Source organism: Mycobacterium sp. RTGN6 (assembly GCF_033804605.1).
Classification (GTDB): domain Bacteria; phylum Actinomycetota; class Actinomycetes; order Mycobacteriales; family Mycobacteriaceae; genus Mycobacterium.
Window position 1 is genome coordinate 222453 of the sequence record NZ_JAPZKZ010000003.1, and the last position, 54751, is coordinate 277203.

The window sequence follows — 54751 nt, forward strand, 5'->3', positions numbered from 1 at the left end:
TCGGTCTCGAGCACTTCGACGAGGCGGGCGACGTCGTCGTCGAATGATTCGCGAGTTACGAAGTGCCAGTTGATATCTGGTAGCGGAGGCGGAACCGAGGTCGTCGGCGTGTCCCGGATGACCACGGGAACGATCCGTTTCGCGAGTTGCACGGCGTGGTCGAGCTCGGTGCGGCACACGTCCGACGCTGCGGAATCGGGGGAGATGAAGAACAGCATGGAGTCGGCGGCCGCGATCGCCGATCTGATCTCGTCCAGCCACACCGCCGAGGGCTCGATCTCGTCGGTGTCGACCCAGACGTTCTCGCCGGCGCTGCGCAATGCGTCGATGATCGGCGCGACGATGTCGCGATCGGTTCGCGCATACGACACGAAGACGTCCGACATTGGCGTGTCCTCCCGGCTTGCCATGAAAGTATCGGGAGCGCTTGGGCGGCGCCGGTCAGAACGCCGATTCAACCGGAATCAGTCGAAGAGATCGGGCTGCTCGCGGGTGATGCGGTCGTAGAGCGGCTGGAAGCTGAACCAGCCGGCGAAGTGGGTGCCCACCTGGCCCGCGGTGAGCTTGGCCATTTCGGGGTCGATCAGCACCGGTTTCCCGACGGCTTCGGCCATCAGCTGGGCGTGGCAGGAGCGTTCCATGGTGATGAACCACCACGCCGCCTCCTCGACCGAGTGTCCAACGGTGAGTAGGCCGTGGTTGCGCAGGATGGCGGCCTTGCCATCGCCGAGCGTGTGCGCGATGCGCTTGCCCTCCTCGAGGTCGAGCACGACGCCGGAGTACTGGTCGAACAGCGCGTGGTCGTCGTAGAAGGCGCACGCGTCCTGGGTGATGGGGTCGAGCAGCCGACCCAGGGTGGACCACGTCTTGCCGTAGACCGAGTGGGAGTGAGCGGCGCCGATCACGTCGGGCCGGGCGGCATGCACCTGCGAATGGATCGCGAACGCGGCCTGGTTCAACGGCTTGTCGCCCTCGACGATCGTGCCGTCGTGGCGGACCAGCAGCAGGTCACTGACGCGGATGTGGCCGAAGTGCATGCCGAACGGGTTGACCCAGAAGTGGTCGGTCAGTTCGGGGTCGCGGGCGGTGATGTGCCCGGCGACGCCTTCGTCGAATCCGAAGCGGCTGAACAGCCGGAAGGCCGCGGCCAGGTTCTGCTTGCGGTGCAGGCGCTCTTCTTCGACGGTGCGCTCCTGCGGCATGAGTGATGCAGTGTTGCCACCTGCGAGGCGCTGGGCCTGCTCGGCGTCGGTGTCGGTCATTAACTCAGCGTAGGCGCGTCCAACGTGAGCCCACTGCGAAATTCCGGCCCGATTCTCGCGGTGGCGGCACGCTCGGCGAACCCGTCGCGTCAGCCGAATGTCAACGCAAGCGCCACGGCGACGGACCACACCAGCATCGTCAAACCGGTGTCGCGGAGCACGGGAATCAGGTCCTTGCCGCCCAAGCCCTTGCGCACGGGCGCGGCGGCCCGCCCGGCTAGCGGCAGCGCTACCAACCCGACCGCCGCCCACGGCGTCGCCAGCATCAGCACCAGCGTCAGCACAAAGGCGACCGCCACCAGCAGCTGGTACAGCACCCGAGTTCGGCCGTCGCCCAGCCGGACCGCGAGCGTGATCTTGCCGGATTCCTTGTCCGTCGGGATGTCGCGAAGGTTGTTGGCCACCAACACCGCCGACGACAACGCGCCGACGGCGACGGCGCACGCGGCGCCCACCCAATCCACCCGCAGCGTTTGCGTGTACTGGGTGCCGAGCACCGCGACGAGCCCGAAGAAGACGAACACTGCGACCTCGCCGAGGCCGAGGTAGCCGTACGGCTTCGATCCGCCGGTGTACAGCCACGCCCCGGCGATGCACGCCGCGCCGACCGCGATCAGCCATGGCTGGCTGACGATCGCCAGCGCCAGTCCGGCCAGCGCACCGACGGCCAGGCTCACCACGGCGGCGGTCAACACCGCCTTTGGGGAGGCCAGCTTCGAGCCGACGAGGCGCAGCGGTCCGGCGCGCACGTCGTCGGTGCCGCGGATGCCGTCGGAGTAGTCGTTCGCGTAGTTCACGCCGACGATCAGGGCCAGCGCGACGACGAGCGCCAACAACGCCTTCCACCACACCGCGTGGTCCAGCCAGGCCGCCGCGCCGGTCCCCGCGATCACCGGGGCGACGGCGTTGGGCAACGTCCGCGGGCGGGCGCCCTCGAGCCACTGCGCGAAACTTGCCACGGACGTCATCCTCCCATCAGGGGCGTGCCGGACAATGGACGGAGGTCTCGCGTTCGCGCGGTTGCGCGGTTAGCCATACTGTCGAGTGTGAAACTCGACATGTGTCAACAATTCGGCATCGACTTCCCACTCTTCGCGTTCAGTCACTGCCGCGACGTGGTGGCCGCGGTGACGAATGCCGGCGGGTTCGGGGTGCTAGGGGCCACCGCGTACACGCCCGAACAGCTCGACCAGGAGCTGTCGTGGATCGACGCCCACGTCCACGGCAAGCCGTACGGCGCCGACATCATCGTGCCCGCCAAGTTCGAGGGCAAGGGCGAGCACCTCTCGGGCAGGCAACTCGCCGACCGAATCCCGGACGGGTACAAGGACTTCGTCGCCGAGTTGCTCTCAGCCCACGGCATCGAACCGGAGTCGTCGCCGCGCATCGGCGGATCGTCCCTGTCGGGGGACACCGGCCAGGAACTGCTCGAGGTGGCGATGAGCCACCCGATCAAGCTGATCGCGAATGCGCTTGGCGTGCCGCCGGACTACATGATCGACGCCGGTCGGGAGCACGGCGTGCCGGTGGCGGCGCTCGTCGGTGCCAAGGAGCACGCCGTCAAGCAGGTCGCGGCGGGCGTCGACCTGATCGTCGCCCAGGGCACCGAGGCGGGCGGGCACTGCGGCGAGGTCACCACGCTGGTGCTCATCCCCGAAGTACTTGAAGCCATCGAGGCATCCGGATCCCAGGTGCCGGTGCTCGCCGCCGGGGGCATCGTCACCGGACGGCAGATGGCCGCCGCGGTCGCGATGGGGGCCGCGGGCGCGTGGACGGGCTCGGTGTGGCTGACCACCGAGGAGGCCGAGACGGCGCCCGCCACGGTGCAGAAGATGCTCGCTGCGACGTCGCGGGACACGGTGCGCTCGGCCGGTCGCACCGGAAAGCCTTCCCGGCAACTGGTTTCGGAGTGGACCGACGCATGGCAGCCCCATGAGGACGGGCGCAAGCCGCTGCCGCTGCCACTGCAGTCGATGTTGTGCGAGCCCGTGCTCCGGCGCGTCGACGCGCTGGCCGAACAGGGGCATCCGGGGGCGCAGGCGCTCGCCACCTACTTCGTCGGCCAGGGCGTCGGGTTGATGAACAAGGTGAAGCCTGCACGCGACGTCGTGCTCGAATTCATCGAGGACTACCTGACCGCCACCCAGCGGTTGAGCAATTCGTTGCCGGAGTGAACTCGCCCGGCGTTAGTCGAACGTGATCCGCACCGAAATCGGGTCGCTCTCCATCGCGCGCATCGTCATCGCGGTGGCGGACTGAGTGAGCTTGCCGTTGCCGCCGAAGCTGCGGGCGCGGGCGCGCACGTCGTCGTCGGGCTCGAAGGTGGCCGTGCCGGTGCGCCACTGATCCTTGATGCGGACGCGCACCCGCGGATTGGCGGCGATGTTGTACGCCCAGCCCGCGCGGCGGCCGTGTTGGCAGATCACCCACAGTCCGTGCTCATCCGCGCGGCCGGTGAGCGGCACGCGTCGGGGCTGGCCCGACTTGGCCCCGGTGGTCTCCAGTTCGACCGTCAACGGCGGGTGAATGCCGATTCGGCCGAGGGCGTTGACCACGGGATTCATCACGACGCGACCGACCCGTCGCTCGAATCTGAACTTGCGCAGTGCCTTCTCGGTACTCGTCTTGGCCATGGCTACCGACGATAGTAGAACGATCACTCAATAACAAGAGCCGGGCGGTCACTCCTCGCCGGCCAGCGGCAAGCGCACTTCGAAACGGGCGCCGGTGTCGCGGTTGTATGCGGTCAAGCTGCCGTGATGCGCCTGCACCAGCCCCGCCGCGATGGCCAGCCCCAGGCCCGACCCGCTCGGCAGCGACGAATCCTCCCGCGGAACCCGCCCGTTCGAGCCGCGGTACGCCACGTCGAAGACGCGCGGCAGGTCGGCCTCGTCGATCCCGACGCCCGTGTCATCGACCCGCGCCCAGGCGCCGCGCTCGTCGGAGCCGACCGCGAGTTCGACCGTGCCGCCGCCCGGCGTGTGGGCGATCGCATTCGCGACGAGGTTGGACAGCACCCGCACCAGCGCGCGGTCGCTGCCGATCACCTGGACGGGGTTGGCGGGCATGTCGGCACGCAATACGACCCCCGCGCGCTCGGCGGCTATCCGGTGGGCGGACATGACGTCGTCGACGACCTCGTCGAGGGCCACCTTGTCGTAAACGGGTTGCACGGCACCGGCGTTGATCTTCGACATCTCGAAGAGGTCGTCAACCATCTCGGAGAGCCGAATCGTCTCCTGCTCGATGTGCTTCGCATGGCTGCGCACCCCTTCGTCGGCGACCACCCCGTCTGCGATGGCCTCTGCGATCGCGCGAATCCCGGCCAGCGGGGTCCGCAGGTCGTGGCTGACGAAGGCGACCAGCCGGCGCCGGCTTTCCTCGGCCGCCTTCTCCGACTCGCGAATCTCGTTCTCCCACACCGTGCGACGGGCCTGGTAGCGGGCCAGCATCACCGCAGCGGGAATGGTGACGATGGAGACGATGACGAGCACGACGGCGATCCGCTCGAACCCCTGAGTGATCATGAACCCGCTGGCGCCGAGTACTCCCGTGAACGTCGCGAGCGTCGGGATGAGCACCAGCGCCACCATGCTCACCGCCAGCGACCACGACTGCGCGACGCGGATCACGATGGCCCCCGCCAGCACCACGGGCACTGAGCAGGCCAGGGCCAGCCCGACGATCTCCCAGAAGTCAGGCATCGGCATCCGGCGGCCCGCTCCACATGTAGCCGCGGCCCCACACCGTCTGGACGCGGTGCTCGTCGCCGAGCTTGGAGCGCAGCCGCTTGACGTGCACGGTGACGGTGGAGAGGTCGCCAAAGTCCCACTGCCACACCCGCTTCAGCAACTCCTCCCGACTGAACACCACGTCCGGGTGGGTGAGGAAGAACAGCAACAGGTCGAACTCGCGGTTCGTCAGGCTCACTGGGCGGCCGTCGATGGTCACCGAGCGTGCGGCCGCGGTCACGGAGAGCCGGCCGACCGTGATCGGGCCGGCGGGAGGCAGCGGCGACGCGGGCGCGCGCCGGAGCACCGAACGAACCCGCAGCGCCAGCTCGCGCGGGCTGAACGGCTTGGTGACGTAGTCGTCCGCGCCGACCTCGAGGCCCGCGATGCGGTCGGCCTCCTCGGACAGGGCCGTCAGCAGGATCACCGGAACGGTGAAGCCGCTACGTTCGCGCAGCGTGCGGCACAGCGCCAGCCCGTCGGGGCCCGGCATCATCACGTCGAGGATCGCGAGGTCGATCTGTTCCGACCCCAGCAGCGACATGGCTTCGTGGCCGTCGCGGGCGGTCGACACGTCGAGTCCGTCGCGTTCGAGATACCGGCGCAGCACGTCGCGCACGACGGTGTCGTCGTCGGCGATGAGCACCCGGGTCACGACTTTCCACAGTAGCCGGATGCGTGCGTTACCTGCGGGAATGTCACGAACTGTTAAGCGTTCACGACGCGTTCAGCACCGGCGAGTCCATTTATGGACCAGGTATTCCATAACGGCGTAGATTGGGCTGATGGCACGACCACGCACCTTCGACGAAGCCGACGTGGTGGAGGCGGCCCGCGACCAGTTCTGGAACCGCGGCTACGTCGCCACCTCCGTCGAAGACCTCACCGCCGCGACCGGGCTTGGCAAGGGCAGCTTGTATGGAGCCTTCGGCGACAAGCATTCGCTGTTCCTGCGGGCCCTCGACACCTACTGCGTCGCGGCGATCGACCGGGTGTCGGCGCAGTTGCGTGAGCCGGGCGTGCCCGCGTTCGAGCGGCTCTCCAACCACGTCCGCGCGATGGTGGCCGACGTCATCGCCGACACCGAACGGCGCGGCTGCCTGATGTCGAAGAGCTCGGCCGAACTCGGCGGTTGCGACGAGCAGGTTGATCGCATCGTCGGCGACGCGCTGCGCCGCTGGCGGGCCGACCTGGTCGACTGTCTGGTCGAGGCCAAGGCCGACGGCACGCTCGCGGCCACGGCCGACCCGGACGCACTGGCGACGATGGTGCTCGGGTTGATGCGCGGTTTCCAGGTGCTGCGCCAGGGTGGGATCGAACCCGCTGCGCTGAACGCGGCTGCAGAGCAGGTGCTGGCGCTCGTCGCTTAGCCGGCTGCCCGATCGGCGTCGAGCACGCGCCACCGTCCGTAGCTGATCGTCCGCACGGTAAGCCGCCCCTCGCCGACCATGTCGAGCATGTGTTCCGCCTCAGCCAGATCCTCCGTCACCATCAGAATCGTGTTGCTGTTCGGAGTCTGGATCCCGTACTGGACGTGTCGTTCCGCAGTTCCACTCCTGGCCATGTCGCCCGCCTTTCCCCACGGTCCTCAAGGCCCTACGTATCGGCACGTTTACCCACTTCAGCGCCTGTTCAACCGCGCGCTGGGATCGTCGGGGGGAGTCGCCAACGACCCCGACTTGCATCGCGGTGCCGCGGTTGGGTGCAATTGGTGCGGAAGCCGCAAGGTGGAGAGTGGACCGTTCGACGAGGTGGTGACCGATGACGAGAGCACATCCAGACGTAGTCATTACCGGTGTAGCCCTCACCAGTGGCCTTGCGCCAAACGCCGAGGACACCTGGACGGCGCTACTCGACGGCCAGACCGGCGTTCGCCCGTTGGGTGACGCGCTGCGCGGCGACATCGAGCTGCCCACCCGAATCGGCGCCGCGCTCCGCGAGCACGTCGACGCCGAGCTCACCAGGGTGGAGCTGCGCCGGCTCTCGTACCTGCAGCAGCTGTCGCTCGTCTTGACCCGCAGGGCGTGGCAGGACTGCGGCTCACCCGTCGTCGACCCCAGGAGGTTGGCCGTGTCCATCGGCACCGGCTTCGGCTCGGGCGAGGAAGTCATCGAGGCCTACATCCGGATGCGCGCGAAGGGCCTGAAGGCGGTGTCCCCGCTGTCCGTGCAGATGTTCATGCCGAACGGCGCGGCAGCCACGGTCGGGCTGGAACTCCAAGCGAAGGCCGGGGTGTCGGCGCCCATGCTCGGCGACGCCTCGGGCGCGGGCGCCGTGGCTCAGGCGTGGACGCAGATCGCGTTCGGGGACGCGGACGTGGTGATCTGCGGCGGAGTGGAGAGCCGCATCGAGTCCGTCCCCATCGCCGCCTTCTCCCAGCTCGACGGCGTGCTGTCGACGAAGGACGACGATCCGGGTGCGGCGTGCCGCCCATTCGACCGCGATCGGACCGGCATGGTCTTCGGCGAGGGCGGCGCGCTGTTCGTGATGGAGACCGAGGCGCACGCGAAGGCCCGAGGCGCCAACATCCTGGCCCGGGTGCTCGGCTCGGCGATGAACTCCGACGGCTACGACATCATGGCCAACGACCCCGACGGGGAGCAGGCGGCCGACGCCGTCGCGCGCGCGATCCGCGTGGCCGGCCTGCAGCCTGGAGACATCGACCACGTCAACGCCCACGCCGCGGGCACCGTCGCAGGTGACCTCGCCGAGGCGGTCGCGCTGAGGAAGGTGTTCGGTGGCGCGCAACCGGCGGTGTACGCGCCGAAGGGTGCGCTCGGGCACACCTTCGGCGCCGCTGGCGCCATCGAGGCGGTGCTGACGGCGTTCGCCCTGCGCGACGGTGTCGTGCCTCCGACGCTGAACCTCGAAAACCTCGATGCCCGAATGGAACTCGACGTCGTGGCAGGCGAGCCTCGCAAGGACGACTACCGGTACGCCGTCAGCACGTCGTTCGGTTTCGGCGGCCAGAACGTCGCGCTGGTCTTCGGCAAGTACTGAACGTCGGGGCTAGCCGTCGCCGGGATCCTCGGCGACGAGCACTCGCACGAAGCTGTTGAAGAACGCGATGGCGGGCACTGCGAGCAGCGCACCGAGGACCCCGGCGAGCACGCCTCCGGTCGCGATGCCGAGCACGACGGCAAGCGGGTGGATCGACACGGCGCGACCCATCACAAGGGGCTGCAGCACGTGTGCCTCGAGCTGCATCACGGCGATGACCAGGCCGAGCGTGATCAGCGCGTAGACCAGGCCCTTCGCGAACAGCGCGACGATGACTGCCAGCAGGCCAGTGATCACCGCCCCGAAGATTGGAACGAACGCGCCGAGGAAGACCAGCGAGGCCAGGGGGAGCGCCAGCGGAATGCCCATGATGGCGAGCCCGCTGCCGATCGCGACCGCGTCCACGAGCGCCACGACTGACGTCGCCCGCGCGTAACCGGCCAGGGAGTGAAAGCCCGCGGCGCCGGCCTTGCGCACGCGTGAGCGCTGCGTTCGTGGCACCGCCTTGGTGACGAACTGCCAGATGTTGCGTCCACCGAGCAGGAAGAAGATCGTCGTGAACAGCACCAGCAGAACGCCGGTGACGATCTCGGCGATGGTGCCAGCGGTCGACAGGGCCCCGGTGGTCAGCTGAGCTTGGTTGTTGCGCAGCGCATCGATGACCTGATCGCCGGCCTGGGTGAGCTGATCGCTGCGTAGTTTCAAGGGTCCGTCGACCAGCCAGCGTCGGACCCCCTCGATGCCTCGGGTCACTTGTTCGACGAGTTGCGGTGCACCGTCGACGAATTGGTTGACGACGAAGGCCAGGATTGCCACCAGTGCGGACATGCCGAGCACGAGCACGAACGCCACCGCCCCGCCGCGGGCGGCGCCGTATCGATCGAGGGCGTCGACCGCGGGCAGCAGCAACGCCGTCAGTATCAGGGCCAGGGCGACCGGGACGACGACCAGGCCGAGCCGGCGCATCGCCTCGAAGACGACGATCGCCGCGGCGAGGATGACGAGCAGTCGCCATGACCACGCCGCGGCGCGTCGTACCCGAGGAGTCACCGACTCCTGGTCGGTGTCGGGCACCTAGAACCAGACTTTTCGACCCCCAACGGGCCGTCCGACGGCGCCGAGCACCCACAGCACAACGCCGATGATCAGCAGAATTCCGCCGATCGTGTAGAGGATCGACAACCCCGTGAAGTAGCCGATCAGCAGCAGGATCACACCGAGCACGATCATGTGTTCTTCCGATCTATCAAGGGATGGTTCCCTGACGTCAGAATTTCCGTTTACGTCAGTTCCAAACCCCTGGCGAGCGACGACTTTCGCGCTAGTAGAGGAGCTTTCTGAGATTGTCCTCGGAGTAGTACCTTTCGAGTTCTTCGTCGCTCATGTCGGGCTTGATGGCCTTGGCTAGTTGCGCGACGCTCGGCACTGCCCCGGGATCCCAAGTCTCCGGCTTCCACGTCTCCGACCGCAGAAATGCCTTGGCGCAGTGGAAGAACACCTCTTCGACGGCGATCTCGAGGGCCAGGATGGGTCGCTTGCCGTCGACCATCATCGCGTCGAAGTAGTCGGCATCGGACACGATCGTGGCGGATCCGTTGATGCGCAACGTGTCTCCGCGGCCGGGGATGAGGAACACGGTGCCGACGTGTGGCCGCGCCAGGACGTTGAGATAGCCGTCGACGCGCTTGTTGCCCGGCCGTTCGGGGATGGCGATGGTGGTGTCGTCGACGATGTGGACGAATCCGGGTGGATCACCCTTGGGGGAGACGTCGACGCGTCCGTCGGCGCCCGTCGTGGCCACGAAACCGAGCGGCGAGTGCGACAACCAGTCCTGCTGGGCCGCCGACAGCCGGTCCTTGACCTTGTTCGCGACGGCGGCGACGGGCTGGCCGACGATGGCCCTCAGTTCTTCGACGGTGGTGACTTCACGACGCATGTCTCCATCATGCGCCAGCGCGGAACCGTGCGGCGAGCTCTTTTCGGTCCACCTTGCCGATGCCGCGCCGGGGGAGTGCGTCGACGACGTGGACCTCTCGCGGTGCTGCGGTGGGGTCAAGGGTCTGCACGACGTGTGGGCGTAGGTCGGCCACCGTCGGGGCAGGATGGCCTGCGGTCACGACGACGGCCGCGACGACGCGTTGGCCCAGCCGTTCGTCGGGCACGCCGAACACGGCGCAGTCATCGACGGCGGGATGCGTCGCAAGCGCAGCCTCGACGAGCTGCGGGAACACCGTAAGCCCGCCCGTGCTGATCGCGTCGTCGACGCGGCCCATGATCCGCAGTGTGCCCGAATCATCCACGATGCCAACGTCATCGGTACGAAACCAACCCGGCTCCGCGAACGGGTCGGGCGTCGCCGGGTTGCGATACCCCAGCGCGAGGGTCGGACCGCCCAGCACGACGCGGCCCCCCTCGATGCGGACCCGGACCCCGTCGAGCGGACGGCCGTCGTACACGCAGCCACCTGCCGTCTCGCTCATTCCGTACGTCCTGACCACCGAAATCCCCGCTGCCGAGGCTCTTTCGCCGACGGTTGCGGGCATCGGGCCGCCGCCGATCAGCACGGCGTCGAGGTCGGCGAGCGCCGCGGTGGCGGAAGGATCGCGCAGCGCCCTGTCGAGTTGCACCGCGACCACTGAGGCGTACCGTCGCCCCGTGCCCAAACGAGCTATGGCGGTGGGTAATTCGGCCGCGTCGAAGCTCGCCGTCAGCGCGACCGGCGTCGTCCCCGCCAGCGTGCTGCGCACCAGCACCTGCAGCCCGGCCACGTGGTGGGCGGGAAGGGCGAGCAGCCAGCGCCCAGGGCCGCCGAGCCGATCGTGGGTGGCCGACGCGCTGGCCGTCAACGCCGACGCCGACAGCATCGCGCCCTTCGGGACGCCCGTCGTGCCCGACGTCGACACCACCACCGCCACGTCGTCACCGATGGACTCACCGGCGCGCAACGACGTCGTCAACAGCCGTGTCTCGCGCGCGTCGTCCGCGGGCACGGGCAGCACGGCGTCCGCTGAACCCGCCAACGCGGCTTCGAGCGCGGGCATCAACGCCAGGGCGCCATCCCCGGCGCCGACCGGATGGGCGCGCAGGACTGCTATTGCGAGTCCTCCGCGTCGTCGCGTGGGTCGTCGAGCGGCCAGCCCTTCTTGGCAAGCCGCTCCCTGACCCGTTCGACGTCCTCCTCCCTGGGGAGTTCGTCGGTGAGCTCGGTGATCAGCACGCCGATGTCGATGTGGTCGAACTCGCCGCGGTCCATCAGATCCTGCGCGACGGCCTTCACTTCCTCATTGGTGAGCCTGCGGGTGAGCAGCGCCATCAACGGCACGCGGTCCGGACCCGGAACTCCCTCGGGATAGCCAGCATTCAGCCACGCCACGATCTTGGCGAGAAATCCGTTCATTGCGTCAACTCCCCCATCGGGGCGGCAGGTCGCCTCGGTGCTCGGACACGTCGATGTTAGTGGCGAGCGGGGTACCCAGGCGGCGCGGCGCGGAACCTGTGAGATGCCTGTACGCGCCGGGAAAACGAGTCGAGGCGGACAGGTGAACAGTGGATGAACTCCTAGCCCAGGCGGGCAAAGTGCCTGGTCGAAGCACTCTTTTAGCCCTGCTAGTGGCTGGTCAAATTTGACTACGTACCCCCAGAATTAGCGCCATGAGCGCAGAGCTAATCATCCTGGTGTTGTTGATTGCCACAGCACTGGCATTCGACTTCACGAACGGTTTCCACGACACCGGCAACGCGATGGCGACGTCGATCGCCACCGGTGCTCTCAAACCCAAGACCGCGGTGTTGTTGGCCGGCATCCTGAACCTCGTTGGCGCCTTCCTCTCCGTCGAAGTCGCGGTCACCGTCACGACGTCGGTGCTGAAGGTCCAGGACAGCAAGACGGGTTCGCTGTTGCCGAACATCGACGCCTCAATGGGCTTGACGATCATCTTTGCTGGCCTCATCGGCGGAATTCTGTGGAACTTGCTGACGTGGCTCTTCGGCATCCCGTCGAGCTCGTCGCACGCACTGTTCGGCGGGCTCATCGGCGCTGGGCTGGCGGCGCTGGGCACTGCGGGGGTCAACTGGGCGGGCGTCACCCAGAAGGTGCTGATTCCCGCCGTCGCAGCCCCGCTCATCGCTGGCCTCGTCGCGGCATGCGGAACGTGGCTGGTCTACCGCCTCACCCGCAACGTGGCGCAGAAGCGCCGCGAGGGCGGCTTCCGCTGGGGTCAGATCGCCACCGCGTCGCTGGTCGCGTTGGCGCACGGCACCAACGACGCGCAGAAGACCATGGGCGTCATTGCGCTCGCGCTCATCACCACCGGTCACCTGACGGGCGACGTGAAGGAGAACGGCCTGCCGTTCTGGATCATCTTCACCTGCGCGTTGGCCATCGGTCTCGGCACCTACCTCGGTGGGTGGCGCGTCATCCGCACCCTCGGGAAGGGGCTCGTCGAGATCGAGTCCCCGCAGGGCTTCGCCGCCGAGGCGTCGTCGGCCGCCATCATCCTGAGCTCGAGCGCCGCGGGCATGGCGCTGTCGACCACCCACGTCGCGACCGGCTCGATTCTGGGCAGCGGCGTGGGCAAGCCCGGCGCCCAGGTGCGCTGGGCGGTCGCCGGCCGGATGGCCGTCGCGTGGCTGGTGACGCTGCCGGCCGCGGGTCTCGTTGGCGCGCTCGCGTTCTGGATCTCGCACACGGTGGCCGGGTTCACCACGCAGCTGGTGGGTGACGGTCTGATCTTCCTCATCCTCGTCGGGCTGTCCGGCTACATGTGGTGGCGTGCGCAGCAGCAGAAGGTCGACTCGAGCAACGTCAACGCCGATTGGGACGACTCGACCAACTCCGTGGTGCCCGCCGACGTGCGCGAGGCCAAGCCCAAGGACCCGGCAGCCGTCTAGCCGCCCATCCGCGACAAGCAAAGGAAACGTTCATGGTTTACGCAGAGAGCATCCTCAAGGTGCTGGTGGTCGGCCTGCTCCTTGGGGCCGGTCTGCCCGCGGTCTTCGCGGCCGGTTTGGTGGCATATTCGAAGGGGGCTGGTGGCGCCGATGACGCCGGAACCGTAAGCGCCCCCAATCCGGCGTTGAAATACCTGGGTTTGGTGCTGTTTCTGTTCGTCGGCTGGGTGATCGTGACTGCCGTCTTCTGGATCACCAGGACGACGATCATCCACCACACCGGTATAGACCTCTTCCCCTTCATGCCAAAGAAGTGAGTTGATCGCAACATGACCGAGATCCAAAACACCCCCGGCTTCCTCGACAACGTCCTGCGCTGGCTGCACGAGGGCTTTCCGGAGGGCGTGCCGCCGAAGGACTACTTCGCTGTGCTGGCGCTGCTGAAGCGCTCGCTCACCGAGGATGAGGTCGTCAAGGCCGCTCAGACGATCCTCAAGAACAGCGATGGTGACGTGGTTACCGAGGACGAGATCCGCACCGCCGTGCAGGCAGTCATCGACAAGGAGCCCAACCCCGAGGAAATCCACCAGGTCGCCGCGCGGCTGGCTTCGGTCGGGTGGCCGCTGGGAGCAGCACCCGCACGCTGAACTAGTTGACGACTGGCAGCCCTCGGTCCGATTGGACCGCGGGCTGCTGGCGTTCTGGGGCTGTGCCGCAACGGAATTGGCTGGCGGCGGGTGCCCAGCAATTCATCTGGCATCGCCGAGTGTGCGGTTTCGTACGCGACTCTCCGATGCGGGCGTATGGATTTGCACGCTCAACGCCCAGGGGCCCTGTGGATAACACTGCGTGGGTTGGTCGTTTGTGTCGGATGTGGCTGCGAACGTCCGGCCATGGAGATCGAGTGGCCGTTCGTCGCGTCCGAGGCCTTGGATGCCGAAGCGCTGACGTTCCGCGAGTTGAGACGTCACCACCGCGCCGAGTATCCGGGGATCTGGCTGCCACGCGGCGCCGAGTTGACCCTTGCGCAACGTGCGCGGGCCGCTTGGCTGTGGTCCGACCGCGCCGGCGTGCTCAGCGGACTGGTCGCGTCGGCACTCCTCGGCGCCAAATGGGTCGATTCCGACGTCCCCGTCGAACTCATCCACTCGAATCGGCGGCCACCGCGTGGCGTCGCCGTGCACTCGGACACGCTTCTGGCGGGGGAGGTGCTGTTGGTCGACGACATGCCCGTCTCGACGCCGGCGCGCACGGCGTACGACCTTGGCAGGTGGTTCACCGAGGATGAAGGGGTGAAGCGCATCGACGCGTTGATGAACGCCACCGAGCTCACGGTCGATGAGGTCGCCGCCGTCGCCGCGCGGCACCCGCACGTGCGCGGTCTCCGGAGACTCAGCAGCACGCTCGGGCTCGTCGACGGCGGTGCGGAGTCGCCGTACGAGACGATGACGCGACTGCTGTTGATACGCGCGGGATTTCCTCCACTGCAGACACAGATCAAGGTCTTCGACCATCGCGGCAAGCTGTTCGCCCGCATCGACATGGGCTGGCCTGAGTATCTCGTCGGCGTCGATTTCGAGGGTGCCCACCATTGGACCAATCCGCGGCAGCGGTCCTGGGACGTCGAACGTTTTGCGAAGCTACCCGAATTGGGTTGGATCGACGAGAGGTTGACCAGTGGAATCCTGTTCAATCGGCCGCGGTACTTCCTCGACCGCGTCGGCGCGGCGTTGATCTCCCGCGGATGCCCGCAGACGTGGTGAGTGTGCGGATCGATACACCTTCATAGGCGAGTCGCGTATGAAACCGCACACTCGACGGGGCGCGCCGCTATAGGGCGCGGTTCAGCGTCTGGTGTCCTGACGCAGCGGGTGCGTCTCGGGGACCTGCACGAAGATGAGCATCACCCCATCGGGGTCGGCGACGTGCATTTCGTGAAGGCCCCACAGTTCCTGCTTGGCTTCCCTTGCGATCTCGACGCCGCGGCCTTCGAGCTCGGCCTGCGTCGCGTAGACGTCGCGCACCTGCAGCCAGAGCGCCCCGGGGAATGGCGGGGCCGATGCGGGCGGCGTGCCGTGCCCGGCGAGTTCGATGAGCGACTGTCCGGCGTAGAAGACTGTGCCGGCGCCGTACTCGCGTGCGATCGCCAAGCCGATGGCGTCGCGGTAGAACGCCAGCGAGCGTCGGTAGTCCGCCGGCCGGAACAGCACTCGGCTGGCGAGAATCTCCATGACGTCGTGTTTAACACATGTGGATGGTTGCTACGCGCCGGACTCGGCGGCGGCTCGGTAGCCGCGTATGGCCATCGGCCCGAACGCCGCGAGCAGTCCGGCCACCCACGCCACCGACTGCAGCACCGGCCAGAGCGTGGGCCCGCCGTCGGCCAGCGCGCGCATCGCCTCGATCGCAGGCGACATCGGTTGCGCCCTGACGAAGGGCTGCAACCAGCCGGGGAACACCGTGGCGGGCACCATGCCGGAGTTGAAGAACAGCAGCAGGAACGCGACCGTCGACAACCCCGTGATGATGTTCTTGCCGCCTGCTTTGACGCCGAACGCGATGATCACCGTCGAGAAGCCGATCACCATCAGCACCGGCACCAGCACGAAACCAATTGCGGCAAGCCAGCCTTCGTTGAAGCGCAGTCCCATCGCCACGCCGACCGCGGTGATCACCAGCGCCCCGACGAATGCTCGGCCGGCTTCGGCGAGCAGGCGTCCGGTGAGCGCGCTGGCGCGGTGCACCGGCAACACCCACAGCCGGCTGAGCAACCCCGACTCGCGTTCGTTGGGTAGGGCGGCGCCTGCGCCGATCGCACCGAACAGCGCCCCGGCGACGGCGCACATCGGGACCAGTCCGTAGAGGCTGTCGTCGCCCGTGAGGTGGTGGATCGACTGGCCGATCACCAGCTTGTAGACCACCAGTAGGAACGTCGGGAAGATCAGCGCCTGGATCAACACGACCGGTTCGCGGGTCCAGCGCCGCAGCAGCCGGCCGGCCTGCAACCGGCTCTGCAACGCCCATGTCGTGGGCGCAGTCACCTTGTCCGCCTTTGCATCCGCACCGCGATCGCGCCGAACGCGAGCAGCAACCCAACGCACCACGCCAGGCTGATGAGCAGGTTGCTCCGCTCGACGTCGCCGAGGGCAAGGGCGCGCAGCGTCTCGGCGATCTGCGAGACGGGTTGGTTGCGCACGAAGGGCCCGAGCCAAGCGGGAAACGCGGCGGCGGGCGCGATGCCCGTCGACAGCATCACCAGCAGCAGCTGGGGAATCAGCAGGGTCTGGCCCGCGGCCTCGGCGTTGGTGGACACCGATCCCATCGCGTCGGCGCCAAGCGACAGGGCCAGCGACAGCACCAGGGCGATCGCCACGAACGCAGCGACTTCGAGCGCGCCACCGTGGAATCGGAAGCCGAACGCGAAGCCGATGGCAAGCGCGCCCGCCAGTGCGCCCGTCGCGCGGATCAGGGATGAGAGCATCCGGGCCGTGACGGGAACCAGCGACGTCATTGGCATGGAGCGCAACCGAATACCCAAGCCGCTCAATTGGTCTCGTGCGGCGCGGTCGGCGGTCGTCATGGCCGTGAAGATCATTGCCTGCACCACGATCACCGGCAGGACGTACTGCTGATAGGCCATGCCACCGGTGTCGATGACGTTGCTCAGCGTGACGGTGAAGCACAGGAAGAACGCGACGGGCCCGCCGATCGCGAAGATCAGGTCGCCGTCGCGCAGGGTGCCGAGCACCGAGCGTTCGGTGAGCGCGCCGAGTGCCGTCACGCCGAGGCGTCCGCTGTGGAGCTCGCCGGCGCGCCCGTCAGCTTGAAGAAGACCTCGTCCAGCGACGGCTTGCGCAGCGAGATGTCGGTGAGCTCAACGCCGAGCGCGCCGACGCGGCGGAAGACCTCGGACAGCGTCCCGACGCCGTCGGGGGCCGGGACCGACACCGTCCCGCTGTCCTTGTCCGTTTCGAGTCCGTCGACGCCTGCGAGCGCCTCGGCGATGCGGGGCACGTCGGCGAGATCGACCGGGGTGACCTGGCAGTAGCTTCCGCCGACCTTGCGCTTGAGCTCGTCGGCGGTGCCGTCGGCGATGACCTCACCGTGGTCGATGACGACGATCGAGTCGGAAAGCGCGTCGGCCTCCTCGAGGTATTGCGTGGTGAGCAACGTCGTGATGCCCTGCCCGCTCAGCCCGGCGACTAGGTCCCACACCTCGCGGCGGCTGCGCGGGTCGAGCCCCGTCGTCGGCTCGTCGAGGAAGACGACCTTGGGTGGGACGACGAGCCCGCAGGCGATGTCGACGCGGCGGCGCATCCCGCCGGAGTAGGTGGACACCCGCTTGTCGCCGGCGTCGGTGAGGCTGAACGTCGCCAGCATCTCGTCGGCGCGCTCCTGGGCCGGGCGCCGGTCGAGGCCCCGCAGCCGGGCGAAGAGGACGAGGTTCTCGCGCCCGGTGAGCAGCTCGTCGACCGCCGCGTACTGGCCGGTGAGCCCGATGCTGGCGCGGACCTGCTTGGCCTGGTCGACCACGTCGTACCCGGCGACCGTCGCGCGTCCCGTCGACGGCCTGAGCAGGGTCGAGAGGATGTTGATGGTGGTCGTCTTGCCCGCGCCGTTCGGGCCGAGCACCCCGAGCACCGAACCTGCTGGGGTCGAGAATGTCACCCCGCGCAGTGCCATGGTGTCGTCGGTGGTCCCAAAACGCTTGGTGACGGCGTCCAGCTCGATCGCATTGTCAGCCACGCCGAGAGTATGGCATGGCTAACCTAATAAACTAGCCGCTGGGTTGCTTGCCGTAATGCCCCGAAGCGCGTCGCGATGGTGGCAGGGTTGTTTGCCTGAGTCGCCGGTGGCGGCGTGCGATGGGGGGCCCTCGTGTTCGGACTCATGCAAGATCATCCGCTACTCATCTCGTCGATCATCGAGCACGCGGCAACCTTCCACCCGGACGCCGAGGTCGTGTCGCGGCAGCCCGACGGAAGCGTCTGTCGGTCCAACTGGCGGGGGGTACGCGACGACGCCCGTCGGGTCGCCAACGCGCTTGCGGCCCTCGGAGTGGCGAGCGGTGACCGGGTCGGCACGCTGGCCTGGAACAGCCACCGCCACCTCGCCGTCTACTTTGGCGTCTCCGGTGCGGGCGCCGTGCTGCACACCGTCAATCCGCGCCTGTTCCCCGAGCAGATCGAGTACATCGTCAACCACGCCGAGGACCGGGTGCTGATGTTCGACGTGGACTTCGCACCGCTTGTCGACAAACTCGCGCCGCGGCTGAAGACGGTGACGACGTTCGTCGCACTCTGCGGACGCGACCAGCTGCCAACCCTCGACGTGCCGAACCTGCTCGCGTTCGACGAGCTCATCGCCGAACAGAGCAGCGAATTCAGCTGGCCGGAGTTCGACGAACGCACCGCGTCGTCGCTTTGCTACACCTCGGGCACCACGGGCAACCCGAAGGGCGTGCTGTACTCCCATCGCTCGACGGTGCTGCACTCGCTGATGGAACTCGCACCCGACACCTTCGGGATTCACTCCGGCGAGTCCTTGATGCTCATCGTGCCGATGTTCCACGCCAACGGCTGGGGCGCGCCTTATGCGGCGGCGATGGTCGGCTCGAAGTTGGTGCTGCCGGGCCGGTTCCTGGACGGGCAGAGCGTATTCGAGCTCATGCGCGACGAGCGGGTGACGTTCTCGATGGGCGTGCCCACCGTCTGGCTCATGTTGTTCGCTTACCTCGATGACCATCCCGAACTCGACCCGCGAACCCTGGCGCTCGAGCGGGTGGGCGTCGGTGGTGCGGCGTTGTCGCGCGCGATGCTCGAACGCTTCGAGGGTGACTTCGGCGTGCGGGTCGTCCAGGGCTGGGGCATGACCGAGACCAGCCCGATCGGCGTCATCAGCAATCTGCTGCCGAAACACGCCGAACTCTCCGGCGACGAACTCGTCGACGTCAAACTCAAACAGGGGCGCGGCGTGTGGGGCGTGGAGCTGAAGATCGTCGACGACGAAGGTCGGCCGCTGCCCTGGGACGGCATCGCCTTCGGCCATCTTCGGGTGCGCGGGCCGTGGATCACCAACGGCTACTTCAAGGGCGAGGGCGACTCGCCGGTGGACGCCGAGGGCTTCTTCGGCACCGGCGACGTGGCGACGATCGACCCGGATGGCTACCTGCACCTCGTCGATCGTGCGAAGGACGTGATCAAGTCTGGCGGAGAATGGATCTCGTCGATCGACGTGGAGAACGCGGTGATGGGCCACCCAGGCGTGGCGGAGGCCGCGATCATCGGGGTGCCGCATCCCAAGTGGCAGGAGCGGCCACTGCTGCTGGTGGTCAAGCGGGCCGGCCACGACGTCGACGGGGCCAGCGTGCTGGAGTACCTGAGCAGCCGGGTCGCGAAGTGGTGGCTGCCCGACGACGTGGTGTTCGTACCCGAGTTGCCGCACACCGCGACCGGCAAGTTGCTGAAGAAGGCGCTGCGCGACGAATACCGCGACTACACCTTGCCGACGGCGTAACCGCTTGGGCCATCAGGCGCTCGGCTGCACCCGCTGGCGCTTCATGATGGCGTCGACCGCGGCCGGGGCGAAGCTGTTGACGGCGTGGGCGGTGACGGCCATGCGGGGTGCGATTCGGACCGGACGGGTGCGCGCGGCGGTGACCATCCAATCGGCTGCCTCGTCGGCGGACAGCCCAGGCAATCCGTCGTAGGCACGGGTCGGAGCGATCATCGGCGTCTTCACCAGCGGATAGAACAACGTCGTCGAGTGCACGCCGTCGGTGCCCCACTCGGTCTCGATCACCCGGCTCACGGAGGTCAGTGCGGCCTTCGACGCGTTGTAGACCGCGAACAGCGGTGACGACTCGCTGAGCACGCCCCAGGTCGAGACGTTGATGATGTGGCCGTCGCGGCGCTCGCGCATGCCGGGGGCCAGGCCGCGGATGAGCCGCAGCGGGGAGTAGTAGTTCAGCGCCATCGTCCGCTCGACGTCGTGCCAGCGGTCCAGCGATTCGGCGAGCGGGCGGCGGATCGAGCGGCCCGCGTTGTTGATGAGCACGTCGATGCCGCCGAGCTCGCGTTCGACTGTTGCGACCAGCTCGTCGACCGCGTCGAGGTCGGACAGGTCGCAGGCGTGGGCGCGCGCCTCGCCGCCTGCGTCGATGATCCGGTCGACGACGTCGTCGAGCAGTTCCTGCCTGCGGGCGGCGACGACGATCGTGGCGCCCTCGCGGGCGAGCTTGACGGCGCCTGCCTCGCCGATGCCCGATGACGCCCCCGTGATGAGGATGCGCTTGCCGCGCAGGTCGACGGGGTTGCGGCGGGGCCGCAGGGTGTCCATCAGTGGCGGGCGCATGCTGGCCAGCAGCAGGCCTTCGGACAGTCGACGCAGCGGGCTCTTGCTCACGTGGCCGAGCCTAGTTCGCTCAGGAATCGGGCTTCGGGGCGGCGCGCAGCACCCAGCGGGCATAGCCGATCCAGCAGACCGTCGCGGCCACCAGCCCGATCGCGAGTACCGCCAGCGGCGCCGCGGCCAGGTTGACGGCCACCGAGTCGCTGCCCGGTAGCCGTCGATCCACGATGGCCTTCAACCCGAACGGGAGCACGCCCGCCGCGACGACACCGATGCCGCCGATGAGCGCCGCGCCGAAGTTGCGCATCCGCGCGGCATAGACCATGAAACCCGCTGAGAGAAGGACGAGTACGCCGAGCGGAAGCGGACGCAGGCTGGCGTTGAGAGCACCGGTCGTGTGCCATGCGCCCCATCCGGCGAGCGTGGCCGAGCCTCCGACGGTGTGCGCGCTGTACCAGGGTGCGACGGTCGCGGCGGCGATGGCGAACACGCCGAGGACGACGATCGTCCACCTGGTGAGTGTGGCTTCGATGGTGTGGTCCCCCGATCACTGGTCGGGAAAATGCTAGCGCCCGCCGATGAGTTGTCCCGGCAGGGGGAGTCGGTACTGGTATGACCTTCGACGCAACGCTCGACACCCGATTCAGCCAGGCCGAGCAGCCAACCGACTGGGCCGACGCGAAGTCCGCCCTCGAGCGCGCGGAACTGTACTGGCTCACCACGATTCGCAAGGACGGCCGTCCGCACACCGTGCCGCTGGTCGGCATCTGGACCGACGAGACGTTCGTGTTCTGCACCGGGCACACCGAGCAGAAGTACCGCAACCTCGAGCATCGGCCGGAGTTGACGGTGGTGACGGGTACCAACACCTGGCAGGCCGGTCTCGACGTGGTCGTCGAGGGGACGGCGGCGCGGGTCACCGGGGCACAGACGCTGACGGCGCTCGCCGACGTCTATCGCGCGAAATATGGCGACGACTGGAGCTTCGCGGTCGACGACGAGGTCTTCGATCCGGACGGCGAGAGCGCGCACGTGTTCCGCGTGACGCCGACGAAGATCCTGGCGTTCGCGAAGTCACCGCACGGCCAGACCCGCTTCACCCCCTAGAAGTAGCGGGGGAATTGCGACCAGTCGGGGTCGCGCTTCTCCAGGAACGCGTCGCGGCCCTCCACGGCCTCGTCGGTCATGTACGCGAGCCGCGTCGCCTCACCCGCGAACACCTGCTGGCCGACGAGCCCGTCGTCGATCAGGTTGAACGAGAACTTCAGCATCCGGATGGCTTGCGGCGACTTGCCGTTGATCTCCGACGCCCATTGCAGCGCAACGGTTTCCAGATCGGCATGGTCGACGACCTCGTTGACGGCGCCCATCGCGAACATCTGCTCCGCCGTGTACGTGCGGCCAAGGAAGAAGATCTCGCGGGCGAACTTCTGCCCGGTCTGCCGCGCCAGGTACGCGCTGCCGTAGCCGCCGTCGAAGCTGCCCACGTCGGCATCGGTCTGCTTGAAGCGGGCCTGCTCGCGGCTGGCCAGCGTCAGGTCGCACACCGCGTGCAGGCTGTGCCCGCCGCCGGCCGCCCAGCCGTTGACCAGGCAGATGACGGGCTTCGGCATGAAGCGGATCAGCCGCTGCACCTCGAGGATGTGCAGTCGGCCCGCCTGCGCGGGGTCGACGGTGTCGGCGGTCTCCCCGGAGGCGTACTGGTAGCCGGTGCGGCCGCGGATGCGTTGGTCGCCGCCCGAGCAGAACGCCCAGCCGCCGTCCTTGGGCGACGGCCCGTTGCCCGTCAGCAGGACGACGCCGACGTCGGAGCACATGCGCGCGTGGTCGAGCACTCGGTAGAGCTCGTCGACGGTGTGCGGGCGAAACGCGTTGCGCACCTCGGGCCGGTCGAAGGCGATGCGGACGGTCGGCTGACGCTTCCCTTCGACGACGTGGCGGTGGTACGTGATGTCGGTCAGGTCGAAGCCATCGACGGGCTGCCAGCACGTCGGGTCGAACGGATTGTCGGTGCTCACGGCCTTGACTCTAGAGTCGGCTGGGTTTCACAGGAACAGCCCAGGGGTACAGACGGCACGACCGGGCAAAGTTGCCCACTTACGGAGAGGCCACGATGAAGCGGTCAGCGAGTGTGTTGGTGACGGGAGTGATCGCGGGCGTGCTGCTCGCCGGATGTTCGCCGTCGTTCACCGGTGGCGACACGAAGTGCAAGGACTTCGTCGCCGCCGATCAGAGCACGCAGACCGAAGCGGTCTCCAAGATGTTGAAGGACGAAAAGGGCTCCGACGCCGCCAGTCTCGAGATCACCGGCACGCGGCTATCGGTGCAGACCTGGTGCCAGACCCTCGGCACGCCGGACAGCAAGATCAAGGACGCGCCGCACCTGTGACCGGCTGAGCGTCAGGCCGGATCGAAGCGAAATACGGCGCAACGCCCGGCGAGCGCCTCGAACTCGTCGGGCGTTCCTTCGGTGACGAGCCCGGAGCGCTTCATGAAGCTGACACCCGTCGGCACCAGGGTGGGGAATTGCCGCAGGAGTGGACGGGCCTCGTCAGTGGAGAGCTCGACCATCCGCACCGTTTCGGAGGTCCTGCCCGCGGTCAACGTCGCGGTGGCCGCGGCGCGAGCGTTGCGCTCCCAGTCGGCGCCGGGGAAACCGGCGACGACGTAGCGCGTGCCGTCGACGTACATCGGCGTGATGGGCGTCGACCGCGGTTGGCCGGACTTGCGGCCGGGCACCGTCAGCACAAGGGGGCCCTCCTTGCCGGAGATGGGCAGACCCAGTCGCAGCATCACCATGAACACCTTGTTCATCGGCTTGAGCCACCACGGTGGTTTGAGGTTGTCGTCAGCCATGTTTCGAGCTTAGACGGCTATGACGTGCAGTCCTTCCCGGCGCTGTGGCGTGCTGGTCAGCGCAGCCCACTCATTGCAGCCGCAGCGCGACGTCGAACTGAAAGCCCTGATTCCACTGGGCCCACGAACCGGGAAACAACAGCAGCGTCGCGCCGTCGGGCACCTTCTCGCGGATCGTCTTGACCGCGTGGTCCACCGCGGTCATGCCGTCCCAGAACGCGTGAGCCGGGTCGCCGTACATGCCGTGCGCCGACGTCATCGCGAACTTCACCGCGTCCGAGAGCAGGCCGACCAGCGACGGCAGGATCATCAACAGCTGCAGCGGATTCATCAGCGCACCAACGGAGTTCGCGGGCCCGGTCGTCATCATCGGCGCGAGGCCGGAGAGCGCCCCGGCCACCGGGTCGTTGGAGTCCTTGAGCCCGGTGAGTTCCTGCATGGCTTGCATCGGGAACACCAGGAACAGCCAGGAGGCGAAGTCGAGGGTGAGTTCGGCTCGTGCGATCACCTGGTACAGGAAGAACAGCAGTCCGCGGGAGCGCGGGTACCAGTCGCCGTCGATCGAGTAGCTGTAGTAGCGGTCGACAACCCAGTCGGGGTGAGGCTCGCGGGCGATCCCCTCGCCGGCGTCGTTGCCCAGCAGCGAGCCCTCTGCGCGCATCGATGGATCACCGAAGTTGATGGACAGCTTGTACTGGGCCTGCATCTGGGGTGTCAGTCGGCATTCGTAGTCCCGTAGCGTCTTCGCGCCCATGCTGTAGCCGATGCCGACGATGGGTTCGTTGGGGATCAGGTTCGTCAGCCGGATGGCTTCGGAGGCACCCGCTGCGGTGGCCCGATTGAAGCTCGGCGCGTCGGGCGGCATGAGGTACGCGCGAGTGTCGTGACCGACGCCCTGGATGCGGTACTTCGGCCCGAGGATCGGCGGTACATGGGCGCCGATCCGGACCTGGATGGCGAAGTCGGCGATGCCGTCGGTGCGGAAGCTGGTGCCCTCGGTGCGGTTGACGTGCACCATCAAGTCGATGAGAGCATCGCGAGTGGCGGCGTCCCACGTGCCCGATTCGTGGACGCCGTGGGCGATGGCCTTGGAGTTCTTCGAATAGGCGAAGAGGAGTCGGTGTTGCACCTTGGCCACCGTTTCGCCGGTGTCGGGTACGCCGGTGATCTGGTCGAAGCCGAGCCCAATCCACTTGCCGCCATTGTCGTGTGCCATTGACGGAACCTCACTCTCTCGACTCGGAACGCATTTCCCTCGCCCATCGGAACCTAATGATGCGCGACGTGGACGGGATGCGTAGCCGACTACTCACTTTTGATCGCTCAATGCGGCGGCCCATTCGCCGAGGTCATGAATGACGAAGCGCGATACGAATAGTCCCGTCCATTTCATCCGAAACCCGTTCGCACTGGCACCGCCGGACGTCGACGAGGAAGCAGATTCGAGTAGTCCGATACTCACCCCGGCGAAACTGCTCGGGGCGTACCGTTTCGAATCGAATTCAATTCCCGAGGGGGGACATGACGTCGACGAAAGAACGCCACCCGGCTATCCGACGCCAAGGAATGGAACTCCGAGCGGCAAATGATTCTGCGTTCGGCGGCCCGATAGAGACGGGGTCGAGATGACTACCCGAACCACCGCAACGTTCGGCCGGCCGCACGCACAGCGGATCGAGCGGCTGGGCCGACGAATCTTCAAGCAGTGCATCGCAAGTGACGGTTCGCTGCTCACCCCGGACGCGGCGATCTGGACGGCGAAGAACCTCGCCGAGGCGCACCGTCGCGTCGTCGACTCGCCCGCACGCACCAGGGGCACCTTTGCCGCGCGGCTCGACGCCGCCCTCGACGGCGCCTCGGACAAGGTCCGCCAACTGCTCGCCGAGATCTGCATCGTCCATCAACTTCCGTTGAGCCAGGCGACCGCAAAACCGGTGAGCAAGGTGCGCTTGATCGAGGAGGTGCTGCGCCCCATCCCTTCGCTCGCCGTGACGCCGGAGCTCGAGAAGGCGTTCGCCGACGGGATGATCGAGATGAACCGCTCGGGACGCGGCAGGCGATGGACGCAGCTGGGCGTGATCATCGGATTCGCCGAACACTTCAAGGCGCAGCCGCCACGCATCCGCCGCCGCGCCGGATCGGATCCGGCGACGCTGCGGCAGCTTGTGTTCGCCGCGCCAAGCGACCCGGAGCCGGAACAGCGGCACGTCCTCCTCTACCTGCTTCGCCCCAACTACTTCCTGCCCGTCGTCGGCGCCCGCCACCGCACCCGGCTACGCGACGCGCTGGCGCCCGAATACCTGCCCGGCGGCGAGACGGACGACCTCGACGCCGACCTGCACGCCATCGACGAGGCCGTGCGCCGGCACGTCGGCGGACCCGTCGACTACTACCTGCCGCCCTGGCGAGCGCGCTGGCTGCCAGATCCTGCCGCCGCTCCCTCGAACGGCCACGTCTCGCGCAATGGACGTGGCCGCGGCTCCGCCGCCAGGGACGCCGCACCACGCGCGCCGCGCCGCCGCTACCTGCCGATGGTTCCGGGGACGTACCGGCAGAGCAGCAGCTTCCGCCCACCGGACCGCCCCGACCACCAGGGCCTCGACTTCGCTGCCGACCTCGGCACCCCGATCTATGCGCCGTCGGACGGAGTGATGGCCAAGGTCGGAATCCGCGACGACCCAAACGGATTCGGCTCGTGGCTGGTGCTGGACGCCCAGGCGCAGTGGGGCCTGGACTTCGTATTCGGGCACATGCCGCCGTCGTCGTTCATCAATCCCGACACCGGCGCACAGTGGCAGGTCAACGACCAGGTGCGCGCCGGGCAGCAGCTCGCCGTCGTCGGCAACGAGGGTGGCTCCACCGGGCCCCACCTGCACTTCGAAACCTGGGCTGCGCCAGGGCGGTTCGGCGGTCAGGTCCAAGACCCCGCCCAGTCCTGGATACCGGGCGCCGTCGATCCGCGACAGGCCGCGGCCGACCAGGCGGCGACGCCCGCGCCGGCCTCGTCGCTGGTGGGCAACATGTTGGTGGACTACTCCGCAGGCGTGCCGTCGGCCGACGACATCGCCGGCGCCGGCTTCGTCGGAGCGGTGCGCTACGTATCCGACCCCCGCGACGGCTGGATGGTCGGCAAGCCGCTGCGCAAGGCCGAGGCCGACGACCTCCGATCACACGGACTGGTGGTGGTCTCCAACTTCCAGTTCGGCAAGCGCGACTGGGACGGCGGCGCCGAGCAGGGGGCCCGCGACGCCGAACGCGGCATCCAATTGCACCGCGAGGCAGGGGGACCCGAGGATGCGGTGATCTACGTGTCCGTCGACGCCGATCCGACCGAGGACGAATGGAACACGAAGGTCGCACCGTATCTGCGGGCATGGCAGGACCGACTCGGCAAGGAGCGGTTGGGCGTCTACTGCAATGCCCCCTGCATCGACCGGGCCAAGCGTGATGGCCTGGGAACGTACTTCTGGCAACACAATTGGGGTAGCGCAGGCCGGGTCCACGACGACGCGCACCTCCACCAGTTCGAGATCGACAAGCAGCGGGTCGCCGGTGTCGGCGTCGACCGCAACCGGATCCTCAAGGACGACTTCGGGCAGTGGGACCGCAGCGTCGTGGCGGCGGCGGTCGCACCCGACGTCGACCGGTTCCCGCTGCCACCCGGGTTCTACTGGGGCCCCCTGGATGGCCCCGAGGAGTCGTGGTCGAATCTGGCCGGCACCGAGCCGCAGTACTCCACCGACGGACTGCGGCGATGGCAGGACAAGCTCGGGCTGCCCAGCACCGGAGTCTTCGACGAGGTCACCAAGGCGGCCGCGCTGAGGATCCAGCGCGCGATGGGCTGGGCCCCCTCCGGCAACGTCAACGAAGCGGAGTGGCATGCCGTCATCCGCGACGGCTGGTCTCCACCGGTCGGTGAGCACTGGCCACCTGCCGCGGCGCTGAGCACGAAAGACGGCTACGCCCAGGCGATCATCGCCGAAGGGGTGCGACGGAACATCAGCCCGCGCGGTATCAAGATCGCACTCTCGACGGCGTTGGTCGAGACCAACATGCGGATGTACGCCAACTCGAAGGACCAAGCCAGCCTGCTGCTTCCGCACGACGCCGTTGGCAGCGACGGCATGTCCGTCGGGTTATTCCAGCAGCAGAACTTCGCCGAGTGGAAGTCGCTGGAATGCCGCATGGACGCCGCGTGTTCGGCGGGCACGTTCTACGAACACCTCGAGCGGCTCCCGTACGACGACGATGGTCGCTCGCCGGGCAGCGTCGCCCAGGCGGTGCAGCGTTCGGCGTTCCCCGACCGCTACGACCAGCGCTTCGGTGAGGCGTCCGGGCTCTTCGACCGGCTGGTCGGCACCGTCGACGCACAGGCCGCCGCGGAGCCCGTCGATCCGGACCGCTACCCCCTTCCGCCCGGCGTCTACTGGGGTCCGATGGATGGGCCCGACGACTCATGGTCAAACCTCGCAGGCACGGAACCGCAGTATTCGAAGGACGGCCTGCGGCGTTGGCAGCAGTCCGTCGGAGTGCCCGGCACCGGCGTATACGACGACGCCACCAAGGACGCCGCGACGCGGATGCAGCACCTGTTCGGGTGGACCGAGACCGGAATCGTCGACGGCGACGAATGGGATCAGGTCATCCGCAAGGGCTGGTCCCTTACCCAGGTCGCCCTGGAGCCGGCGGGTGCGCCACCCACTGAGCCGGTCATTACGACGCCCGCGGCTGTAACCGGCGATACCGCAACGACTTCCGCGGCTCCCACCGGGTCGGCCACGGTCGCCGATCCCGACGCGTTCCCGCTGCCCCTTGGTCACTACTGGGGCCCGCCGGAGGACCCGGAGGAATCGTGGTCCAACCGCGAGGGCACGGATCCGCAGTCCTCGATCGACGGGCTGCGGCGCTGGCAGCTCGCGGTCGGTATCCCGGGGACGGGCGTGTACGACGACGCGACGAAGAATGCCGCCGTTGCGATGCAGCGGGCGTTCGGCTGGCAGGTCAGTGGCAACGTCTATCAGGGGGAGTGGAGCGGGGTCATCCGCCCGGGCTGGCGGCTGCCGACGACGACGCAACCCCAGGTGGTCGCGCCGCCCGTCGTCACGCCGCCGCCGGTCGTCACGCCGGTCATCGTGACGCCGCCGCCCGTCGTCACGCCTCCGGTCGTCACCCCCGTGCAACCGATACCAACGGTGAATTCGCCTGACGGATACCCGATCACGTGGGTCTCGGGCCCCGGCTACAACCAGGGCCACCGTGAATACGTGCGAATCTATCTGCACACCACCGAGAATCAGGACTGGATCACCACCGCGGAGGGTGTCGCCGCCTACCAGGCCCGTGAACAGGACGGCAGCTATCACTTCCTGATCGACGACACGCACATCGTCAACACCGTCGCGACCAAGAACACCGCGTGGGGCGTGTTGTCGGACAACGGCTACAGCGTGCAGATCGCCATGGTCGGCACGTCTGGGGAGATCGAGAAGTGGTCGAACAAGAACCCCAACCGGGAGGAACGCCCCAAGAGCCGAGCGCAATGGCTGGCCCACGACAAGATGCTCGACATGGTCGCCTACACGATCGCGGTCGTGGCACGCGACCATCGCATCCCCATCGAACGCGTCGACATCGACGGTGTCGGCGCCAACCGGCGCGGCGTGTCGAGCCACAACAACTACACCTACGGCTCGGTGAAGCTGAGGGGATTCAAGGACGGTACGCACTGGGACGTCCCCGACACGTTCCCCTATGACGTCGTCCTCGACGCGGCCAAGGCGTACCTCGCGATCATCACCGACCCCGACGCCTTTCCGCTGCCCGCAGGCCACTACTGGGGACCACTGGAAGGGCCGTCGGAATCGTGGTCCAACATGTACGGCGGCGAACCGCAGTCCTCCAAGGACGGCCTTCGGCGCTGGCAGGTTGCGGTCGGCATTGCCCCGTCCGGGATCTACGACGACGCCACCAAGGACGCCGCGACCAAGATGCAGCAGGCCTTCGGCTGGCCGGTGACCGGCCAGGTGTACGAGGGTGAGTGGAATGAGGTCATTAGGCGCGGCTGGCGGCTGCCGCTGCCAGTGCCTGCGCCGCCCGCTCGCCCCCGGTTGATCGATCCCGGCCCGCCGGTCGGAACGTCGAAGAAGGTCAAGGATGCCACCGGGCCTGGATGTACCGACGGATTCGGCATGGGTGCAACGGATCTCGGCGTCATGACGCGAACGCCGGCGGGCCGCATCCTGGCCGTCTTCGGCGACACGTTCCGCGGAGCGCGCGCGGGCGCGGGCGACTGGCGGGCGCCGGTCGCGCTGTTCTCCGACACGACGAGGCTCGACGACGGCATCATCTGGAGCGAGGCCGCTGGCGGAGTGCCGTCGTATGCGGCGCAGCTGTGGCCGTACCCGCACGACAATCCGGTGTTCAGCACGGTGCTGCCCTCGGACGTGATCACCGTCGGCGACACCGTCTACTTGCACGTCATGGTCAACAGGGGCCTTGGCAACGTGGTGTGGACGGAGATCTGGAAGTCCACCGACGACGGGCACACGTGGCAGCACAGCGGCGCGAAGTTCGACGCGGGACTGCACGCCGGACTCGCCCAACAGTGGACGTGGGATCTGTGCGAGGACGGCTGGGTGTACGTGCTGTCCACCGGATTTCAGCGTGACAAGCCGCTGATCTTGCGACGCGTGCAGCCGGACCAGCTCACCGACCCGACGGCATACCAGGGCTGGGGCAAGAAGAGCCGCAAGTGGGGCTGGGGCAACGAACCGGCTCCGGTGCTGCAAGGTTCCGGACAGGACGACAAGTTCGGCGAGCTGTGCCTGCGGCGCATCGACGGACAGTGGGTGCTGATCAACTTCGACTCGTCCAACGTCGGCGGCTATGACATCGACGTGCGCGTATTCGCCGACATCACCGGTGATCTCAACGCCGCGCACACCAGCACGCCGATCCGGGGGGTGGGCTGGGGACAGGAAGGGGACGACGCCGTCGCGCAGCTGTACGGTCCCTCGATCGTGCCGGGCTCGACCATCGACGGCGGATTTCACATTCTGTTGAGCCAGTGGAAGACCGAAGATCCCGGGAAGGGCTGGCCGTACCGGGCGATGCAGTTCAAGATTCCCGTGACTGCCGTGGCCGCAATCCAAGACGACGGCGCCGAGCAGCCCCATCGGAGTCGGGGCCGACGACCCGAACCACCAAGGAAGCGGCCGGCTCGCGAGGGTGACCGCTAGACCCTGATTCCCTCGCCGTCCAGTGCCGCGATCAGGCCGTGGGGTCGACGGTCGGTGGGCAGCGGGTCGACGAGCGCGAACCGGCAGCCCACGTTCACGGCACCACCGTCGGCTTCCTCGCTGTCGCCGATCATCACTGAGTCGGCGGCGGCCACCCCGAGCCGGCTCAGCGCGGTCTCGAAGATGCCCGGATTCGGTTTGACCGCACCCACTTCGAACGACAACACGAACTCGTCGACGTCGTCTGCTGCGCCGATCGCCGCGAACGCCGGCCGTACATCGAACGCGATGTTGGACACCACCGCGGTCTTGATGCCTTGCCGGCGCAGGGCGTTCAGCACGGTGGCGGTGTCGGGGTACGGCGTCCAGTTCGCCGGATCGATCAACAGGGCGTACAGCGTCTCCGCGTGATGGTCGGCCATCCCCGACTCGCGCAGCACGTGCAGATACGCCTCCCGGTGCAGGTGCGGCTCAAGGTCGCGGTTGATCCAGTTGCCGTACTGCTCGTCGTTCATGTTCACGGAGCGCCCGGTGGGTGCCGTCAGCCGGCGCATGAGCTCGGCCTGAACGTGGCCGTCGACGGCCCGTTCGTCGACTTCGATGCCCGCGAACCAGCTGTCGTCCTCCTCGAGTCGGAAGAGTGTTCCGGAGTAGTCGAACAGGACCGCGCGTGTCGTCGTCATGCGCGGGCCCGGGTTGCCTTGTCCAGCAGCACGTCTCGTTCCCTTTCGTTGGTCGCCATCGTCGCGGCCTTGTCGAACTCGTCGGCGGCCTCGCACTGTCTGCCCAGCCGCGACAACAGTTCGCCGCGCACGCTCGGCAGCAAGTAGGACTCGCCGAGTCCGTCGATCCCGTCGACGACGGTCAGTGCGGTGGCCGGTCCGGAGTTCATCGCCACCGCGACCGCCCGGTTCAACTCGACGACCGGCGACGGCGCGATCTGTAGCAATCCGTCGTAGAGCGACACGATGCGCGCCCAATCGGTGTCCGCGGCGGCCGGGGCGACGGCGTGGCACTCGGCGAGCGCCGCCTGCAATGCGTACGGTCCCCACCCAATGCCATTGCGCCGCAGCGTCTCCGCGGCCCGCTCCAACGCCGCGGTCCCTCGCACGATCTGCGCCCTGTCCCACTTCGTCCGGTCCTGATGCTCGAGCAGCACCGGCTGACCGTCGGCATCGGTGCGGGCGGCGAACCGTGACGATTGAAACTCCATCAGCGCCACCAGCCCGTGCACCTCGGCTTGGTCGGGTACCAGTGCGGCCAGGATTCTGCCGAGACGCAGTGCCTCCGAGCACAATTCGTCGCGGATCCAGCGCTGACCAGATGATGCGGAGTAGCCCTCGTTGTAGATCAGGTAGATGACGCTCAGTACCGCGGACAACCGCTGCGGGTACTCGGACACCTCCGGCACCTCGAACGGCACCCCCGCGTCACCGAGGGTCTTCTTGGCCCTGGTGATCCGCGCCGCGATGGTGGGGGTCGGGGCGAGGAACGCCCGCGCGATCTCCTCGGTGGTGAGGCCGCCGACGACGCGCAGCGTCAACGCGAGCTGGCCCTCGCGCGGCAGGACCGGGTGCGCGGAGATGAAGACGAGCCGCAGCACGTCGTCGTCGATGCGGTCGGGGTCCCAGGCCTCGTCGACGTGGGTCTGGAGCTCGCGGGCCAGCGTGGCGTACTTCGCGTCGAGGCGGTCCTGGCGGCGCCACTGGTCGATAGCCTTGCGCTTGGCGACGGTCGTCAGCCAGGCACCCGCGTTGCGCGGAACTCCCGTCGCGGGCCACTGCTCCAGCGCGTCGATCAGCGCTTCCTGGGCCAGGTCCTCGGCGAGGCCGACGTCGCCGATGGCGCGCGTGAGCGTCGCGACGATCTTGGCGGCCTCCATGCGCCAGACCGCGTCCACCGTCTGCTGGATGTCGGTAGCGGCAGGCACGTCACCCATTCTGCCGAGCGCGCGTGTCTGCGGGCGACACGCCGGGACGAATGCCGACTTTGCGCGCGCTCGCGTAGAAGCGTCAGCCGACCGCGCGGCCCGCGCCCTCCCAGAACTGCGCCCGCACGGCCTTCTTGTCGGGCTTGCCCAGCGCGGTCACCGGCACCGAGTCGACGATGATCACCTGCTTGGGCGATTGGACCGAACCCTTGCGATCCTTGACGGCGGCCTGGATCTCGGCGGTCATGGTGGCGACGGACGCCTCGTCGGTGGCGGCGTCGGGTCGCAGCACCACGACGGCCGTGACGGCCTCGCCCCACTTCTCGTCGGGCGTGCCGATCACGCACACCTGCGCAATCGAAGGGTGTTCGGCGACAACGTCTTCCACCTCGCGTGGGAACACGTTGAAGCCGCCGGTGACGATCATGTCCTTGGTGCGGTCGACGATGTACCAGAAGCCGTCCTCGTCCTCACGAGCCAGGTCGCCGGTGTGCATCCAGCCGTCGCGGAACGTCTCCGCGGTGGCCTCCGGCAACTTCCAGTAGCCGCCGCACAACAACGGCCCCGACACGCAGATCTCGCCGACCTCGCCGCGCGCCACCGGGTTGCCGTCCTCGCCGAGCAGGGCGGTACGGGCGAACAGCGTCGGCCGCCCGCACGAGGTCAGCCGCTTCTCGTCGTGGTCGCCCTTGGCCAGGTAGGTGATGACCATCGGCGCCTCGGACTGCCCGTAGTACTGGGCGAAGATGGGCCCGAACCGGTCGATCGCCTCGGCAAGCCGCACCGGGTTCATGGCCGAGGCACCGTAGTAGACGGTCTCCAACGAGGACAGGTCGCGCGTGTGCGAATCGGGGTGATCCATCAGCGCGTAGATCATCGACGGCACCAGCATGGTCGCCGAGATCTTCTGCTCCTCGATCACGCGCAGCACCTCGGCCGGGTCGAACTTCGTCAACACGATGAGCTCGCCACCCTTGACGATCACCGGCGTGAAGAATGCAGCGCCGGCATGCGACAGCGGCGTGCACATCAGGAACCGCGGATTCTCCGGCCACTCCCACTCGGCGAGCTGAACGGTCGTCATCGTGGTGATCGACTGCGTCGTGCCCATCACGCCCTTTGGCCTACCGGTGGTGCCGCCGGTGTACGTCATGCCGCCGATGTGATCCGGCGGAAGGTCCGCGGCCACCAGCGGCTTCGGCGAGTACTTCGCCGCCTCGGCGGTGAGGTCGACGGCGGCGTGGCCGGCCAGTGCCTCGGGCACCGGACCGATGGTCAGGATCTGCTTGAGCGACGGCACCTTCTCCAGCAAGCCAAGCGCCCGTTCGACGAACATCGGGTTCGGATCGATGATCAGCGACGTCACCTCGGCGTCGGAGAGCACGAAGGCGTGATCGTCCAGCGAGCCGAGAGGGTGTAGTGCCGTGCGCCGGAAGCCCTGCGTCTGGCTGGCGCCGATGATCATCAGCACCTCGGGCCGGTTCAGCGACAGCAGCCCCGAGATGCTCCCGGTACCCGCCCCGAGCGCCTCGAAGGCCTGAATGTACTGGCTGATGCGGTCGGCCAGCTGTCCGCCGGTCAGCGTGGTGTCGCCGAGGAACAGCACGGGCTTGTCCGCGTGGCGCTTCAGCGCACCGACGGTGATGTGGCCGGAGTGGATGGGATGGCGCAGCAGCTCGTCGCTCATATGGACAGACTAGAACGTGTTACAGATTGGCCGGGCTCGGACTGCCCGAAGCCGCCGAAACCTACTTGGGCCACCGGTTCTTCCGAACGCAATATCCGTGCATGTTCGGTGAGTTAGCGTGCCGTTGGTTGTACCCCGTCGAACAGCGGGTGTGGGTTCATTTGCTTTGGTGTCAATAAGATTGGGCGATACGTCGCCCGCCCTAGGCCGCACAAGGGAGCGAATAGATGAGTTGGACGATAGCCTCCGGCGTCCGCAACGCGATGACGAAAAGTGCGGTGGCCGGTGCACTCATCGCAGTAGTCGCGATGGGTGCGGCTGTTCCCGCGGCCGCCGTGCCCGACTTCGCCGGCACGTCCATTGCGCCGGTTCCGCTCGAGCCTCCCAGCCCGGACCCCGGACCTCCCACGAGCCCGTCCGATCCCAGATGCGCACAGATGCCGACAGACCCCGTGTGCCAGGGCGGCCCTTATGCCCCGGCTGCCCCGGCCGCACCCCCCGGTATCACTGGCCCATCCGATCCCGCATGTGTCAGCCAGCCTTCGAATCCGGTGTGCCAGGGCGGCCCGTACGCGCCACCGCCACCGCCGGCGGCCCCGCCGCCGCCACCGGTAATGGCACCGCCGCCACCACCGCCGATCGCGCCGCCGCCGATCGCGCCGCCGCCCGTGATGGCGCCGCCGCCGGTGATGGCGCCGCCGCCCGTGATGGCGCCGCCGCCGGTGATGGCGCCGCCGCCCGTGATGGCGCCCCCGGTTATAGCGCCGCCGCCGATTTCAATGCCTACACCGGCGACGGGCGGAATGCCCGGAACCATATAAGCCTGCCAAGGCTTTTCGCCGCCGATATCCGAACCAGAGCAATGACAAGACCAGCGTCAAGAGAGGACAGCATGACCATCAGTGGCGAGCGGCCCGCAGCGTTCATCATCGCGGTCGGCGTGGCGATCGGATCAGCAGGCACCGCCTGGGCCGGCGGGCCTCCCCAGGCCTCAGCGGGCGACTTGAGCGGCACTTACACCTACCAGTCCAGCAACGGCAGGGTTAACACGTGGGAGATCACGCCCTGCGGTCCAGGATGCGCCGATGTAGCCGTCACACCCGTCACTGACTCGAGGATCACACCGCACGGCGGGCGGGCCTCGCTTGATAACGGTCGGTGGAGCATGAGCGTTCAGTCAGCCCAGGCAGTCCGGTGCAAGCCGCCCAACGACGATGTGACTGTGCCTGGAACAGCTGCGTTTTCATTTGACGCCGCGACGTTGAGCGGCACTGCAGTCAACACTCAGGCCGTCGCGGGCTGCGGCGATCCGGCGGGGGCAACCTATCAAGCCACCTTCACCTTGACGAAGGTCGGGTAGGCACGACCGACGGAGCCGTGCCCACCCGTGACCTCGATGTACCCGCGCAAAACCTAGCGGCCTGCGGCCTTCGCTGCCTGGTCGGCGATCTTCTGGGCGAGGTCGGCGCGCCACTGGATCTCCTTCTCGATCCACGGGTTGTCCATCGGGAACTCCTCGCTTTCGGAAACCCGGCGCACCTCGAGCTTCACGCCCTGCCCCAGTGGGCACTTCTGCGCCCACTGCTTCGCCTCTTCCTTCGACGACACGTCGAGGATCCAGAAGCCGTTGAACAACTCCTTGGCCTCGGTGTACGGCCCGTCGGTGACGACCGGCGGGTCGGCGTTGAAGTCGACGACGAACCCCTCCTCGGGTCCGGTCAGGCCCTCGCCGGCCAGCATCACGCCGGCCTTGATGAGCTCCTCGTTGTAGCGGCCCATCGATTCGATGATCTCGTTGAAGTCGATGTTCTGCTCCTCCATGGCCTGCTCGGCCTCGGGGGTGGACCGCATGATCAGCATGTAGCGCGACATTGTCTGTCTCCTTCTAGTGGGTGGAAGGGGCGCGTCCATCGTGCCCTCGCTACTACGTCGAATGGCAACCCCCGAAATCGACACGGCGCGCGAACTTTTCCGCCAAGATTTTGCCCATGCCCGCTGACCTGGTGATTCTCGGAACCGTGCTGACGGTCGACGAGGCGCAGCCCACCGCCGAGGCCATCGCAGTGACCGACGGGCGCGTCGTCGCGGTCGGTGCCCGCGCCGACGTCGAGCCCTTGATCGGTCCCAACACCGAGACCGTCGACCTCGGCGACGGATGCGTGATGCCGGGCCTCATCGAGGCGCACGGGCATCCGTTGATGGAGGCCATCGTGTTGTCGGATCGCATCGTCGACATCCGGCCCGTCACGATGCGAAACGCGGACGACGTCGTCGCCGCCATCCGGCGGGAGGTCGCCGCGCGTGGAGCTGACGGGGCGTACCTCAACGGCTGGGATCCGCTGCTCCAGGAGGGGCTCCCCGAGCCGACGCTGGCGTACCTCAACGACGTCGCCCCCGACTCGCCGCTGGTGATCACCCACAACTCGGGGCACAAGGCGTACTTCAACTCCGCGGCCGCGCGCAAGGCCGGGCTGACGCGCGACACCCCCGACCCGAAGGGTTCGAAGTACGGCCGCGACGCGAACGGCGAGCTCGATGGGACGGCCGAGGAGACCGGGGCGGTGTTCTCATTGCTGGGCGGCGCGATCGACCCGAATGGCTACCCCGCGATGCTGCTCGCCGAGTGTGCGCGACTGAATCGCGCCGGGTTGACGACGTGCTCAGAAATGGCGTTCGACCCGGCATTTCGGCCCGCGCTGGACGGCTTGCGCGACGACCTGACCGTCCGGTTCCGCACGTACGAGATGTCGACCGCGCAGCTGTCCACGACCGAAGCGCTAACCAACGGCGACGACGTCGTCAAGCAGGTCGGCATCAAGATCTGGGTCGACGGGTCCCCATGGATCGGCAACATCGACCTGACGTTCCCGTACCTCGACACCGACGCCACCCGCATCATCGGCGTCACACCCGGCTCGTGCGGGCACGCCAACTACACCCGTGAGCAGCTGACCGAGATCGTCGCCGCGTACTTCCCGCTGGGATGGCAGATGGCGTGCCACGTCCAGGGCGACGCGGGGGTGGACACCATCCTCGACGTATACGAGGAAGCGCTGCGGCGGTGGCCCCGAAACGATCACCGGCTGCGGCTCGAGCACGTCGGCGCCATCAGCGACGAGCAGCTGCGGCGCGCGTACGACCTCGGCGTGACGTGCAGCCTGTTCGTCGACCAAATCCATTACTGGGGAGACATTCTCGTCGACGGACTGTTCGGCGCCGAGCACGGCTCGCGGTGGATGCCGTGCGGCTCGGCCGTCAAGACGGGGATGAGGATCTCGCTGCACAACGATCCGCCCGTGACGCCCGAGGAGCCGCTGCGCAACATCAGCGTTGCGGCCACCCGCGTCGCCCCGAGCGGCCGCGTATTGGGGCCGGAGGAGCGGCTGACCGTCGAGCAGGCCATCCGGGCGCAGACGCTCGACGCGGCGTGGCAGTTGTTCTCCGACGACGTCATCGGCTCGCTGGAGGTCGGCAAGTACGCCGACATGGTGGTGCTGTCGGCCGATCCGCGCGCGGTCCCGCCCGAGCACATCGCCGACCTCGAGGTGCGCGCGACCTACCTGGCAGGCCGCCGCGTTTACGCCAAACCCGAGTGACGACGGCGCCCGTCATGGCACGCTCAAGTCATGTCTGACCTGCCTGATCCCCGCTTTCTCGACGAACGCCTCGCGCACTGGGCGGAAACCAAACCCGACGGCGAGGCGATGACCTATCTGGGCCGCACGTGGACGTGGTCGCAGTGGAACGACCGGGTGCGCAGACTGGCCGGCGCGCTGACCGAACGTGGCATCAAGCGCGGCGACGTCATCGCGTTCCTCGACAAGAACCACCCCGCCTGCCTGGAGTCAACCTTCGCCGCCTCATCGCTTGGGGCGGCCAACGCGATCATCAACTTCCGGCTCGCCGCCGACGAGATGGACTACGTGCTCAACGATTCCGGCGCCAAGGTGCTGATCGTCGGGGCGGAACTCAAGCCGGCGATCGAGAAGATCCGCGACAAGCTGCCGAACGTGGGGCACGTCATCGAGGTCACGCCGGAGGGCGCAGACGGCGACGAGTACGAGGCAGTGCTGGCGGCGGCGACGCCCGTGGACCGCTCGCCGGACGTCGACCCGGACGACGTCTGCATCATCATGTACTCGTCGGGCACCACCGGTCGGCCCAAGGGCGTGGCGTTGACGCAGGCCAACCTCATCGCGCACACCGTGAATGGCCAGGAGGGCTTCGAGTTCGACGACGGCGACAAGAACATGGTGGCGATGCCGCTGTTCCACGTCGGCGGGACGTCGTACGCCCAGTTGGGAATCCACAGCGGCATTCCGAGTGTGATGACGCGCGACGTCGACGGTGCCGCGCTGGCCGGCGCGATCCTGCAGGGCGCCAACCGCACGTTCCTGGTGCCCGCCGTGCTGGCCAAGGTGCTGGAGTCGGGCCCCGACGCGGTGAAGCTGTTCGGCGCGCTGAAGACGTATTCCTACGGGGCGTCCCCAATGCCGTTGCCGCTCTTGCGTGCCGCCTTGGAGGCGTGGCCGAACACCGACTTCATCCAGGCCTACGGGCTCACCGAACTGTGCGGTGTGATCAGCCACCTCATGCCGGAGGACCATCGCTCCGCCAACGTGGAGCGGCTTTCCAGCGCGGGCACGCTGGTGCCCAACGCCGAGGTCAAGGTGGTCGACCCGGACACGCTGGAGGAGGTGGCCGCCGGAGCTCAGGGCGAATTGTGGTTCCGCTCAAAGCAATTGATGAAGGGTTACCACAACAAGCCGGAGGCGACCGCCGAGGCGATCACCGACGACGGGTGGTTCCGCACCGGCGACATCGGCCGCGTGGACGCCGACGGCTACATCTTCGTCGAGGACCGGCTCAAGGACATGATCATCACCGGCGGCGAGAACGTCTACTCGATCGAGGTGGAGCGCGTACTCGCGGAGCATCCGGCCGTCGCCGAGGTGGCCGTCATCGGCGTGCCCGACGAGAAGTGGGGTGAAGCGGTGAAAGCCGTTGTGTCGCTTGACGGCGAGGCCACTGAGGCGGAGATCATCGCGTTCGCCCGCGAGCAGCTGGCCGCGTACAAGTGCCCCAAGACCGTCGACATCGTGGACGAGCTGCCACGCAACCCCACCGGCAAGATCCTCAAGAAGGACCTGCGCAAGCCGCACTGGGAGGGCCGCGACCGCGCAACCGTCTGACTCAGCGGCTAGCCGCCGCCGACTTCTCTACGACGCTCAACTCGACGCCGGACACGTCAAAACTCTCGGGCAGGAGCTCGTCGAGCTCCGCGACCAGAGTGGCGAGAGCGGCCGTTGCACCGTGGTCGACGGTGATGAGCAGTAGTCCGTACTGGCCCGGCTCCGCCGATCCGATGAAGAACTCGTAGCCCAGCACGTTGCCTGCGCGTTGGGGCGGTCGATCAGGCAGAGCCTGCGCGAATTGTTGCAGCGCATTCTCCAGGTCGAGTCGCGATGGTGGTGCTTTGACGGTGATTGCCCAGGTAGCCATGGTTTCTCCTCGTGTCCTGACGTGGGTGTGGTGAAGGCAGTTTCACTCGCTCCGCCGCATCAGGCGTAGGTAGTTCGCTACTCGACTTCTTCGTGCGGTCATGCAGTATTGAGACGTGATGCCGCCGCTGGACGACCTGCTGGAGGGGTTGCGCGTGGTCTCGCTGCCCATGCGAGTTCGCTTCCGCGGAATCGACGTTCGCGAGTTGGCGCTGATCGAGGGGCCACGCGGCTGGGGCGAGTTCGGTGCCTTCCTCGAGTACGAGCCGCCCGAAGCCGTGCACTGGCTGGCGTCCGCCGTCGAAGCCGCCTACGACAAGGCACCCGCACCGGTGCGCGACCGCATCCCCATCAACGCCACCGTGCCCGCCGTCGACGCCGCGCGCGTGCCCGAGGTGCTCGCGCGCTTCCCCGGCGCCGGCACCGCGAAGGTCAAGGTGGCCGAGCCGGGGCAGTCGTTGGTCGACGACGTCGCCCGGGTCAACGCCGTGCGTGCACTGGTCCCGACCGTGCGCGTCGACGCCAACGGCTGCTGGACGGTGGAGCAGGCCGTCGCCGCCATCGCCGCGCTGACCGCCGACGGGCCACTGGAATACGTGGAGCAGCCGTGCGCGACGGTGCCCGAACTGGCCGAGGTGCGGGCGCGCGTAGACGTCCCAGTCGCCGCCGACGAGAGCATCCGCAAGGCCGAGGACCCGCTGCACGTCGTGCGGGCGCGGGCGGCGGACGTCGCGGTCGTGAAGGTGGCGCCACTGGGCGGGGTGCGGCCGCTGCTCGACATCGCCGCGCACATCGACGTGCCGATCGTCGTGTCGAGTGCGTTGGACTCGGCGGTTGGCATGTCGCGGGGGCTGCTGGCCGCCGCGTGCCTGCCCGACCTGCGCCACGCGTGCGGGCTTGGCACCGGGGGGCTGTTCGTCGACGACGTCGCGGCGCCGCTGGTGCCCGTCGACGGCTACCTACCCGTCGCGCCCGTCGTTCCGGAGGCCGCGCGGCTGGACGCGCTGGCCGCCGCCGCCGAGCGCAGGCAGTGGTGGATCGAGCGGGTCGTCGCCTGCTACGCGCTACTGCGTTGACGGACTAGCCCACCAGGTCGTCGAGCCAACTGGGATCGTCGAAGTTGACGTTTGTCTCGTGGACGGTGTCGTAGATGGTCGGCGTGGCGGCGGGGACGCCGTAGTCGTCCATCAGTGCGATGTTCCCGTCGCTCACCTCGTCCGCGTCGATGGCGGGCTCGCCCGCGGCGATCCGGTTGACCGTATCTGCGGACACGCCAACGTCATTCGCGATTTGCGCGAGCCCGTCGTCGTTGGGCGGCGACGCCGTCGACAAGAGCTCCTTGTAGATCCCCTGGATGAACTCCCACACCAGTTCGGGCGTGGGGTGGTCGTCCGGCGAGGCGACGAGGAAGATCGCGTTGGTGGCCCGCGCCGAGTAGTCGTTGCCGCCGAAGTCCAGGAACGTGACGGGTCGGATCGTGACGGAGAGCTGGCCATCCTTGACGTGGTCGCCGATCGCGTCGCCGTACTGTCCGATGAACTGCCCGCAGTGGGGGCACTGCGGTTCGATGAACAGGTCGATCGCGGCGTCCTCCGACGAACCGATGATGACGCCGTAGCCGTCGTCGCTGAGCGACACTTCGGCCCCGACCGCGCTGGCCTTCTGTCCTGCGATGGCGCGGCCCGTGACGGTCGTCGCGCATCCCGCTAGGAGCAGCACCGACAGCATCGCAACCGAACCTGCCAGCCTGCGCATCCACATGCTCGCGAACTCTATGCGTTCGCGCCCACGGGCGGCGTCCCTAGCCGACGGGAAACTGCAGCGGTAGTGACGTGAGATGAATGGTGCTCGACGGCCACCGCACCGACGGGGTCCCCGCCAGCGTGTAATCCGGAATGCGTGCGTGGAACTCCTCGATGGTCAGCCGCAGCTCACGGCGCGCGAGGTGCGAACCCAGGCAGCGGTGGATACCGCCGCCGAAGCCCAGGTGCGTGGCGCGCGCGGCTAGGTCGATCGTGTGCAGATCGGCTGAATGCGGACCCTCGCGGTTGGCGGTGCCGAGCAGCAGCGCCACGTGCGAGCCGGCCGGGATGAGCGTGCCTGCCACCTCGACGTCCCTCGTGGTCACGCGCGGCACCATCGGCACTGGCCCGTCCAGCCGGAGCATCTCCTCGACGAACGGCGAGATCAAGCCGGGGTCGTCGAGCAGTCGCTGTCGTAGGGCGGTGTTCTGTGCGAGCTCCAGCATGCAGAAGCCGATGGCGCCCGTCACGGTGTCGAGTCCGGCGAGCACCATCAGAAAGCACATGCCGAGGATTTCGGGCTCCGACCACGCGTCGTCGCCGGACATCGCGAGGATGTCGCTGAGCATGTCGTCGGCCGGGGTCGCCCGCTTGAGCGCCACGTGTTTCTGGAGATATTCGAATAGCGCCAACGAGCTGGCGAGCTGTCGTTCCGAGGGCTCGTTGGCCAGCATGTTGACGCTTTCGACGCGAATCATGCCGGCGATCCAGTCCAGGAACCTTGGCAGGTCCTCCAGCGGCAGGCCCAGCAGCGTCAGAATGGCCTGGGTCGGAAACTTCACCGCCAGATCGGCGACCACGTCACACGTCCCGGTGTCGGCGAACTCGTCGATGTGGGTCCGCACCTGGGCGCGCAGACTGGACTCGATCCGGTCGATCCGCTTCGGCCCGAACAGCGGGTCGAGCATCCGGCGATAGTGCCTGTGTGCCGGCGGGTCGATCGCGAGCGGGATCATCGTGATGGTGGCGCTGATCGCGTCGAACGCCTTGGCCGACGAGAACACCTCCGGGTGTGTCTGCGCGTAGCGCACGCCCTCGAAGCTGGTGATGTACCACATGTCACCAGCTCGGTAGACCTCGCCGGGGTCGCGCAGATACTTCATGGCCGCCGTGCGGTTCTCCGCAACGGGGGCCTCGTCGTAATAGGTGCTGGCAAGTTCGACCGTCGTCATGGAGCGAAGGGTAACGAGACCAGCAGTCTCGTATGCCGGGATCCGGCAGAAAAATTGTCGAATGCGTCAATGTCGTAAAACGACTCATGTCCTAATTGGTGGGGTCCACGGCATAGACGACACACGGTCGGTCGCCAACACTGAAGAGGTGATGCGTTCGGTGGTCGTGGTGGGGTTCGAGGGCGTGCAGGCGCTCGACCTCGTGGGGCCATTCGACGTGTTCACGGGGGCCACGGTGTGCCTGGCCGCCGGCGGGCGCTCCGACGACGGCTACGAGGTGTCGCTGGCCTCTGTCGGTGGCGGTCCCGTCAGCACCGGCAACGGGCTCGACCTCGTCGCCAAGGATCTGCCGGACCCCGCGGGGCCGTTCGACACCGTCGTGCTGCCGGGTGGATTCGGCACCGCTGCCGCGCGTGACGACGCGAATCTGATCGCCTGGATCGAGGCGGCGGCGCCAAACGCGCGCCGGGTGGTCAGCGTCTGCAACGGCGCCATGCTCGCGGCCGAGGCCGGGTTGCTCGACGGCTGCGTCGCCACCACGCACTGGGCGTTCGCGGCACGGCTGGCCGACGAGTACCCCGCCGTCAAGGTCGATCCCGAGCCGATCTTCGTGCGCAGCTCCGAGAAGGTGTGGACGGCGGCAGGCGTCACCTCGGGCATCGACCTGACGCTGGCGCTCGTCGAGGACGACTACGGCACCGAGGTCGCGCAGACGGTGGCCCGCTGGCTGGTGATGTATCTGCGCCGGCCCGGCGGGCAGACGCAGTTCGCCGCGCCGGTGTGGATGCCGAGGGCCAAGCGCGAACCGATCCGCGAGGTGCAGGAGGCCATCGAAACCCGGCCCGGCGCAGCGCACTCTGTGCCCGACCTCGCCCGGCGCGCCGCGATGAGCCCGCGCCACTTCACCCGGGTGTTCACCGACGAAGTCGGCGAGGCGCCAGGAGCGTACGTCGAGCGCGTGCGCACCGAGGCCGCGCGGCGGCAGCTCGAAGAAACCGACGACACCGTCACCGTGATCGCGTCGCGGTGCGGGTTCGGCACCGCAGAAACCATGCGGCGCAACTTCGTTCGACGAATGGGCATATCGCCCGACCAGTACCGCAAGACCTTCGCCTAGAGGAGTGGACATGCAGATCGCCATCGTGTTGTACCCAGGTTTCACCGCGCTCGACTTCATCGGCCCCTACGAGATATTGCGCAACCTGCCCGACGCCGAGGTGCGCTTCGTCTGGCACGAGCCGGGCCCCATCGCCGCCGACTCGGGTGTACTGCTCGTCGGCGCCACGCACTCCTTCGACGAAACCCCAACGCCTGACATCGTTCTGGTGCCGGGTGGCATGTCGACGTTCGAGCACGCCCGCGACGAGAAGGTGCTCGACTGGGTGCGTCGCGCCCACGAGACCAGCACCTGGACGACGTCGGTGTGCTCGGGATCGGCGATCCTCGCCGCGGCCGGGGTGCTGAAGGGCAAGCGCGCGACGTCGCACTGGATGGTGGTCCCGATGCTCAAGGCGTTCGGCGTCACGCCGGTCGGCAACGAGCGGATCGTCCAGGAGGGCAAGCTCGTGACGTGCGCTGGGGTGTCCGCCGGGCTGGACATGGCGCTGTGGCTGGCCGGCGAGATCGTCGGCGAGTCGAAGGCCAAGGCCATCCAACTCGTCATCGAGTACGACCCGCAGCCGCCCTTCGACTCCGGCCACCTGTCCAAGGCGTCCGCGGCGACGAAGGCGTTGGCCACCACCGCGCTGTCGAAGGACATGGTGCGGGGCGGACAACTCACCGCCCCGGTGCGGCTGATGTGGGACCGCGCCATCGGCGCCGTCCGCGACCGCGGCAAGAAGGCCCGCCAACCTGCGATTTCGGCGCGCTAACGGACGCTCAGCTTCCGAAACCGCGCCGAAATCGCAGGGGAGGCGCAGTCCAGTAGGGTCGGGCGCGTGAATTTGGCGTACGACGACCGCGGCTCCGGGGACCCCGTTCTGTTCATCGCGGGTCGTGGGGGAGCGGGCCGGACGTGGCACTTGCACCAGGTGCCCGCGTTCCAGCGCGCCGGCTACCGCGTCATCACGTTCGACAACCGCGGCATCGGCGCCACCGAGAACGCGACGGGTTTCACCACCGAGCAGATGGTCGGCGACGTCGCGGCGCTCATCGAGAAACTCGACGCCGCCCCGGTGCGCATCGTCGCGGTGTCGATGGGCTCGTTCGTCGCTCAGGAGCTCATGGTCGCCCGCCCGGAGTTGGTGTCGGCCGCCGTGCTGATGGCCACCCGCGGCCGCGAGGACCGGATGCGGGACTTCGGCCGCACCGCCGAGCGAGACCTCCTGGCCGCAGGCATCGAGCTCCCGCCGAGTTACGACGCGAAGGTCCGGCTGTTGGAGAACTTCTCCCCGACCACCCTGAACGACGACACGGCCGTGCGCGACTGGATCGACATGTTCACCATGTGGCCCACCAAGATGACGCCGGGGCTACACGCGCAGGTCGACGTGGCGCCCGCGCAGAACCGGCTCTCCGCTTACCGAAGCATTGCGGCTCCGGTGCTGGTGATCGGGTTCGCCGACGACATCATGCTGCCTGCGTACCTGGGGCGCGAGGTGGCCGACGCCATCCCGAACGGTCGCTACCTGCAGATACCCGATGCCGGGCACCTCGGCTTCATCGAGCGGCCCGACGTCGTGAACGCTGCGGCGCTGGAATTCTTCGGTGGTGCCGTATGACACGCTGTAGTGGTGGTTAACCCCTCGACGACGCAGGCTCGCATCGTCGTCGACGAACTGATCCGCGGCGGCGTCCGCGACGTCGTGCTGTGCCCTGGTTCGCGCAATGCACCGCTGGCGTTCGCGCTGTCCGACGCCGATCGGGCGGGCCGGCTGCGGCTGCACGTCCGCATCGACGAACGCACCGCGGGCTACCTGGCGATCGGGCTGGCCGTCGCCGCAGGCGCGCCGGTGTGCGTGGCGATGACGTCGGGTACGGCGGTGGCCAACCTTGGGCCCGCGGTCGTCGAAGCGAACTACGCGCGGGTGCCGCTGATCGTGTTGAGTGCCAACCGGCCCTACGAACTTCTGGGCACGGGCGCGAACCAGACGATGGAGCAGCTCGGCTACTTCGGCACGCAGGTGCGGGCCACCATCAGCCTCGGACTCGCCGAGGGTGCCGTCGAGACGATCGACGCGCTCAACGCGCAGTGGCGCTCGGCGACGTGCCGAGTCCTGGTGGCCGCCAAGGGTTCCCGCAGTGCCAACGCGGGTCCGGTGCAGTTCGACATCCCGCTGCGCGAGCCATTGGTGCCCGACGCCGACGACGCAGGGGAGACGCCGCCAGGGCGACCCGACGGCGTGGCGTGGACGTACACCCCGCCGGTGAGCTTCGATCAGCCGCTCGACGTCGACGTCACCCCCGACACGATCGTCATCGCGGGGCACGGCGCTGGCGCGCACGCCAACCTCGCCGCGCTGCCCACCGTCGCCGAGCCGACGGCTCCGCCCGCCGCGAACCCGCTGCACCCGATGGCGCTGCCCGGGCTGAGGCCGCAGCAGGTCATCATGCTGGGCCGCCCGACGCTGCACCGGCCGGTGTCGACGTTGCTCGCCGATTCCTCGGTGCCGGTGTTTGCGCTGACCACCGGCCCGCGTTGGCCCGACGTGTCGGGAAATTCGCAGGCCACCGGCACTCGCGCGGTGACGACCGGCACGCCCGATCCGGCCTGGCTGGCCCGTTGCGCCAAGGCCAACGCCCATGCCGTCGCGACGGTGCGCGCGCAGCTGGCGGCGCATCCGCTGACGACGGGGCTGCACGTGGCCGCGGCCGTCGTCGAGGCGCTGCGGCCTGGCGACCAGCTGGTGCTCGGGGCGTCGAACCCGGTGCGCGACGCCGCGCTCGTCGGGCTGATCCCCACGGACGTCAAGGTGCGGTCGAACCGCGGGGTGGCAGGCATCGACGGCACGGTGTCGACGGCCATCGGCGCCGCGCTGGCCCACGAGCGCTCGGGCGGCGACCAGGTGCCACGCACCGTCGCACTCATCGGCGATCTCACGTTCGTGCACGACAGCTCGGGCCTGCTGATCGGCCCCACCGAGCCGACGCCGAAGAACCTGACCATCGTGGTGTCCAACGACAACGGCGGCGGCATCTTCGAGCTCCTCGAGCAGGGCGATCCGCGGTTCTCCGACGTGTCCGCGCGCATCTTCGGCACTCCGCACGACGTCGACGTCGGCGCGCTATGCCGCGCGTATCACGTGGAGAGCCGCCAGGTCGAGGTCGACGGTCTCGCCGACGCGCTGAACGAACCGGGCGATGGGATGCGGGTGCTGGAGGTGAAGGCCGACCGCTCGTCGTTGCGGGCGTTGCACGCGTCGATCAAGGCAGCGCTGTGATCAAGCCGACGATCGCGTGGCTGAAGGCGTTGCGGCGCAGCCTGATTCCGCACCTCTTCGGGGGCGGGGCGGAGACCAAGGCCGAACGCATCATCCGACGGGTGCGGGTCGGTTTCGTGATCGCTGCATGCCTGGTGACGTTCCAGTCGGTACTGCTGGTGGTCGGCGCGTGGCGCAACGACCGGCAGATCGAGCGGCACATGGGCGTCGCGGCGGCCGAGGTGCTGGACGCCGGCCCCCGTCGGTCGACCATCGAGTTCGTCACGCCGGACCGCGTCACCTACCGCCCCGAGCTCGGTGTGCTGTATCCGTCCGAATTAGACACGGGCATGCGGATTTACGTCGAATACGACAAGACGAACCCCGACCTGGTCCGGGTTCAGGATCGTGACGCGTCCCTGTCGATCATTCCGGCCGGGTCGATCGCGGTGGTGGCCTGGCTGGTCGCAGGTGCGGCCCTGATCGGGTTGGGTCGGCTGCAGCGCAGGCTGGGTCGTCAGGAACCCATCACCTTGGAAAGCCAGTCGTCGTCGTAGATGTCGAGCTTCTCGTCCTTGTTCATGTCGTAGGCCGTCGGGGTGCCCGTGTCGACGGAATCGATCTGGTAGAGGAACTCGAAGTTGGTGTCCTGCATGTCCTTCGTGTCGACGGCGGGGTCACCTGAGCCGATGCGGGCTGCGATGTCATCGGGTATGCCTGCGGTGCGGGCCATTTCAGCGAGCTCGTCGGTGGTGGGGTGGTCGGCGCCTGCGGCGTACTGCGTCCATGCCTCCTCGACGAAACGCTGGAACGCGATCGCGTCGGTCGTCGTGACGTGCTCTTCGCCGCCGCCTGAGGTGGCCGCGTCGAACATGGCGTTGGCGACGCGATCGGAGTGCTGGTTGGCGCCGGTGTCCAGGAACGTCACGGGCCGGTAGGTGACCGCGAGCTGCCCCATCGCGATGTAGTGGCGCAATTGTTCACCGAAGTCGGCTTGCAGGTCGGCGCAGTGGTTGCACTGCGGTTCGGTGTAGAGCTCCAGTTGAACTGGGGCGTCGGCGAATCCAATCTTGATACCGAAGCCGTCCTCGACGATGACGACGGGCGGCTTGTTGGGGTCGGGCTGCGCGGTCCCGGTAACCTGGCGGGTGCAGCCGGTGGTGGCGACGAGGAGGCTTGCCACCAGCGCGAGGATGACGGCCGTGCGGCCCATGCGTCCAGTATGCCGTGGCCTCAAGGCTTCGCGTGTCGTATCCCTGTTCGCAACCTTTCAGACAGGCGGCGGTGGGACTGTACTCGTGTGCGCGTTGCGATCGTCGCAGAAAGCTTCCTCCCGAATGTCAACGGTGTCACCAACTCGGTGCTTCGGGTGATGGAGCATCTCCGTCGCACGGGTCACGAAGTCATCGTCATCGCTCCCGATACCCCGCCCGGTCAGCCACCCGCGGACCGCGTTTACGAAGGCGTGCGCATCCACCGGGTGCCGTCGCGGATGTTCCCGAAGGTCACGTCGCTGCCGCTGGGCATTCCGTGGCCGCGGATGGTCAAGGTGTTGCGCGGCTTCAACCCCGACGTGATCCACCTGGCATCGCCCGCGCTGCTCGGCTGGGGTGGAGTGCACGCCGCCCGGCATCTCGGAGTGCCGACGGTCGCCGTGTTCCAAACGGACATCGCGGGATTCGCAGAGAGCTACGGCGTCGGCGTCATGTCGCGCGTCGCCTGGATGTGGACGCGACGCCTGCACAGCAAGGCCGATCGGACGCTCGCGCCGTCCACGTCGGCCATGGAAAATCTTGTTGCGCATCGCATTCCGCGTGTTCACCATTGGGGCCGCGGGGTCGACGTGACGGGCTACGTTCCTTCGGCGCGCGACGATGCGTTGCGCGCCCGCTGGTCGCCGGACGGCAAGCCGATCGTGGGGTTCGTCGGGCGGTTGGCGCCGGAGAAGCACGTCGAGCGGCTCGCCGGGTTGGCGGCGCGCGACGATCTCCAGGTGGTGATCGTCGGCGACGGAGTCGACAAGGCCAAGCTCGAGACGCTGATGCCGTCTGCGGTGTTCACCGGAGCGCTGTACGGGCCTGCGCTCGCCACGGCGTACGCGAGCATGGACGTGTTCGTGCACCCGGGTGAGCACGAGACCTTCTGCCAGGCGGTCCAGGAGGCGATGGCCTCGGGACTGCCGGTGATCGCGCCCGATGCTGGTGGCCCGCGCGACCTGGTGACGCCGATGCACACCGGATTGCTGCTTCCCGTACCGGATTTCGAGGCGAAGTTGAACGCCGCTGCGGACCATCTGCTCGCCGAGCGGCAGCGGTATTCGGTGGCGGCGCGGCGCAGCGTGCTGTCCCGCACGTGGCCCGCGGTGTGCGAGCAGTTGGTTGGTCACTACGAAGAAGTCGTCGGCAAGCGCGGCGTCAAAGCCGCTTAACCGCTCAGCCCTGGGCCAGCTCCGCGACCGGCTGCCATTCCTCCCACGTCGCCAGGCGGCTCTCGTAGTCGGCCTTGGCCAATTCGAACGGCTTCTCGCCGAAGAAGACCCGCAGCGGCGGCGGGGAGGCGTCGACGACCTTGAGGATGGCCTTCGCCGACGCCGTCGGATCGCCGGGTGTCGGCATCCGCTGCGCGCGCTTGCGGTTGGCCTCCTCGTGGACCTCCGCGTAGGCCTCCAACTCTGTGGCCCGCTTGGACGACGGCCCGGACCAATCGGTGTCGAAGCCGCCTGGCTCGATGAGCGTGACGTGGATGCCGAACGTCTCGACCTCCTGCGCAAGCGCCTGCGAGAAGCCCTCGAGCGCCCACTTCGAGGCGTGGTAGATGCCGACGTTCTGGAACGCGGTGATGCCGCCGATCGACGACACCTGCACGATGTGCCCGCTGCGCTGCGCCCGCAGGAACGGCAAAGCCGCCTGCGTCACCCACAGCGCGCCGAAGACGTTCGTCTCGAGCTGGTCGCGCGCTTCGGCCTCGGTCAGCTCCTCGATGAACCCGAACTGCCCGTAGCCGGCGTTGTTCACGACGACGTCGAGCCGCCCGAAGTGTTCGTGGGCAGCCTTGACGGCGGCGAAGTCGGCTTCGCGGTCGGTGACGTCGAGCTTGATGGGCAGCAGCGCGTCGCCGTACTTCGTCAGCAGATCGTCGAGCGTCGACAGGTCGCGCGCGGTCGCGGCCACCTTGTCGCCCCGCTCGAGCGCGGCAATCGTCCATTCGCGCCCGAACCCGCGCGAGGCCCCCGTGATGAACCAGATCTTCTCAGCCATGTGCGGTACCAACGCCAGCACGGTCCACCCATTCCCGGACGGCCGAACTTCACAGGTAGCTTTGATCGCGTGAGCCGGGCGACGCTGGACAAGGATCCGCACGAGGTCGCGTCGATGTTCGACGCCGTCGCCCGCCGGTACGACATCACCAACACCGTGCTTTCGCTTGGCCAGGACCGCTCCTGGCGGCGGGCCACCAGGGCGGCGCTTCAGATCGGGTCGGGCGACAAGGTGCTGGACCTGGCCGCGGGAACCGCGGTGTCGACGGTGGAACTCGCCAAGTCCGGAGCGTGGTGCGTGGCCTGCGACTTCTCCGTCGGGATGCTGAAGGCGGGTGCGGAGCGCGACGTGCCGAAGATCGCGGGTGACGCGACGAGGCTGCCCTTCGACGACGGCGTCTTCGACGCGGTCACCATCAGCTTCGGCCTGCGCAACGTCAATCCGCACGTCGAGGGGCTGCGGGAGCTGGCGCGCGTGACGAGGCCCGGTGGCCGGTTGGTGGTGTGTGAGTTCTCGACGCCGACGAACCGGCTGTTCTCGACCGTCTACAAGGAGTACCTGATGCAGGCGCTGCCGCGGATGGCCGGCCTCGTGTCCAGCGACCCGGAGTCGTATCAGTACCTGGCCGAGTCGATCCGGGCGTGGCCCACCCAAGCTGAACTGGCGCGAGACATCGCGTCGGCCGGTTGGTCGGCGGTGCGGTGGCGCAACCTCAGTGGCGGCATCGTCGCCCTGCACGCGGCCGTCAAGCCGTAGCGCGCTTTAGTCGCAGTCGCCGCAGCGCCCGCTCGGAAGTAGCTGCAGGTTGCACTGCGGGCAGAACTTGGGCGCGACGGGTTCCGGCTTGGCCCTGACGACCTTGCGCACCTTGACCGTCGACTGCGGCGAGGGGTTGCGTCCGGTCAGCTTGGTCCGGTCCCATCCGGCGGCCTCGCGGCGTGAGAAGTGGTCGTAGCATTCGACCCGCGTCTCGGCGGCGGCACGCTGCAGATTCTTCGGAAGTGGTTGTCCGGCAATGGCATAGGTGCCTGCGTAACCGTCGCCCACGTCCAGTGTTCCCTCGCTGACCACCAGCGCAGTCAGCTGCGGCTCCCCGTTGCGCACGCACATCTCGGCCACCAGCGCCAGCGGCTTGCCGATCCAGTCTGCCGTCAGGACTGGCGTCTCGATGCTGGTGACGATCTGGACCGTGTCCGCGACATCCTGGTAGCTGATGTGGCCATCGGGTTGTCGCGCGACGTCGACGAGGGCGTCGTATCCGGCGCGGGCCCACGCGTACACGGCGTCACCGAAGTCGACCGGGGTTCCGTCGTCGCTCCGGAAGGGGCCGGGAACGACTTGCGCATCGGCTTCCATGGCTTGACCATAACGCCGCGGAGCGGCGATCCCCGCGCCGCGGCACGGCCAGTCTGCGAGCCTTCACCTCGGCTTCGCCGACCCGTCACGTCACCGTGACGCTCGACACCCCGCCGTCAGCCGATGGAACTAACGGCGCTGTTGGCGTCCGGCGCGACCGCGTACTCGGGGTGGGGCTGCTGAACCACCGGCGGCTGCTGTCCCCCCACGGGCACGCAGCTGCCGACGAACACGACTTCTTCGCACGGCGCCCCTGGATTGGCCGACGCTGGCACACAGAGCACGAAGGGGATCACCGCGCTGGCCACCGCGACCAGTGCGCGTCGCATCGTCGACCTCGTACCGGGCATATCGTGGACCTTCCGCCGACGAACATCCCGTGTGCGCAGCAGAGTAATCCCGCAATCGCGCAGGTAGCGCGTTTCTGCAAAACGGCCGTCAGCTAAACGGAGGGCGCGTGTCCAGCCGGCGCGAACCGGCCCCGGCACGACGCCAGACGCGCGCGGTCCAGTCGGCGTCCTCGTCGGTGACCAGGTTGCCCATCACCCGCACCGCGATGCCCATGAGGCGCTTTGAGCGCATCGCAACCGGTCCCGTCGCGGGCAGGAAGCGCGGGATGGTCAGCAAGAGGCCCAGCCGGCGGGCCACGGAGAAGCCGCGAGCGTAGTGACGCCGCAGTTCGGCGGGCCAGGCCAGCGTGAGGTCACCGGCGCCCAGCATTTCGGCGGCCAGCCGGCCGGTCTCGAGCCCGTAGTCGATGCCTTCGCCGTTGAGCGGGTTGATGCAGGCCGCGGCGTCGCCGATCAGCATCCAGTTCGGCCCCGCGACCCCCGATACCGCGCCGCCCATCGGCAGCAGCGCTGACAACCCGGCCCGCGGTTCGCCGGTGAAGCCCCACTCTTCCCGGTGAAGGCCCGCGTAGTACGACATCAGCGGGCGCAGGGCGACGTCGGCGGGTCGTTTGGCGGTGGCCAGCGCGCCGACGCCGATGTTCACCTCGCCGTTGCCGAGCGGGAAGATCCACCCGTAGCCGGGCAGCACGTCGCCGTCGGGGGAGCGCAGTTCGAGGTGCGACGTGATCCAGGGCTCGTTGGCCCGCGGAGTCGCGAGGTACCCGCGGATCGCGGTGCCGTAGACGGTTTCCCGGTGCCAGGTGCGGCCGAGTGCGCGACCGAGCGTGGAGCGCGCGCCGTCGGCGACGATGAGTTGTTCACAGCCGAGCTCGGTGCCGTCGTCGAGCACCACCGACGACACGCGTCCGTTCGAATCATGTTTGACGTCAACCGCTTTGACGCCGAGCAACATCTTGGCCCCGTCATCGGCTGCGACGGCGCGGATGCGCTCGTCGAGCTCGGTGCGCGGCACGGCGCTGCTCGTGGGCGGGAACGACGGGCCTGGCCAGCGGACCTCGACGTCGGCGCCGAAACCCGACATGCGCAGCCCGTGGTGGCGGATGCGGCCGTCGAGCCAGTCGCCGAGGCCAAGCAGTTCCAGTTCGGCCACCGCACGCGGGGTGAGTCCGTCGCCGCACGCCTTGTCCCGAGGGAAGTCGGCCGAGTCGATGACCAGCACGTCACGGCCGTTTCGGACCGCCCACGCCGCGGCGGAGGAACCGGATGGCCCGGCTCCGATCACCACCACGTCACTTTTGGCGGACATGCCTCACAGTATGTTGGACCAATGAAGACACCAGCGACTGTGGTCGCGGGCGTGGACTTCGGCGACGCCGACTTCGCCGCGCGGGTGCGCGACGGAGTGGCGCGTGTCGAGGACCTCATGTCGACGGAGCTGGGCAAAGCCGACGAGTTGATGGCCGAGGCGGTGTCGCACCTCTTCGAGGCCGGAGGCAAGCGGTTCCGGCCGCTGTTCACGGTGTTGTCGGCGCAACTGGGTCCCGACCCCGACGGTTGGCAGGTGACGGTCGCGGGGGCGGTCATCGAGTTGGTGCACCTGGCGACGCTGTACCACGACGACGTGATGGATGAGGCGCAAGTGCGTCGCGGTGCCGAGAGCGCCAACGCGCGGTGGGGCAACAACATCGCGATCCTCGCGGGTGACTACCTGTTTGCGACGGCGTCGCGGCTGGTGTCGCGGCTGGGGCCCGACGCGGTGCGCGTCATCGCCGACACGTTCGCACAGCTGGTCACGGGGCAGATGCGGGAGACGCGTGGCGCCGCCGAGCACGTCGACAACGTCGAGCACTACCTCAAGGTGGTGTACGAGAAGACGGCGTGCCTGATCGCGGCGTCCGGCCGCTTCGGCGCGACGTTCTCGGGCGCCGACGAGGAGCAGATCGAGCGGCTTTCGCGGCTCGGAGGCATCGTCGGAACGGCGTTTCAGATCTCCGACGACATCATCGACATCGAGAGTGACCCCGACGAGTCGGGCAAGCTGCCCGGCACCGACCTGCGCGAGGGCGTGCACACGTTGCCCGTGCTGTACGCGCTGCGGGAGCCGGGGCCCGACGCCGACCGACTGCGTGTCCTGCTCGCCGGACCCGTCGAGAACGACGAGGACGTGGCCGAGGCGCTGGGACTGTTGCGAAAGTCACGAGGCATCGTGGAGGCCAGGGCAACGGTCGCGCGGTACGCCGTTTCGGCACGTGACGAGCTTGCGTACCTTCCCGACGTCCCGGGTCGGCTGGCGCTGGCGAACCTCGTCGACTACACGGTCAACCGGCACGGCTGAGATCCGGAAACTTCCGGAGGCCCCCCGTGCGTTCAGTGCAGCGAGACTCCACACGAGGAAGAAGCTGATGACCTGGCACCCCCATGCGAACCGATTGAAGACGTTCCTGTTGCTGGTGGGGTTCTCGGCGCTGATCGTGTTCGTCGGCGCGCTGTTCGGCCGCAACATCATGATTCTGGCCGTGTTCATCGCCTTCGGCTTCAACGCGTACGTGTACTTCAACAGCGACAAGATGGCGCTGCGCGCGATGCACGCCCAGCCGGTCAACGAACTGCAGTCGCCCGAGATGTACAAGATCGTGCGGGAGCTGGCGACGACGGCCCATCAGCCGATGCCGCGGCTCTACATCAGTGACACCGCCGCCCCCAATGCGTTCGCGACCGGGCGCAATCCGCGCAACGCCGCGGTGTGCTGCACGACGGGCATCCTGGACATCCTCGACGAGCGCGAGCTTCGCGCGGTGCTCGGGCACGAACTGTCGCACGTCTACAACCGCGACATCCTCATCTCGTGCGTGGCCGGTGCGATGGCGACGGCCATCACGGCCCTGTCCTACCTGGCTTACTTCGGGAGCATCTTCGGCGGGAACCGTGAGGGCGGCACGAATCCCCTTGCCCTGCTGCTGGTTTCGCTACTTGGACCCATTGCCGCGACGGTGATCAAGCTGGCCGTA

58 protein-coding genes (2 of these 58 only partly in view) are annotated in these 54751 nt (G+C 68.0%); 24 read left to right on the plus strand and 34 right to left on the minus strand.

Annotated elements, in window-relative coordinates; all coding sequences use genetic code 11:
* From SLQ33_RS09115 to SLQ33_RS09125, 3 genes are all read right to left on the minus strand, one after another.
* Positions 1 to 386: the 5' end (the start) of a toll/interleukin-1 receptor domain-containing protein gene (locus SLQ33_RS09115; RefSeq protein WP_319453494.1), read on the minus strand. The gene continues 2416 nt to the left of window position 1, outside the view; only the first 386 of its 2802 coding nucleotides appear in the window; it begins with the start codon at positions 384 to 386; the stop codon falls past the left edge of the window.
* A 78-nt stretch (positions 387 to 464) separates the two neighbouring features.
* Positions 465 to 1262 (minus strand): class II aldolase/adducin family protein, encoded by a 798-nt coding sequence (locus SLQ33_RS09120; protein ID WP_319453495.1) that lies wholly within the window; start codon positions 1260 to 1262, stop codon positions 465 to 467.
* Between the two features lie 89 nt (positions 1263 to 1351).
* Positions 1352 to 2221 carry a 1,4-dihydroxy-2-naphthoate polyprenyltransferase gene (locus SLQ33_RS09125; RefSeq protein ID WP_319453496.1) on the minus strand — a complete coding sequence of 290 codons (870 nt, stop codon included), beginning with the start codon at positions 2219 to 2221 and terminating at the stop codon, positions 1352 to 1354.
* A 99-nt stretch (positions 2222 to 2320) separates the two neighbouring features.
* Between SLQ33_RS09125 and SLQ33_RS09130 the strand changes: the two genes are divergently transcribed.
* Positions 2321 to 3436 (plus strand): nitronate monooxygenase, encoded by a 1116-nt coding sequence (locus tag SLQ33_RS09130; RefSeq protein ID WP_413467629.1) that lies wholly within the window; start codon positions 2321 to 2323, stop codon positions 3434 to 3436.
* Between the two features lie 12 nt (positions 3437 to 3448).
* Here the strand turns inward: SLQ33_RS09130 and SLQ33_RS09135 are convergent, their stop codons facing one another.
* From SLQ33_RS09135 to SLQ33_RS09145, 3 genes are read right to left on the minus strand one after another with little or no spacing between them, the layout of a single operon-like run.
* The gene (locus tag SLQ33_RS09135; RefSeq protein ID WP_319453498.1) at positions 3449 to 3895 is read right to left on the minus strand and encodes a nitroreductase/quinone reductase family protein; all 447 of its coding nucleotides are present in this window, start codon (positions 3893 to 3895) and stop codon (positions 3449 to 3451) included.
* A 48-nt stretch (positions 3896 to 3943) separates the two neighbouring features.
* Entirely contained in the window at positions 3944 to 4966 is a 1023-nt protein-coding gene (locus tag SLQ33_RS09140; protein WP_319453832.1) for a HAMP domain-containing sensor histidine kinase, read from the minus strand.
* Positions 4959 to 5648: a response regulator transcription factor gene (locus SLQ33_RS09145; protein ID WP_319453499.1), complete on the minus strand. Its 690-nt coding sequence runs from the start codon at positions 5646 to 5648 to the stop codon at positions 4959 to 4961. Before SLQ33_RS09145 ends, SLQ33_RS09140 begins: the two co-directional genes overlap by 8 nt.
* Positions 5649 to 5778: 130 nt before the next feature.
* Between SLQ33_RS09145 and SLQ33_RS09150 the strand changes: the two genes are divergently transcribed.
* Complete coding sequence (locus tag SLQ33_RS09150) at positions 5779 to 6363, plus strand: TetR/AcrR family transcriptional regulator (protein WP_319453500.1); 585 nt, start codon at positions 5779 to 5781, stop codon at positions 6361 to 6363.
* Here SLQ33_RS09150 and SLQ33_RS09155 read toward each other — a convergent pair.
* Positions 6360 to 6557 carry a hypothetical protein gene (locus tag SLQ33_RS09155; RefSeq protein ID WP_319453501.1) on the minus strand — a complete coding sequence of 66 codons (198 nt, stop codon included), beginning with the start codon at positions 6555 to 6557 and terminating at the stop codon, positions 6360 to 6362. The two genes, SLQ33_RS09150 and SLQ33_RS09155, sit on opposite strands and share 4 nt — an antisense overlap.
* A 197-nt stretch (positions 6558 to 6754) precedes the next feature.
* Between SLQ33_RS09155 and SLQ33_RS09160 the strand changes: the two genes are divergently transcribed.
* Positions 6755 to 7993 carry a KasA/KasB family beta-ketoacyl-ACP synthase gene (locus SLQ33_RS09160; RefSeq protein WP_319453502.1) on the plus strand — a complete coding sequence of 413 codons (1239 nt, stop codon included), beginning with the start codon at positions 6755 to 6757 and terminating at the stop codon, positions 7991 to 7993.
* A 9-nt stretch (positions 7994 to 8002) separates the two neighbouring features.
* On the opposite strand, the gene SLQ33_RS09165 is transcribed toward SLQ33_RS09160, so the two are convergent.
* The 5 genes from SLQ33_RS09165 to SLQ33_RS09185 form a co-directional block, all read right to left on the minus strand.
* Positions 8003 to 9067 (minus strand): AI-2E family transporter, encoded by a 1065-nt coding sequence (locus tag SLQ33_RS09165; RefSeq protein WP_319453503.1) that lies wholly within the window; start codon positions 9065 to 9067, stop codon positions 8003 to 8005.
* Positions 9068 to 9223 (minus strand): hypothetical protein, encoded by a 156-nt coding sequence (locus tag SLQ33_RS09170; RefSeq protein ID WP_319453504.1) that lies wholly within the window; start codon positions 9221 to 9223, stop codon positions 9068 to 9070.
* A 91-nt stretch (positions 9224 to 9314) separates the two neighbouring features.
* Complete coding sequence (locus SLQ33_RS09175) at positions 9315 to 9929, minus strand: pyridoxamine 5'-phosphate oxidase family protein (RefSeq protein ID WP_319453505.1); 615 nt, start codon at positions 9927 to 9929, stop codon at positions 9315 to 9317.
* Positions 9930 to 9936: 7 nt separating this feature from the next.
* Complete coding sequence (gene menE / locus SLQ33_RS09180; RefSeq protein WP_319453506.1) at positions 9937 to 11034, minus strand: o-succinylbenzoate--CoA ligase; 1098 nt, start codon at positions 11032 to 11034, stop codon at positions 9937 to 9939.
* 50 nt (positions 11035 to 11084) lie between these two features.
* Positions 11085 to 11390, minus strand: a complete 306-nt coding sequence (locus SLQ33_RS09185) for a DUF3349 domain-containing protein (protein WP_319453507.1) — start codon at positions 11388 to 11390, stop codon at positions 11085 to 11087.
* Positions 11391 to 11644: 254 nt separating this feature from the next.
* Here SLQ33_RS09185 and SLQ33_RS09190 point away from each other — a divergent pair, with 254 nt between their 5' ends.
* The 4 genes from SLQ33_RS09190 to SLQ33_RS09205 all read left to right on the plus strand — a co-directional run bounded on the left by SLQ33_RS09190 (position 11645) and on the right by SLQ33_RS09205 (position 14646).
* On the plus strand, positions 11645 to 12883 hold the full coding sequence (locus tag SLQ33_RS09190; protein ID WP_319453508.1) for an inorganic phosphate transporter: 1239 nt from the start codon (positions 11645 to 11647) through the stop codon (positions 12881 to 12883).
* Between the two features lie 32 nt (positions 12884 to 12915).
* Positions 12916 to 13200, plus strand: coding sequence for a hypothetical protein (locus SLQ33_RS09195; protein ID WP_319453509.1), 285 nt, complete (start codon positions 12916 to 12918; stop codon positions 13198 to 13200).
* 12 nt (positions 13201 to 13212) lie between these two features.
* A complete protein-coding gene (locus SLQ33_RS09200) occupies positions 13213 to 13530 on the plus strand; it encodes a DUF3349 domain-containing protein (RefSeq protein ID WP_319453510.1) in 318 nt (105 codons plus the stop codon).
* A 246-nt stretch (positions 13531 to 13776) separates the two neighbouring features.
* Complete coding sequence (locus tag SLQ33_RS09205) at positions 13777 to 14646, plus strand: hypothetical protein (RefSeq protein WP_319453511.1); 870 nt, start codon at positions 13777 to 13779, stop codon at positions 14644 to 14646.
* 81 nt (positions 14647 to 14727) lie between these two features.
* Here SLQ33_RS09205 and SLQ33_RS09210 read toward each other — a convergent pair whose 3' ends face one another.
* Genes SLQ33_RS09210 through SLQ33_RS09225 form a run of 4 tightly spaced genes read right to left on the minus strand, consistent with a single transcriptional unit; the run spans position 14728 to position 17629 of the window.
* On the minus strand, positions 14728 to 15114 hold the full coding sequence (locus SLQ33_RS09210; RefSeq protein ID WP_319453512.1) for a VOC family protein: 387 nt from the start codon (positions 15112 to 15114) through the stop codon (positions 14728 to 14730).
* Between the two features lie 30 nt (positions 15115 to 15144).
* Positions 15145 to 15924, minus strand: a complete 780-nt coding sequence (locus SLQ33_RS09215; protein ID WP_319453513.1) for an ABC transporter permease — start codon at positions 15922 to 15924, stop codon at positions 15145 to 15147.
* On the minus strand, positions 15921 to 16664 hold the full coding sequence (locus tag SLQ33_RS09220; protein WP_319453514.1) for an ABC transporter permease: 744 nt from the start codon (positions 16662 to 16664) through the stop codon (positions 15921 to 15923). Before SLQ33_RS09220 ends, SLQ33_RS09215 begins: the two co-directional genes overlap by 4 nt.
* Complete coding sequence (locus tag SLQ33_RS09225) at positions 16661 to 17629, minus strand: ATP-binding cassette domain-containing protein (protein ID WP_319453515.1); 969 nt, start codon at positions 17627 to 17629, stop codon at positions 16661 to 16663. Before SLQ33_RS09225 ends, SLQ33_RS09220 begins: the two co-directional genes overlap by 4 nt.
* Before the next feature lie 144 nt (positions 17630 to 17773).
* On the opposite strand from SLQ33_RS09225, the gene SLQ33_RS09230 reads away from it, so the two are divergent.
* Positions 17774 to 19399 carry a long-chain fatty acid--CoA ligase gene (locus tag SLQ33_RS09230; RefSeq protein ID WP_319453516.1) on the plus strand — a complete coding sequence of 542 codons (1626 nt, stop codon included), beginning with the start codon at positions 17774 to 17776 and terminating at the stop codon, positions 19397 to 19399.
* 12 nt (positions 19400 to 19411) lie between these two features.
* Here SLQ33_RS09230 and SLQ33_RS09235 read toward each other — a convergent pair whose 3' ends face one another.
* Entirely contained in the window at positions 19412 to 20287 is an 876-nt protein-coding gene (locus SLQ33_RS09235; protein WP_319453517.1) for an SDR family oxidoreductase, read from the minus strand.
* Between the two features lie 19 nt (positions 20288 to 20306).
* Positions 20307 to 20723 (minus strand): hypothetical protein, encoded by a 417-nt coding sequence (locus tag SLQ33_RS09240; RefSeq protein WP_319453518.1) that lies wholly within the window; start codon positions 20721 to 20723, stop codon positions 20307 to 20309.
* Between the two features lie 122 nt (positions 20724 to 20845).
* Here SLQ33_RS09240 and SLQ33_RS09245 point away from each other — a divergent pair, with 122 nt between their 5' ends.
* Positions 20846 to 21340 (plus strand): pyridoxamine 5'-phosphate oxidase family protein, encoded by a 495-nt coding sequence (locus SLQ33_RS09245; RefSeq protein WP_319453519.1) that lies wholly within the window; start codon positions 20846 to 20848, stop codon positions 21338 to 21340.
* Here the strand turns inward: SLQ33_RS09245 and SLQ33_RS09250 are convergent.
* The gene (locus tag SLQ33_RS09250) at positions 21337 to 22251 is read right to left on the minus strand and encodes a 1,4-dihydroxy-2-naphthoyl-CoA synthase (RefSeq protein WP_319453520.1); all 915 of its coding nucleotides are present in this window, start codon (positions 22249 to 22251) and stop codon (positions 21337 to 21339) included. The two genes, SLQ33_RS09245 and SLQ33_RS09250, sit on opposite strands and share 4 nt — an antisense overlap.
* Before the next feature lie 95 nt (positions 22252 to 22346).
* On the opposite strand from SLQ33_RS09250, the gene SLQ33_RS09255 reads away from it, so the two are divergent.
* On the plus strand, positions 22347 to 22622 hold the full coding sequence (locus tag SLQ33_RS09255) for a hypothetical protein (protein WP_319453521.1): 276 nt from the start codon (positions 22347 to 22349) through the stop codon (positions 22620 to 22622).
* A gap of 11 nt (positions 22623 to 22633) precedes the next feature.
* On the opposite strand, the gene SLQ33_RS09260 is transcribed toward SLQ33_RS09255, so the two are convergent.
* Complete coding sequence (locus tag SLQ33_RS09260) at positions 22634 to 23089, minus strand: nitroreductase family deazaflavin-dependent oxidoreductase (RefSeq protein ID WP_319453522.1); 456 nt, start codon at positions 23087 to 23089, stop codon at positions 22634 to 22636.
* A gap of 70 nt (positions 23090 to 23159) precedes the next feature.
* A complete protein-coding gene (locus tag SLQ33_RS09265) occupies positions 23160 to 24305 on the minus strand; it encodes a cutinase (RefSeq protein WP_319453523.1) in 1146 nt (381 codons plus the stop codon).
* 409 nt (positions 24306 to 24714) lie between these two features.
* On the opposite strand from SLQ33_RS09265, the gene SLQ33_RS09270 reads away from it, so the two are divergent.
* A complete protein-coding gene (locus SLQ33_RS09270; RefSeq protein WP_319453524.1) occupies positions 24715 to 30327 on the plus strand; it encodes a DUF4185 domain-containing protein in 5613 nt (1870 codons plus the stop codon).
* Here SLQ33_RS09270 and SLQ33_RS09275 read toward each other — a convergent pair.
* The 4 genes from SLQ33_RS09275 to SLQ33_RS09290 form a co-directional block, all read right to left on the minus strand.
* Positions 30324 to 31010 (minus strand): HAD-IA family hydrolase, encoded by a 687-nt coding sequence (locus SLQ33_RS09275; protein WP_319453525.1) that lies wholly within the window; start codon positions 31008 to 31010, stop codon positions 30324 to 30326. The genes SLQ33_RS09270 and SLQ33_RS09275 overlap by 4 nt on opposite strands.
* A complete protein-coding gene (locus tag SLQ33_RS09280) occupies positions 31007 to 32266 on the minus strand; it encodes an RNA polymerase sigma factor (protein ID WP_319453526.1) in 1260 nt (419 codons plus the stop codon). The genes SLQ33_RS09275 and SLQ33_RS09280 overlap by 4 nt, the downstream gene beginning before the upstream one ends.
* Positions 32267 to 32339: 73 nt before the next feature.
* Entirely contained in the window at positions 32340 to 33944 is a 1605-nt protein-coding gene (gene fadD8, locus SLQ33_RS09285; RefSeq protein WP_319453527.1) for a fatty-acid--CoA ligase FadD8, read from the minus strand.
* Between the two features lie 469 nt (positions 33945 to 34413).
* The gene (locus tag SLQ33_RS09290) at positions 34414 to 34761 is read right to left on the minus strand and encodes a hypothetical protein (RefSeq protein ID WP_319453528.1); all 348 of its coding nucleotides are present in this window, start codon (positions 34759 to 34761) and stop codon (positions 34414 to 34416) included.
* A 75-nt stretch (positions 34762 to 34836) separates the two neighbouring features.
* On the opposite strand from SLQ33_RS09290, the gene SLQ33_RS09295 reads away from it, so the two are divergent.
* Complete coding sequence (locus SLQ33_RS09295) at positions 34837 to 35304, plus strand: hypothetical protein (protein ID WP_319453529.1); 468 nt, start codon at positions 34837 to 34839, stop codon at positions 35302 to 35304.
* A gap of 53 nt (positions 35305 to 35357) precedes the next feature.
* Here the strand turns inward: SLQ33_RS09295 and SLQ33_RS09300 are convergent, their stop codons facing one another.
* On the minus strand, positions 35358 to 35816 hold the full coding sequence (locus SLQ33_RS09300; RefSeq protein WP_319453530.1) for a YciI family protein: 459 nt from the start codon (positions 35814 to 35816) through the stop codon (positions 35358 to 35360).
* A 116-nt stretch (positions 35817 to 35932) separates the two neighbouring features.
* On the opposite strand from SLQ33_RS09300, the gene SLQ33_RS09305 reads away from it, so the two are divergent.
* Positions 35933 to 37540: an amidohydrolase gene (locus tag SLQ33_RS09305; RefSeq protein ID WP_319453531.1), complete on the plus strand. Its 1608-nt coding sequence runs from the start codon at positions 35933 to 35935 to the stop codon at positions 37538 to 37540.
* A 30-nt stretch (positions 37541 to 37570) separates the two neighbouring features.
* Complete coding sequence (locus SLQ33_RS09310; RefSeq protein WP_319453532.1) at positions 37571 to 39136, plus strand: long-chain-fatty-acid--CoA ligase; 1566 nt, start codon at positions 37571 to 37573, stop codon at positions 39134 to 39136.
* A 1-nt stretch (position 39137) separates the two neighbouring features.
* On the opposite strand, the gene SLQ33_RS09315 is transcribed toward SLQ33_RS09310, so the two are convergent.
* The gene (locus tag SLQ33_RS09315) at positions 39138 to 39446 is read right to left on the minus strand and encodes a hypothetical protein (protein WP_319453533.1); all 309 of its coding nucleotides are present in this window, start codon (positions 39444 to 39446) and stop codon (positions 39138 to 39140) included.
* A gap of 118 nt (positions 39447 to 39564) precedes the next feature.
* Between SLQ33_RS09315 and SLQ33_RS09320 the strand changes: the two genes are divergently transcribed.
* Positions 39565 to 40521, plus strand: coding sequence for an o-succinylbenzoate synthase (locus SLQ33_RS09320; RefSeq protein WP_319453833.1), 957 nt, complete (start codon positions 39565 to 39567; stop codon positions 40519 to 40521).
* A gap of 4 nt (positions 40522 to 40525) precedes the next feature.
* Here the strand turns inward: SLQ33_RS09320 and SLQ33_RS09325 are convergent, their stop codons facing one another.
* Together SLQ33_RS09325 and SLQ33_RS09330 are read right to left on the minus strand one after the other, a co-directional pair.
* On the minus strand, positions 40526 to 41206 hold the full coding sequence (locus SLQ33_RS09325; protein ID WP_319453534.1) for a DsbA family protein: 681 nt from the start codon (positions 41204 to 41206) through the stop codon (positions 40526 to 40528).
* 40 nt (positions 41207 to 41246) lie between these two features.
* Entirely contained in the window at positions 41247 to 42419 is a 1173-nt protein-coding gene (locus SLQ33_RS09330; protein ID WP_319453535.1) for a cytochrome P450, read from the minus strand.
* A 148-nt stretch (positions 42420 to 42567) separates the two neighbouring features.
* Between SLQ33_RS09330 and SLQ33_RS09335 the strand changes: the two genes are divergently transcribed.
* From SLQ33_RS09335 to SLQ33_RS09355, 5 genes are all read left to right on the plus strand, one after another.
* Positions 42568 to 43536, plus strand: a complete 969-nt coding sequence (locus tag SLQ33_RS09335; RefSeq protein ID WP_319453536.1) for a GlxA family transcriptional regulator — start codon at positions 42568 to 42570, stop codon at positions 43534 to 43536.
* Between the two features lie 10 nt (positions 43537 to 43546).
* Positions 43547 to 44290, plus strand: coding sequence for a DJ-1/PfpI family protein (locus SLQ33_RS09340; RefSeq protein WP_319453537.1), 744 nt, complete (start codon positions 43547 to 43549; stop codon positions 44288 to 44290).
* 66 nt (positions 44291 to 44356) lie between these two features.
* Entirely contained in the window at positions 44357 to 45139 is a 783-nt protein-coding gene (locus tag SLQ33_RS09345) for an alpha/beta hydrolase (protein ID WP_319453538.1), read from the plus strand.
* Positions 45140 to 45151: 12 nt separating this feature from the next.
* On the plus strand, positions 45152 to 46798 hold the full coding sequence (gene menD / locus SLQ33_RS09350; RefSeq protein WP_319453539.1) for a 2-succinyl-5-enolpyruvyl-6-hydroxy-3-cyclohexene-1-carboxylic-acid synthase: 1647 nt from the start codon (positions 45152 to 45154) through the stop codon (positions 46796 to 46798).
* Positions 46795 to 47334, plus strand: a complete 540-nt coding sequence (locus SLQ33_RS09355) for a DUF3592 domain-containing protein (RefSeq protein ID WP_413467617.1) — start codon at positions 46795 to 46797, stop codon at positions 47332 to 47334. The genes menD and SLQ33_RS09355 overlap by 4 nt, the downstream gene beginning before the upstream one ends.
* Here the strand turns inward: SLQ33_RS09355 and SLQ33_RS09360 are convergent.
* Positions 47295 to 47990, minus strand: a complete 696-nt coding sequence (locus SLQ33_RS09360; RefSeq protein ID WP_319453540.1) for a DsbA family protein — start codon at positions 47988 to 47990, stop codon at positions 47295 to 47297. The genes SLQ33_RS09355 and SLQ33_RS09360 overlap by 40 nt on opposite strands.
* An 87-nt stretch (positions 47991 to 48077) precedes the next feature.
* On the opposite strand from SLQ33_RS09360, the gene SLQ33_RS09365 reads away from it, so the two are divergent.
* Positions 48078 to 49205, plus strand: coding sequence for a glycosyltransferase family 1 protein (locus SLQ33_RS09365; protein WP_319453541.1), 1128 nt, complete (start codon positions 48078 to 48080; stop codon positions 49203 to 49205).
* Between the two features lie 4 nt (positions 49206 to 49209).
* Here the strand turns inward: SLQ33_RS09365 and SLQ33_RS09370 are convergent, their stop codons facing one another.
* A complete protein-coding gene (locus SLQ33_RS09370; RefSeq protein WP_319453542.1) occupies positions 49210 to 50034 on the minus strand; it encodes an SDR family oxidoreductase in 825 nt (274 codons plus the stop codon).
* Positions 50035 to 50103: 69 nt separating this feature from the next.
* Here SLQ33_RS09370 and SLQ33_RS09375 point away from each other — a divergent pair, with 69 nt between their 5' ends.
* Positions 50104 to 50790 (plus strand): demethylmenaquinone methyltransferase, encoded by a 687-nt coding sequence (locus tag SLQ33_RS09375; RefSeq protein WP_319453543.1) that lies wholly within the window; start codon positions 50104 to 50106, stop codon positions 50788 to 50790.
* A gap of 6 nt (positions 50791 to 50796) precedes the next feature.
* Here SLQ33_RS09375 and SLQ33_RS09380 read toward each other — a convergent pair whose 3' ends face one another.
* The 3 genes from SLQ33_RS09380 to menJ form a co-directional block, all read right to left on the minus strand.
* Positions 50797 to 51390, minus strand: a complete 594-nt coding sequence (locus SLQ33_RS09380) for a hypothetical protein (protein WP_319453544.1) — start codon at positions 51388 to 51390, stop codon at positions 50797 to 50799.
* Between the two features lie 116 nt (positions 51391 to 51506).
* Positions 51507 to 51740: a hypothetical protein gene (locus SLQ33_RS09385; RefSeq protein WP_319453545.1), complete on the minus strand. Its 234-nt coding sequence runs from the start codon at positions 51738 to 51740 to the stop codon at positions 51507 to 51509.
* A gap of 88 nt (positions 51741 to 51828) precedes the next feature.
* Complete coding sequence (menJ, locus tag SLQ33_RS09390; RefSeq protein ID WP_319453546.1) at positions 51829 to 53049, minus strand: menaquinone reductase; 1221 nt, start codon at positions 53047 to 53049, stop codon at positions 51829 to 51831.
* Between the two features lie 21 nt (positions 53050 to 53070).
* Between menJ and grcC1 the strand changes: the two genes are divergently transcribed.
* Both grcC1 and htpX read left to right on the plus strand, forming a co-directional pair.
* The gene (gene grcC1, locus SLQ33_RS09395) at positions 53071 to 54078 is read left to right on the plus strand and encodes a nonaprenyl/(2E,6E)-farnesyl/geranylgeranyl diphosphat synthase (protein WP_319453547.1); all 1008 of its coding nucleotides are present in this window, start codon (positions 53071 to 53073) and stop codon (positions 54076 to 54078) included.
* 67 nt (positions 54079 to 54145) lie between these two features.
* Positions 54146 to 54751, plus strand: the 5' portion of a protein-coding gene (gene htpX, locus SLQ33_RS09400) for a zinc metalloprotease HtpX (protein WP_319453548.1). The gene runs 273 nt beyond the window's last position; 606 of the gene's 879 nt are visible here — the first part of the coding sequence; the start codon lies at positions 54146 to 54148; the stop codon falls past the right edge of the window.

Excerpts from the sequence above, each read along its gene's own strand:
- SLQ33_RS09255 (WP_319453521.1), top strand. The coding sequence starts at position 22,347 with ATGAAGCGGTCAGCGAGTGTGTTGGTGACGGGAGTGATCGCGGGCGTG.
- grcC1 (WP_319453547.1), top strand. The coding sequence starts at position 53,071 with ATGAAGACACCAGCGACTGTGGTCGCGGGCGTGGACTTCGGCGACGCC.
- SLQ33_RS09190 (WP_319453508.1), top strand. The coding sequence starts at position 11,645 with ATGAGCGCAGAGCTAATCATCCTGGTGTTGTTGATTGCCACAGCACTG.
- SLQ33_RS09140 (WP_319453832.1), bottom strand. The coding sequence starts at position 4,966 with ATGCCTGACTTCTGGGAGATCGTCGGGCTGGCCCTGGCCTGCTCAGTG.
- SLQ33_RS09385 (WP_319453545.1), bottom strand. The coding sequence starts at position 51,740 with ATGCCCGGTACGAGGTCGACGATGCGACGCGCACTGGTCGCGGTGGCC.
- SLQ33_RS09130 (WP_413467629.1), top strand. The coding sequence starts at position 2,321 with ATGTGTCAACAATTCGGCATCGACTTCCCACTCTTCGCGTTCAGTCAC.
- SLQ33_RS09150 (WP_319453500.1), top strand. The coding sequence starts at position 5,779 with ATGGCACGACCACGCACCTTCGACGAAGCCGACGTGGTGGAGGCGGCC.
- SLQ33_RS09155 (WP_319453501.1), bottom strand. The coding sequence starts at position 6,557 with ATGGCCAGGAGTGGAACTGCGGAACGACACGTCCAGTACGGGATCCAG.
- SLQ33_RS09230 (WP_319453516.1), top strand. The coding sequence starts at position 17,774 with ATGCAAGATCATCCGCTACTCATCTCGTCGATCATCGAGCACGCGGCA.
- menE (WP_319453506.1), bottom strand. The coding sequence starts at position 11,034 with ATGCCCGCGCTCGAAGCCGCGTTGGCGGGTTCAGCGGACGCCGTGCTG.
- SLQ33_RS09340 (WP_319453537.1), top strand. The coding sequence starts at position 43,547 with ATGCAGATCGCCATCGTGTTGTACCCAGGTTTCACCGCGCTCGACTTC.
- SLQ33_RS09185 (WP_319453507.1), bottom strand. The coding sequence starts at position 11,390 with ATGAACGGATTTCTCGCCAAGATCGTGGCGTGGCTGAATGCTGGCTAT.
- SLQ33_RS09135 (WP_319453498.1), bottom strand. The coding sequence starts at position 3,895 with ATGGCCAAGACGAGTACCGAGAAGGCACTGCGCAAGTTCAGATTCGAG.
- SLQ33_RS09300 (WP_319453530.1), bottom strand. The coding sequence starts at position 35,816 with ATGTCGCGCTACATGCTGATCATGCGGTCCACCCCCGAGGCCGAGCAG.
- SLQ33_RS09200 (WP_319453510.1), top strand. The coding sequence starts at position 13,213 with ATGACCGAGATCCAAAACACCCCCGGCTTCCTCGACAACGTCCTGCGC.
- SLQ33_RS09290 (WP_319453528.1), bottom strand. The coding sequence starts at position 34,761 with ATGGTTCCGGGCATTCCGCCCGTCGCCGGTGTAGGCATTGAAATCGGC.
- SLQ33_RS09295 (WP_319453529.1), top strand. The coding sequence starts at position 34,837 with ATGACCATCAGTGGCGAGCGGCCCGCAGCGTTCATCATCGCGGTCGGC.
- SLQ33_RS09210 (WP_319453512.1), bottom strand. The coding sequence starts at position 15,114 with ATGGAGATTCTCGCCAGCCGAGTGCTGTTCCGGCCGGCGGACTACCGA.
- SLQ33_RS09175 (WP_319453505.1), bottom strand. The coding sequence starts at position 9,929 with ATGCGTCGTGAAGTCACCACCGTCGAAGAACTGAGGGCCATCGTCGGC.
- SLQ33_RS09260 (WP_319453522.1), bottom strand. The coding sequence starts at position 23,089 with ATGGCTGACGACAACCTCAAACCACCGTGGTGGCTCAAGCCGATGAAC.
- SLQ33_RS09245 (WP_319453519.1), top strand. The coding sequence starts at position 20,846 with ATGACCTTCGACGCAACGCTCGACACCCGATTCAGCCAGGCCGAGCAG.
- SLQ33_RS09270 (WP_319453524.1), top strand. The coding sequence starts at position 24,715 with ATGACTACCCGAACCACCGCAACGTTCGGCCGGCCGCACGCACAGCGG.
- SLQ33_RS09160 (WP_319453502.1), top strand. The coding sequence starts at position 6,755 with ATGACGAGAGCACATCCAGACGTAGTCATTACCGGTGTAGCCCTCACC.
- SLQ33_RS09330 (WP_319453535.1), bottom strand. The coding sequence starts at position 42,419 with ATGACGACGGTCGAACTTGCCAGCACCTATTACGACGAGGCCCCCGTT.
- menJ (WP_319453546.1), bottom strand. The coding sequence starts at position 53,049 with ATGTCCGCCAAAAGTGACGTGGTGGTGATCGGAGCCGGGCCATCCGGT.
- SLQ33_RS09275 (WP_319453525.1), bottom strand. The coding sequence starts at position 31,010 with ATGACGACGACACGCGCGGTCCTGTTCGACTACTCCGGAACACTCTTC.
- SLQ33_RS09315 (WP_319453533.1), bottom strand. The coding sequence starts at position 39,446 with ATGGCTACCTGGGCAATCACCGTCAAAGCACCACCATCGCGACTCGAC.
- SLQ33_RS09265 (WP_319453523.1), bottom strand. The coding sequence starts at position 24,305 with ATGGCACACGACAATGGCGGCAAGTGGATTGGGCTCGGCTTCGACCAG.
- SLQ33_RS09370 (WP_319453542.1), bottom strand. The coding sequence starts at position 50,034 with ATGGCTGAGAAGATCTGGTTCATCACGGGGGCCTCGCGCGGGTTCGGG.
- SLQ33_RS09205 (WP_319453511.1), top strand. The coding sequence starts at position 13,777 with ATGGAGATCGAGTGGCCGTTCGTCGCGTCCGAGGCCTTGGATGCCGAA.
- SLQ33_RS09310 (WP_319453532.1), top strand. The coding sequence starts at position 37,571 with ATGTCTGACCTGCCTGATCCCCGCTTTCTCGACGAACGCCTCGCGCAC.
- SLQ33_RS09195 (WP_319453509.1), top strand. The coding sequence starts at position 12,916 with ATGGTTTACGCAGAGAGCATCCTCAAGGTGCTGGTGGTCGGCCTGCTC.
- SLQ33_RS09120 (WP_319453495.1), bottom strand. The coding sequence starts at position 1,262 with ATGACCGACACCGACGCCGAGCAGGCCCAGCGCCTCGCAGGTGGCAAC.
- SLQ33_RS09320 (WP_319453833.1), top strand. The coding sequence starts at position 39,565 with ATGCCGCCGCTGGACGACCTGCTGGAGGGGTTGCGCGTGGTCTCGCTG.
- SLQ33_RS09380 (WP_319453544.1), bottom strand. The coding sequence starts at position 51,390 with ATGGAAGCCGATGCGCAAGTCGTTCCCGGCCCCTTCCGGAGCGACGAC.
- SLQ33_RS09360 (WP_319453540.1), bottom strand. The coding sequence starts at position 47,990 with ATGGGCCGCACGGCCGTCATCCTCGCGCTGGTGGCAAGCCTCCTCGTC.
- SLQ33_RS09280 (WP_319453526.1), bottom strand. The coding sequence starts at position 32,266 with ATGGGTGACGTGCCTGCCGCTACCGACATCCAGCAGACGGTGGACGCG.
- SLQ33_RS09325 (WP_319453534.1), bottom strand. The coding sequence starts at position 41,206 with ATGTGGATGCGCAGGCTGGCAGGTTCGGTTGCGATGCTGTCGGTGCTG.
- SLQ33_RS09170 (WP_319453504.1), bottom strand. The coding sequence starts at position 9,223 with ATGATCGTGCTCGGTGTGATCCTGCTGCTGATCGGCTACTTCACGGGG.
- SLQ33_RS09305 (WP_319453531.1), top strand. The coding sequence starts at position 35,933 with ATGCCCGCTGACCTGGTGATTCTCGGAACCGTGCTGACGGTCGACGAG.
- fadD8 (WP_319453527.1), bottom strand. The coding sequence starts at position 33,944 with ATGAGCGACGAGCTGCTGCGCCATCCCATCCACTCCGGCCACATCACC.